The following is a 57,671-nucleotide window of genomic DNA, read 5'->3' on the forward strand; positions in this document are numbered from 1 at the left end:
TCACCACACCGCGCCGGTCAACACCCTGTATGGCCTGCACGAGGCGCTGGTGATCCTGCAGGATGAGGGGTTGGAACAGGCCTGGGCCCGCCATCAGGCGAATCACCTGGCCCTGCGTTCCGGTATCGAGGCCATGGGCCTGAGCTTTGTGGTGCCCGAGGCGGCGCGCCTGCCCCAGCTCAATGCCGTGACCATCCCGGCGGGTGTGGACGAGGCCGCCGTGCGCGGGCGTCTGCTCAACCAGTTCAATCTGGAGATCGGCGCCGGCCTGGGCGCCCTGGCCGGCAAGGTCTGGCGCATCGGCCTGATGGGCCACGCCTCCAGCGCCAAGAACGTGATGTTCTGTCTGGGCGCGCTGGATACCGTGTTGACCGACATGGGCGCCCCCATCGACAGCGGCGTGGCGGTGGCGGCGGCGCAGGGCGCGCTGAGCTAAGGCAGATTTAAGGTAGTTGAAAAGGGGCCTTCGGGCCCTTTTTTTGTGGGCCGTCTCCAGGCCCTCTTTAGGTGCCGGAGTAACGGAATAGCGGCGACGTCCCGGTCAACGGGGCGCCTCTCGGGGGGGGTGACGCGCTGGCCGGCGAGGATTTCTACTGGCTTGTCTTTATTCAAGTTTCCGCAGGATACGCCGAACAGATAACAAGATCAGTGCCGCCCCTGTGAGGGCGGTGTGATCGGGCGCGCCACTAGCAGTCGTCTGGTGGTGCGATGAATGAAAGCGGATAAAAAATAGCCACCGGTGGGGCAGACAGCCATGAATAGACATTTTGGAAGGGAAACGAGGCGGGCGGGGTGGGGCATCATCCTGCTGCTGAACCTGTGGATACCCTGGAGCGTGCAGGCGGCGGATGCCGAGCTGGACGCCGCCCTGCAGGACCTGCTGGGGGTGCTGGATCAGGAGACCAAGATCGCCACCCGCACCAAGATGAACATCGACTTCGTGCCGGGCATGGTCTCGGTGCTGTATGGAGAGGACCTGGTCGATCGCGGGGTGCGGGATGCGGGCGAGGCGCTGGCGCTGATCCCCGGTATCGAGCTGTCCATGTCCACCGATGGCACCATGCTGGTGTTTGTGCGCGGCGTGGGCTCGGTATTTGCCTCGGGCAAGATCAAGGTGATGCTCAACGGGGTGGCGTTTAACTCTACCCTGAGTGTGGCCAGCACTGCGCTGTCCATTCCCACCGATCAGATTCAACGCATCGAGGTGATCCGTGGGCCGGGTTCGACCATCTATGGCGAGTTCGCCTACAGCGGGGTGGTCAATATCATCACCCGCAAGCAACAGGACCAGGCCTTCGTGCGTTACAGCGATCTGGGGCAGGCGACCCTGGGCGCGGTGTTGACCCAGGGCCGGCCGGGTGAAGACTGGCATACCAGTCTCAGTGTCTCCGCCACCAATATGGACGGCGACAATGTGGAGTCCGGCCCGGATGTGCTGCGAAATTTCCCGGCCCTGACCCAGGCGCCCGGGGAGACCAATGAGCGAGAGGTCGATCGCGCCCTGTTATTGCACACCCGTTATCGGGCTTTCGACTTTTCGGCCCAGTGGTCAAGGGTGGAGAGCGGGGATCACTTCGGTATCGCGCACGCCCTGCCGGGGCAGGGCCAGGAGCTGATCCGTAAGGTCGATATGCTGGCAGTGGACGGCGGCTGGGATTTTTCGCGGGGTCAGCATATTGAGGGGCGGGTCACGGCGGGCTGGCTGGATTACAGCCTGGATTCGGGACTGCATCAGATTTATCCGCCCGGGTTTGGCGGGCCAGGGGTGTTTCCCAATGGCGTGATCGCCAGCCCCAATCACGAAGAGCGAAAATACCATGCGGGGCTGGAGCTGAACTACAGCGGCATCGAGGATCACGAGTTCCTGCTGGGGATGGACTGGTCGTATACCGAGCAGGGCGATGTGTATGCCGAGCGTAACTACAATCCGCTAACCTTTACGCCCATACCACTGGCGAAATACACCGGGGACGAAAACTGGTTGGGAGAAGACCTGGAGCGCCGCCTGTGGGCCGTGTTTGTCCAGGACCAGTTTGCCGCCAGCGAGCGGTTGACCATCACCGCCGGCCTGCGTTTCGACAGCTATGACGACGTGGGTCACGCCACCAGCCCGCGCCTGGCCGCGGTGTATCAGTTGTCGGAACAGCAAACGCTGAAGGTGCAATATGCCAGCGCCTTTCGACCGCCCACCTTTCTGGAGACAGCCACAAAAAACAATCCCATTGTGGCAGGCAATCCCGACATCGAGTCGGAGACCATCGACACCTTCGAGCTGGGTTATATTTTCAATAACGGCATCACCGTGGGCAGGGCGACCCTGTTCTATGGTGATCTCCACGACCTGATCGTGATCGACACTGCGGCGGTGCCGAACACCTACACCAATGCCGGCGAGGTCCACATTAGCGGTGCCGAGCTCGAGTACGCACGCAAACTGGGCACCCGTTTCAAGATCGACGCCAATCTGACCCTGCAACAAATGCACAACAACGCGAATGACAAGCCGCTGCCGGATGTGGCGGGGCGGTTGGCCAACCTGGGCCTGATCTATCAACCCAGCCGCAAATACAGCATCGCCGGCCAATACCGTTATGTGGGCGAACGGCAGCGCGCCCCCGGCGATCCGCGTGACAATCTCGATAGCTATCAGACCGTCGATGTGACCGCCACGGCCAGAAACGTCGTGGCGGAAATGACGATCCGTGGCGGGATAAAAAACCTGTTCGACGCCGATGTCGTGTATCCCTCGCCATTAACCAATTTTGGCGGTTCGGTGATTCCCACCTATCCCGAGGATTATCCGCGACCGGGCAGGGAGTACTGGCTACAGATGGATGTGCGTTTCTAATGGCGACAATGACGGCAAGAGGACGAGAAGAGACCCGTGCATAGGTATAGGTACATAAGTCGACTGCTGGCGTTCGCCCTGCTGGTGCTGCAGGGTCTCGTGCTGGGCGCGAACCTGTTTGCCGACGAGGCTGAGCAACGTCGCGTGGAGATATCGATGTCGATATTTCCACGCATTGTGGCGGTGGACAACGATTTTCGAAACAAGCTGATGGAAGGAAACCGGGCACAGCTGATGTTTGTGTACGACAAGGATGCCCGGTATGCACAGAAGCTGGCGGAGCAGATCAAAAATGACAGCGACAATATCGGTGGCATGGCTGTGGAAACAGCCGTCGTGAATGTCGCCGACGAGTTGTCGGCAACATCGCCGCCGACGGCCATCTTTATTACGGAAAAATTGACTGATGCCAAGCTGCAGACGGTGATGGAATTTGCCAATGCAACACAGCGGCTGGTGTTTTCGCCATTTTTGGGAGATGTGGAACGCGGCGTAACCGTTGGCATCTCGGTAACGAATCGCGTCAAACCCTTTTTTAATCTGCCTGCCTTGCGCACCTCGAAGGTGACGATCAATGCCCTGCTGATGAAAATGTCGAAACGACATGAGTAGTGTTTTCTCCCGACTGACGACCCGTGTCTCGCTTGCCATGGTGCTGGTCGTGGCCCTGAGCATGGCGATGCTGGTCCGGCACTGGATCTATGTCACGGCACCGACCCTGAAGGCAGCCGAGCAGACCAAGGCGGAATTGCTGGTGACGCCGTACACCCAGTTGCTGGAAACGGCGGTGGATACGAATAATCAAAAACACCTGGAAGCTATTCTGAATCAGCTGATTGTGCTGGAGGATCCCACCTACAAGCAGCCGATCGTGGTGGGCCTGAAAGTCACTCTGATGGATGGAACCGTGTTTGATCGACGCAATAAGGTGTCGGCGGACTCCGTGCCGTTTCATGCAGAGTCACCGATATTCTCGCCAACCACAATGCACTTACTGGGCAGTGTAGAGCTTGAATATAACGATGCCTTTTACAAGCGGGTCATCGATGAGGTCTGGTGGGAGGTGGTCTGGTCGATTGGTCTGGCGTTTCTGCTGCTGATTGCCATGGAGCTGTGGGTGCGCCGATTGCTGAATCCCATGACCGAACTCTCCAATCGACTGGCAACGCTGAATATCGATTCACAGGTGGCCCTGCCGCCTGCCGGGCGTTCCATGAGCAGTGAAATACGCCAGGTATGGAGTGCGCTGGATCTGCTGTTTGCACGACTGCGTCAGCGCGACCGGGCCCTGGAGAGGGAGCATGCCGCGGCTCAGCACGCCTTGCAGGCGAAGCTGGATGCGGAGGCGGTGAGCAAGGAGAAGAGCCAGTTTCTGGCCAATATGAGCCACGAATTGCGTACCCCATTGAATGCCATTATCGGCTATAGCGAGATGCTGTATGAAGAGGTGGGCGCCTCCGGTAATGCGGAAATGGCGGGAGATCTGGTGCGCATTGTCAGCTCGGGACGACATCTCCTTTCATTGATCAGTGATGTGCTGGATCTGTCGAAGATCGAGGCAGGCAAAATGCAGTTATATCTTGATGGCTATGGATTAAGACAGTTGGTGGATGATGTCGTTGTCAATGTTAAACCCATGATCGCCGCCAACGGCAATACGCTTTCGGTGGAGTGCGATAGCGACATCGGTAGCATCTATGCCGATATTCCGAAGTTGAAACAGGCGCTTATTAATCTCATGGGTAATGCTGCAAAGTTCACCCACGCGGGCAACATTAGCCTAAGTGTTGAGCGTGTAGCTGGCGCAGGTGTGGAGTGGATAGTGTTTCGGGTGGCGGATACCGGGATTGGTATCAGCGATGAGCAGAAGAATATCCTGTTTAAGGCGTTTACGCAGGCAGATGAATCGACCACCCGTGAATATGGTGGCACGGGTCTGGGGCTGACGATCAGTCGCAGTGTCTGTCGTCTGATGGGTGGGGATATCACGGTGGAGAGTCAGCAGGGCAAAGGCTCCACGTTTACGATAAAAGTCCCTGCCACCGTTGAGGAACCGCATGCGACAGAAAGCGGGGTTGGTCGGCCTGTCGCTGAAAAAAAGTCCGTGTCCAATGATGGCGAGTGCAGAAATGTCGATGCGCAGCGGGCGCGGCAACCAATGATTCTGGTGATCGATAATGATCCCTTTATGCCGGACCTGCTGGAGCGGTCGCTGGATGAAGACGGTTATTGTGTTGAGGTTGTCGACAACGGAAAGGCAGGCCTTGAGCGGGCCATGGAATTGATGCCCGACCTGATTTTGCTGGATGTGGTGCTGCCCGGTGTCGGCGGCTGGTCAATATTGTCACAGTTAAAGGATGAGCCATTGCTGGCGTCTATCCCGGTGATTATGCATAGCATGATCGATGAGCGCGCAACCGCGATGAGCCTGGGCGCGGCCGATTATATTATCAAGCCCGCGGACCACGCTACGTTGGTGGAATGCATCAATAGAAATCTACAGGCTCCGGGAGGCCCCCGTAATGCGTGATGGGTGGTGTCTCGAACGTGAGTATTCTGGTTTTGGGTTTTCAGGGGTGAGTTTGTAATGAGTATGGCTAGACAGGATATGATTCTGGGAAACGATGCGTCATTTTCAGTATTGATTGTTGACGATAATGAAATGAACCGGGACCTGCTGATGCGCCGCCTGGGGGATTGCGGCTTTCAGTTGGCCACGGCGGAAAATGGCAAGGATGCACTGGTGATGATGCGTCAACAGGCGTTTGATCTGGTGTTGCTGGATATCATGATGCCAGTGATGGATGGCTACGAGACCCTGGAACTGATACAGAAGGATGAGCTGCTGCGGCGCATCCCGGTAATTATGATCACTGCGCTGGATGATGTGGATTGTGCGGTGCGCTGTATCGAGATGGGCGCGGTGGATTATGTGACCAAACCCTTTAATGCGGTGTTGCTGAAGGCGCGCGTCGGCGCGAGTCTGGAGCGTAAGCGCCTGAGTGATCAGGAGCAGCGCCATAGACTGGAGATTGAGCACAGTAATCAGCATTTATCCGAGGAGGTGCGGGCCAAGATCCGCGAAATCTCCCGCTCGCAGTTGGCGGCGATTTTCGCCATGTCAAAACTGGCGGAGTCTCGCGACCCGGAAACCGGTGAACACCTTGAGCGTATGCGCGAGTATTGCCGCTTGCTGTCTGAACAATTGAGCCGGATGCCAAAGTATCGATCGATTATTGATCGTGAGTTTGTCGAAAATATTTATGCGGCCAGCCCCCTGCATGACATCGGCAAGGTTGGGATTGAGGACCGCGTGTTGCTGAAGCCGGGGTCCCTAACCGACGCCGAATGGATGCTGATGAAGCAGCATCCCATCATTGGCGCGGAGACCCTGCGTGAGGTGGATCGGCAGCACCCGGGTAATGCCTTCATTCATACCGGGATCGATATCGCGGAAAGCCATCATGAAAAATGGGACGGCTCTGGTTATCCCTACGGGCGGTCCGGTGAGGAGATTCCCCTGGTGGCGCGCATACTTGCCCTGGGTGACGTGTATGATGCGCTTACCTCAAAGCGTTGTTACAAGGATGCCTTCAGTCACCAAAAGAGCCGCGACATTATTGCACAGGGCAGTGGCAGCCATTTTGACCCGGATGTGGTGCTGGCCTTCTTCGAGACGGAGGATGAGTTTATGAAGGTGAGAATGAATTTCAAGGATGCCGATCAGGACTGATAGCGGGGATTGTTATTAACAGCAGTTATCTTGTGTAGGACAGCATGCAAATAAGAATGCAAATTAAAGGAGACATAATGATGTCGAAAGTGTTATTGGTGGAAGACAATGAGATGAATCGTGACATGTTGTCGCGACGCCTGGAGCGAAAGGGTTTTGAGGTGGTGTTTGCGCAAGACGGCAGCGTTGCCGTGGAGCTGGCCAGCTCGGAACAGCCGGCACTGATCTTGATGGATATGAGTCTGCCGGTCATGGATGGTTGGGAGGCGACGCGCCGCATCAAGGCGAATCCCGCGACCCAGGGCATCCCGGTTATTGCCCTCACGGCCCACGCGATGGCGGGGGATAAGGAAAAGGCGATGGAGGCGGGGTGTGAGGATTACGATACAAAGCCCGTAGATTTTCCACGGTTACTGGGCAAGATTGAATCCCTGATTGGCGGTTGAAAAGGCACGTCCCCCGGTGCGCTACAGAGGCCGTATATCGCATTTAATGTTATTGCTATACGTTATTGGGCAGGTAACGGTTTTCTGTTTACAAAGAAAAGCCAAGGTTGGTAAGATCCTGCTCAGGGTTTTAGGTCTGGATGTCACGACTTCGGGTATGTCGAATCAGTGAGCACCGACAGGCGAAGATGCGGGTAAGCCACCGTTTTACTGGTCTATCGTCGCCGTAACGTTGGCATGAACGCCGTCTTAGTGAAGAGCGTTTGTTAAGTGTAGTAAGGGGATAACATGCTGTCTGAAAATCGCACCATTCCGGAACGTCGCGCCCGTTCACATCAGGAAATCAATGATCTGGTTGAAACCCGCACCGGCGCACTGGCGCTATACAGTGAGCTGGCCTCCCGGCAGCCCTTCAAGCCCGAGCAGGATACACAACGCCTATTGCAGACTTTCTGCGAATCCCTGATTGATTACACGGCCAGCGCCCATTTCCAGCTGTATCGGCATATTGATGAAGATCGCGAACGCCGCCAGCCGATTCGCTCCATCGCCGATGAGGTCTATCCCAACATCTCCAATATTACCCAGCAGATCCTCGACTTCAACGACAAGTATGACTGCGAAGACCACTGTGGTGACTTCAGTCATCTGGCCCATGACCTGTCCGACCTCGGTGAAAAACTGGCGGACCGTATCGAGCTTGAAGACCGCCTGATCGCGCTATTGTCCTCGCCGCGTAGCAACGGCTGATTGCCTTTTTGACGCACCTTAGGGTGGCTTGAAACAGGGCCTCTGAAACGGGGTCTCTGAAACGATCGATTGAGTGCCGCGAAATAGCGGCATTTTTTTTGCCGATGTGATTTTGGACGAAAACGTTTTTGGGCGATGAAGGCCTGCCGATCTATCTTTTCCGGCCTATCTCTTCCGGCCTATCTCTTCCGGTCTATCTAAAGGTCTGTGCGAAGTTGAAGGCAAGGTTCTCGTAGGCCCCGTTTTGCACGGCGAGACTCACGCGTCCGCCCGCCCCTGTCAGCCACTCCAGCTCAACCTGCAGCTGCGGCGCGGAATCGAGCCGCAGGTTAAGGGCGTCATTGATATCCCCGCGGGCGCTTCGTCCTGCTTCGATCTCGCTGTAGGCCCAGCCCAGTACGATTCCCAGGCGTTGTCCCAGAACCAGTCTGCCACGGGCGGCCAGCGTCCATTCGTGCCAGCTGAGCGTGGCCGACTGGCTGTCGGTCTTATGGCGGGTCTCCTGGTAGCGATAGTCGGCGTGCAGGCCCAGTTGCGGATTGCGGCCATAGTGGCCGCGCAGCGCAAACCCCGCGTGATAGCCGTTCAGGCTCATGCCGGTCAGTACCGTGTCATTGTCCATGCTGAGATAACTGGAGCCGGTGTTAAAACCGAAATGGATATTTTTCTCCTGCAGGGAAAAGACCGAGAGGCTGATGCGCTCCAGGTTGACCGGGTAGTGCGTGGTGCTGTCGCGCAGGTCGATGTCGCTGCGGGAAAAGCTCAGGGTAAAATCGAAGGGGTCGCGATAGGGGTTACTATAGGCACTACTATAGGGGCCGTCGCCACGGGGATCGGACTGCGCAAAGCCGGTCGGCGTGAAACTCATGCCGACCAGGGCGATCGCCAGCCATCGCACGGCCCGGGCCTGGGCGACGAGGCGCAGGGCGCAGGTGGTCAGCGTTGTGTGCAAAGGAATCTGTGGCGGCGGCATGTGCTGGGCTTTGGTGGCTGATTGTTGGTTTCGACATCGGGCCAGTGCCCACTATAGGATAACGCGCAGGTTATGGCATCATCACAGACAGACAACAGGAACGGGCAACAGGGGCGTGTGTTTAATGATCGATGATACGGATGGCGTGAAACGGCCAGTCGACAAGCCGGGCAGGGGACGATTTCACACGCGGCATAACGGGCGAGGTCGCTGCTGCGGGTCCTTGTTCTGGCTGGTGAGTCTGCTGTGTTTTGCGCCGGCCCCGCTGTGGGCCGAGGCGTCACTGACGATCATCTACTCCGGCAACCTTGACGGTGAGCTGGAACCCTGTGGCTGTAGCGCAGAGGGAAACTTTGGCGGCATCAAGCGGCGTGCCACCCTGTTGCAGCGGCTGCGGGCGGAGAACCCTAATCTGGTGCTGCTGTCTGCCGGCGGCCTGTTGAGTGCCGATGGCCCCGGGGATCGGCTGAAAGGCGAGTACATCCTCAAGGGAATGGCGATGCTGGATTACGATGCCATTGCCGTGCAGTGGCGTGACCTGGCCTATGGGGAGGCGTTTGCGGCGTCCGTTGCCCTGCCCTGGGTGTTGAGTAATAGCCGCAGCGCCATCGCCGGTTTTCAGCCCCAGCGTCTGATCGAGCGTGACGCTCAGCGTATTGCCTACTTCAGCTGGCTGGATAGTAAGGGCTCACCTATGCGTCAGATGCAGGGTGAACACGGGCTGGTGGATGAGGCCCCCGCCGCCCTGCGCGAGGCCCTGCGGCAGGCCCACGCGCAGGGGCAATTGACGGTGCTGGCCACGGATCTCAGCGGCCAGGCGTTTGCCGAAGCGGTGGGCCTCGCCGATGTCGATATCCTGATCGAAAAGGCCGCCTACGAGGTGTACGGCGAGCCGCGCATGCAGGAGGGCACTCTGATCGTGCAGCCCGGCTCGCGGGGAATGCGGCTGGGTCGCCTGGACCTGAGTGTGGAGGGCGGACGTATCCGGACCTGGCGGCATGCGATCCTGCCCATGCCGAATACAATTCCCGATGCCCCCCAGTTGGCGGCCTGGTACGACGAATACAATGCCCGCGTGAAGGCTGACTATCTGCAGCGGGTCGAGCTCCGCAAGACCCAAACGGCAGGCGCCAGCCCTTTTGCGGGCGAGGCGGTGTGCCAGACCTGTCATGCCGCCCAGCATCAGGTCTGGTTTGATACTGCCCACGCCACCGCCTACGAGAAGCTGGAGGCGGTGAGCAAGGCCTTCGACCCGGCCTGTATCCGCTGTCACGTGGTCGGCTTTGATCAGCCCGGCGGTTTTTTTGACATCAATATCACCGCCCATCTGATGGGGGTGCAGTGTGAATCCTGTCACGGCGCCGGACAGGCGCATGCGGCGGCCGGTGGCAGTCAGCCGCTGGCCAACGCCGGCTGGACTCCGCAACAGATGTGCGGCCAGTGCCATGTGCAGAAACACAGTCCGGGATTTGTATTCGACCGCTACTGGCCGAAGATCGCCCATTAGGAGGCTGTCATCAGCGCACATAAATTGTGCGCGATAGAGGGTGACTGCCCCTTGATGGTGCACTGCGATGGGCGTGAAAAGCGAAATATTGCCCTATCTTATTGATTTTATTTCTTTAAATAACCTGTGTAGCCATTGGTGCAAAATTTGCATTATGTGCACACATTTTGGTTTTGTTATTGAATGGGAGCAGTTATGGAAGCCATGCAGTCGGGTAGCAACGTTCTTTTCATTCTTCTGGGCGCCATTATGGTGCTGGCCATGCACGCCGGATTCGCCTTCCTGGAGGTGGGCACGGTACGCAAAAAGAATCAGGTCAATGCGCTGGTCAAGATCATCGTCGATTTTGCCGTCTCCACCATCGCCTATTTCTTCATCGGTTACAGCATCGCCTATGGCATTGGCTTCATGGATGGGGCGCAGGTGCTCAGCGAGAAAAACGGCTACGAGCTGGTGAAGTTCTTCTTTCTGCTGACCTTTGCCGCGGCGATTCCCGCCATTGTCTCCGGCGGCATCGCCGAGCGGGCGCGGTTCTACCCGCAGATTGTCGCCACTTTTTTGATTGTGGCCCTGCTGTACCCCCTGTTTGAGGGCGTGGTCTGGAACGGAAACTTCGGTGTGCAGGACTGGATCGCGGCCACCTTCGGCGCACCGTTTCATGATTTTGCCGGTTCGGTGGTGGTGCATGCCATGGGCGGCTGGATTGCCCTGGGCGCGGTGCTGTTGCTGGGTGCGCGCCACGGACGCTATAACCGGGACGGCGCCATCTCGGCCCATCCGCCCTCCAGTATTCCCTTTCTGGCCCTCGGCGCCTGGATACTGACGGTGGGCTGGTTTGGCTTCAATGTGATGTCGGCCCAGACCATCGACGCGGTCAGCGGTCTGGTGGCCGTGAACTCGCTGATGGCCATGGTCGGGGGCATCCTCGCCGCCCTGCTGGTGGGCAGGAATGACCCGGGCTTCGTGCACAACGGCCCACTGGCCGGGCTGGTGGCGGTGTGCGCCGGTTCGGACATCATGCACCCCATGGGCGCCCTGGTGACAGGTGCCGTGGCGGGTGGCCTGTTTGTGTGGACCTTCACCCTGACGCAGAACAGATGGAAGATCGATGACGTGCTGGGGGTCTGGCCACTGCACGGTCTGTGCGGGGCCTGGGGCGGGATCGCCGCCGGCATCTTCGGCCTGGAGGCCCTCGGCGGCATGGGCGGGGTGAGCTTTGGCGCGCAGCTGGCGGGCACGCTGCTGGGGGTGGGGGTCGCCCTGGCCGGTGGCTTGGTGATCTACGGCCTGGTGAAAAAGACCGTCGGCATCCGCCTGACCCAGGAGGAGGAATACGAGGGCGCCGATCTCAGCATCCACAAGATCGCCTCCGAGTCGAGTTACGAAAAGTAGCGCGGTCGACGCCTGCCTCGTGCTGTCGGTGGTCAGGGAAAACTCGGGCCAGATGTGCTATTCTGCGCGGCCACTATTTTTGGACCGGACCCGTTTTTGACCGAGCCCGGTGCGAGCGGGTTTATGAGGACGCGACGTTTATCCGTCGGTCTTTGATTCGACGACAGGGCAGGCACTGAGACAATGACTTTGGAACACACGCCGGGCAAGCAGCCGGTACGCAAGCTGTACATCAAGACCTTCGGCTGTCAGATGAACGAGTACGACTCCGCCAAGACGGCGGAGCTGCTCGGCGCCAGCCATGGGCTCACCCTGGTGGCGACGCCGGAAGAGGCCGATGTGCTACTGCTCAACACCTGCTCGGTGCGTGAAAAGGCGCAGGAAAAGGTCTTCTCCCAGCTGGGCATGTGGCGCGAGATCAAGCAGCAGCGGCCGGATATCGTGATCGGCGTCGGTGGCTGCGTCGCCAGTCAGGAGGGTGAGGCGATCCGTCAGCGCGCCCCCTATGTCGATCTCATCTTCGGCCCGCAGACCCTGCACCGTCTGCCGATGATGTTGACCGAACTGCAGTTACAAAAACGCCCGCAGGTGGACGTGTCCTTTCCCGAGATCGAAAAATTCGACAACCTGCCGGCGCCCAAGGCCGACGGTCCCACCGCCTTTGTCTCCATCATGGAAGGTTGCAGCAAGTACTGTACTTTTTGCGTGGTGCCCTACACCCGCGGCGAGGAGATCAGCCGGCCCTTCGATGATGTGCTGGCCGAGGTGGCGCAGCTGGCGCAGCAGGGCGTGCGCGAGGTGACCCTGCTGGGGCAGAATGTCAACGCCTATCAGGGGCAGATGGATGATGGAGATAATGAAGGAGAGGTTGCCGACCTGGCCCTGCTGATCCACTACGTTGCCGCCATCGAGGGCATCGATCGCATCCGCTATACCACCTCGCACCCGGTGGAACTGTCCGACTCGCTGATTCAGGCCTATGCCGAGGTGCCCGAGCTGGTGGGCCATCTGCACCTGCCGGTACAGACCGGCGCCGATCGCATCCTGGTGCAGATGAAGCGCGGCCACACCGCGCTGGAATACAAGGCCAAGGTGCGCGCGCTGCGCGAGGTGCGTCCCAACCTGAGCCTGTCCTCGGACTTCATCATCGGCTTTCCCGGCGAGACCGAGGCGGATTTTCAGGCCACCATGGACCTTATCGAGAACATCGGCTTCGACCATTCCTTCAGCTTCGTGTACAGCGCCCGCCCCGGCACCCCGGCGGCCGACCTGCCCGACGATGTGCCGCTGGCGGTGAAAAAGCAGCGCCTCGCCATCCTGCAGGCACGCATCAGCGAAATGGCCGCGGCGATCAGTGCCGCCATGGTCGGCACGGTGCAGCGTGTGCTGGTGGAACGCCCCTCACGCAAGGACCCCAAGGAAATGAGCGGCCGCACGGAAAACAATCGCGTGGTGAACTTTGCCGGCCAGCCGCGCCTGATCGGCGAGTTTGTCGACGTGCTCATCACCGAGGCGTACCCCAACTCCCTGCGGGGCGAGGTGCTGCTGGTCGATGAGCCGCCCGTGGCGACCCGGGCGATAATGGCGTAGCCTGTGTCCATGCTCATCACCAACTCCCCCGGAAAGCCCTGAAAATTTGAACGCTCAACCTGACTCGCGTAGTTTCGCCCTCGATCCCGCCGATAATCAGCGACTGGCCAATGTCTGCGGCCAGTTCAACGAACACCTGCGTCTGATCGAGGAGCGACTGGACGTGGAGATCCAGCATCGGGGTAACCAGTTCACCGTGCTCGGCACCCCCGCGGCGACCCAGGTGGCCGAGCAGGTGCTGAAGCAGCTGTTTACCGAGGCGGCCAGCGGTGAGCTCAAGGGTGAGCGCGTGCATCTGTTATTGCAGGAGGGTTCGGCCGGCATGGTCGATCCCTCCAGGCAGGGTGTCGAGCAGCGTTTTAATGTCAGCATCACCACCCGTCATGGGGTGATCAAGGCCCGCGGCGCCAATCAGCAGAAATATCTGCAGAACGTGCTCAGCCATGACATCAATTTCGGGATTGGCCCGGCCGGCACCGGCAAAACCTATCTGGCCGTCGCCTGCGCCGTGGAGGCGCTGGAAAAGCAGACCGTGCAACGCATCCTGCTGGTGCGGCCGGCGGTGGAGGCGGGCGAGCGTCTGGGTTTCCTGCCCGGCGATCTGGCGCAAAAGGTCGATCCCTATCTGCGCCCGCTGTATGACGCCCTGTATGAGATGCTGGGATTTGAGCGTGTCGACAAGCTGATGGAGCGCAATGTTATTGAAGTGGCGCCGCTGGCCTATATGCGCGGCCGCACCCTCAACGAGTCCTACATTATTCTGGATGAGGCACAAAACACCACAGTCGAACAGATGAAGATGTTTCTGACCCGCATCGGTTTTGGCTCGACGGCGGTGATCACCGGTGACGTCACCCAGGTCGATCTGCCCAAGAGCACCCGTTCCGGTCTGGCGCATGTGGTTGGTGTGCTGGAAAAGGTGAAGGGCATCAGCTTTACCTTTTTTGAGGCCAAGGATGTGGTGCGCCACCCCTTGGTGCAAAAGGTGGTGACCGCCTATGATGAATATGAAAAGGCCGAAGCCAAGAAGGCATCACGGAAAGAATAGGCGGTGACGGCAGGCGTGCAGATTGAGTTGCAGATGGCCATCGACACGACTGCGGGCGTTGCCGGGCAGTGGAGCGTGCCGGATACTGAAACGATACAGGCGTGGGCCGATGCGGCACTCAGGCAGGCCGGCATGGATCAGGCCGAACGACAGATGACGGTGCGCATTGTCGATCTGGCGGAGATGACCCAGCTCAATCAGCAGTACCGGCACAAAACGGGCGCAACCAATGTATTATCCTTTCCCTTTGAGCTGCTCCCCGGGGTTCCGGCAGCGGCGGGCGAGGATTCCCTGGGCGACCTTGTCATCTGCGCCGCCGTGGTGGAACAGGAGGCTGAGCAGCAGCACAAGGCGGCCGTGGCGCATTGGGCACACATGATTGTGCATGGTACTTTGCACCTGCTGGGCTATGATCATTTGACCGATGACGAGGCGCAGCAGATGGAAATGAAAGAGATAGCCATACTCGAGAGTTTTGGTTATGCCAATCCCTACGACAACCCCAACGACAACCCCTACGAATAGATGTCTGAACATCAGCAAAAATTAAACAACACAGTAATCAACAGAGTAAACATAAAAAATTATGAGTGAAGATCGATCTAGTAGCGCTGCCGTTGGCAACGGACGGCAGCAACCTTCCTGGCTGGATAGACTCGGCCAGACCCTCCTGAATAAAACCTTTTCCTCGCGACCCAAAGACCGGGACCAGCTGGATATGGTTTTACGCGACGCCCAGAAACATAACCTGCTGGACCATGATGCGCTGACGATGATCGAAGGCGTGTTGACCGTGTCCGACATGCAGGTGCGTGATGTGATGGTGCCGCGTTCGCAGATGATCGTGGTGGAAGAGGCGGCATCGCCGGAGACCTTTCTGCCGGTGATTATCGAATCCGCCCATTCCCGTTTTCCGGTGGTGGGGGATACGCGCGATGAAATCGTCGGTATCCTGCTGGCAAAGGATCTGCTGGCCTATATCGCTGAGCGCGATGCCAAGCCGGCAGAAGGGAATAGCCATAAGTTTAATCTGCGGGACATATTGCGGCCCGCCGTGTTTGTGCCTGAAAGCAAGCGCCTGAATGTGTTGTTAAAGGATTTCCGCGCTAACCGTAATCACATGGCGATTGTTGTTGATGAATATGGCGGGGTGGCCGGACTGGTCACCATCGAGGATGTGCTGGAACAGATTGTGGGTGATATCGAAGACGAGCACGATTTTGAAGATGATGTATTTATCGTTAAACATTCGGATACTCATTACACCCTTAAGGCGCTGACGCCGGTCGAAGAATTTAATGAGTATTTCGAAGACACCCTGAGTGATGACGAATGCGATACCATCGGTGGCCTGATCATGCGCGAGTTCGGTCGCATGCCAGAGCGTGGTGAAAAGTGCCGGATCGGCCGCTACGGTTTCAAGGTGTTGCGGGCCGACAGTCGGCGCATCCATCTGCTGCAAATGAATATTCTGGAAACGGATGAAGCTGAAATCGCACCCGGTAAGTCCACCACTAGTACTCCTTCAACCTAATAATGATGGGCTCAGTTGGCCTGTCAGCGTTCAGGGCAAGGCGCGCCTCGCAACTAATGGCCGTAGCCCTTAGTAAGAGGCGCAACGCCGCCATGGACGCTGACAGGTCAACCCTTCGGGCGCTCCTGTGGTGTCCCGCTGCGCGTCGCCTAAAGCGCCTACTTTTGGTGCAGTGCTTGACAAGGACTATGGCCATTGCCTGCGCACTGCGCCTTGCCGCGAAACACCACAGGAACGCTGAGCCCATCATTATTAGGTTGAAGGAGTACTACAAAACCTGATGTCGAACGTCGCCGTGTCTAGGGCTAGCCGATGTCCGGGGATGTGTGTCGGCTGGCGGGCATCGATCGTGGCCTTACTGGCCGGCGCGCTGCTGCCTCTGGCCTTCGCCCCGCTCGGCTGGTTTTTGTTGGCAGTCCTCTCTCCCGCTATTTTATTCCTGTTGAGTTTTCGGGCCACACCGCGTCAGGCCTTGCTCCTTGGTTACAGTTTCGGGGTAGGCTTTTTTGGCGTAGGCGTCTCCTGGGTGGCGGTCAGCTTTTATCGCTTCGGCAGCATGGGTGGGGTGTTGTCCGTCGCCGCGACCTTGCTGTTCGTACTGTTTCTGGCGCTGTTCCCCGCGCTATTGACCTGGGTTGCCCGGCGTTTTTTTTCCGCACTGAGTCCCGCACGCTATTTTATGTTATTGATGCCGGCACTGTGGGTGCTGCTGGAATGGGTGCGCGGCTGGATTCTCACCGGCTTTCCCTGGCTGAACCTGGGTTACAGCCAAACCGATGCGCCGCTGGGCGGGCTGGCGCCGGTGCTCGGTGTGTATGGTATCTCCTGGGCGGTGGCCCTGACCGCGGGGCTGTTGCTGACCGCCTGGTGTGAAGATGGGCGCCGCCGCGTGGCGAGTCTTGGGGGTATGGTCTTGCTGTGGGCCGTTGCCGGACTGTTATGGCCAGTGGGCTGGTCCGAGCCGCATGGCCGGCCGATCACCGCCAGCCTGATCCAGGGCAATGTGCCGCAGAATCTGAAATGGCGGCCGGAACAGCGTGGCCAGACCATCGATCTGTACACCCGCCTGAGCCGCGAACACTGGGATAGCGATATGGTGATCTGGCCGGAGACCGCACTGCCGGCCTATTTCCATCAGGCGCAAAGTTTTTTACAGGGGCTGGCGCGCGAGGCGCGGGACAATGGTGGGGCGACCCTGCTGGTGGGGCTGCCGGTGATGGCCGAGACGGATAATACGCGGTATTACAATGGCGTCGTGCGGGTAGGCACCGGTGATGATGAGTTCCCCTCGCAGATCTATCGAAAATCGCACCTGGTGCCTTTCGGTGAATACATTCCGCTGCAATCGGTGCTGGGAAAATTATTGGATATCCTGCAGGTGCCGATGGCCAGCTTTAGCCGCGGTGCGGAGGTGCAGCCGCTGCTGACCCTGATCGATAAAAAAGATGCATCAGAGAATGAGCAACACCCGGTACAAAAGATTGCGGTGTCGATCTGTTACGAAGATGCCTTTGGTGAAGAGGTGATCCGCAATCTGCCGGCCGCGACCCTGCTGGTGAATGTCAGCAATGATGCCTGGTTCGGTGATTCCTTCGCCCCCCACCAGCATCTGCAAATGGCCCGTATGCGTAGCATGGAGACCTCGCGACCGATGCTGCGGTCAACGAACAACGGCGTTTCCGCGATCATCGATCACCGCGGTGAGGTGCGGGCGTCCTCACCCCAGTTTGAGGTGGCCGTGCTGAATGGTGAGGTCCAGCCCCGTTCCGGTGCCACACCCTATGTGACGCTGGGCAACTGGCCGGTATTGTCCTGCCTGTTGCTGGTGTTTCTGTTTTGTGGGACTTGCCTGCGTCGACGTCAGTAGTACCTCACTCTGCGTTAAATAAAGCCAAACCGTAGCCGCTATTTCAGGTCATGCACATGCCGTTGATGTGCGCGGACCTGTTCTGCTGAAGTTATTGTGGCCGGCAAGCGGCTTGTCACCCAGAGGCAATAAAAATGGAAGAACCCATTCAAGAGATTTCGTTTCGTGAAAGCGTCAACCGGATGGTGGACTGTGCGCTCGAGGTGATGGATCTGGCGCCGGACGTGGCCGCGGCCATCAAGGCCTGCAATGCCGTATTGCAGGTCAATTTTCCCGTCAAGATACGGGGCAAGGTGGAGATGATTACCGGCTGGCGTGCGGTACACAGTACCCATCGTCTGCCGGTCAAGGGCGGCATCCGTTACGCGCTGTGTGTGAACCAAAACGAGATCGAGGCGCTGGCGGCGCTGATGACCTACAAGTGCGCCATCGTGGACGTGCCCTTTGGTGGCTCTAAGGGGGGGCTGCTGATCGATCCACACAAATATGAGCGCGATGAGATGGAGCTGATCACGCGTCGCTTCACCCTGGAGCTGGTGCGCAAAGACTTTCTCAGCCCGGCGACCAATGTGCCGGCGCCGGACATGGGTACCGGCCAGCGGGAGATGGCCTGGATGGCCGATACCTACAAACACCTCAAGCCGGACGATATCAATTATCAGGCCTGTGTGACTGGCAAACCCGTGGAGCATGGTGGAATCCAGGGGCGGACCGAGGCCACCGGCCGCGGCTTGCAATACGCCCTGCAGGAGCTGTTTCGTCACCCTGAGGCCGTGAAAGAGACCGGCCTCAGCGGAAGTCTGGGTGGCAAGACGGTGGTGGTTCAGGGTTTCGGCAATGTGGGTTATCACGCCTCAAAATTTCTGTTTGAGGAGGATGGCTGCAGGGTAATCGCTGTGACCGACAGCAAGGGCGTGCTGGTCAATGACGATGGCCTGGATATCGAGGCGGCCTATCGCTACAAGGTGGAAAATCATACGCTGAAAGGTTTTCCCGGCGGTCGTTATGAAGAGGGCAGCACGCTCCGCGCCCTGGAGATGGACTGCGATATCCTGATCCCCGCAGCGATGGAGGCGCAGATCAGTCTGGAAAATGCCGATCGCATCAAGGCCCGGATCATCATCGAGGCGGCCAATGGCCCGATCACCTTTGCGGCGGATGAAATTCTGAGCAAGCGCGGTGTGGTGATTATCCCTGATGCCTACGCGAATGCCGGCGGTGTGGTGGTCTCGTATTTTGAATGGATACGCAATCTGTCCCATATCCGCTTTGGGCGGATGCAGCGGCTGTATGATGAGTCGCGCTCACAGCAGCAGATGCAGGCCCTGGAAGACCTTACTGGAAAATTGGTGCCCGACGCGTTCAAGCTGAAAATCAACGGTGGCGCAAGTGAGCTGGACCTGGTGCGTTCCGGTCTGGATGACAGCATGCGTCAGGCCTTTCAGCAGATGCGCGAGGTCCGCGAGGGAAATCCGAAGATCACCACATACCGTATGGCAGCTTATGTGATTGCGATACGCAAGATCTCCCGCTCCTATCTGGATATCGGGATTTATTGAGGTCGGGCTTGCATTGATGCGGTGGCCAGGGCGGCGGCGCGTAGCACGTTGCAGCCTCCTGGCCGCCGGCCGGGACTGCACCTTTCTGTGCGCAGGCTGTCTGAGGCTACGGCAGGCTTGCAGTGTGCGCCGACGGTTACCGATGGGGATGAAAATCGCAGCGGCAGGCTTGTCAGCGCATCCCCGCTTGCGTAAGCTTGCCGCCGGAAGTCGGCTGGACAGTCGCGGTATCTCCACTTTCGTTTTTACGGAAGGGGCGATACGGAGGAAAGTCCGGGCTCCATAGGGCAGAGTGCCAGGTAATACCTGGGGGGCGTGAGCCTACGGAAAGTGCAACAGAAAATACACCGCCGATGGCCTTCGGTTTTCGAACCGGGGCACAGGTAAGGTTGAAATGGTGCGGTAAGAGCGCACCGCGCTGTTGGTAACAACAGTGGCAGGGAAAACCCCACTCGGAGCAAGACCAAATAGGGGAACATTGGCGCGGCCCGCGTTGTTCCCGGGTAGGTTGCTTGAGCGACGCGGTGACGCGTTCGCCAGATGAATGACTGTTCACGACAGAACCCGGCTTACAGGCCGACTTCCAACTTTCTTCGACCCGCATGTTCTACCCGCGTGAGCCCTGGAGGCTCACGTCCCGGGTAATTCCCCCGATCCCTCCCGGCTTTATGCCGCGTTAACCCTCTTTCACCCTTCTCACCCTTCTCACCCTTTTTTCGCCCTTTTCCCCTGCTGTGTCTGCCTGTCTGCACCCCTCGCGTGGCTATTATTTAACCAGTTTCGGTGGGCTCGCTGTATTATTCCGACTATCTCCTAAGGATTCACATTAACTCTTTTCGCCAAGAAATTGATTATATAAAGGTAGTCTGGGCGACCTGGCTCGGGTCTTGGCAGATGCTGCTAAGTCGTTGTGTAAAAAGCAGGTTTTTGGTGTTTGTTGGGCGCTATTTTCTTGACAGTGGGTGTATTGGGTACCATAGTGTAATAATGTGGGAAAAGGTGGCGAATAGTGGATTTTTCAGATTCGCGGCCGTTAAGACTGGGAGCTGGCGCAATAGTTGCGCCCAATGATCGCGCCGATTGTCGCGCCAGGGGTTGGGTAAGTGTTTCGAGGGGTCAATTCACTCAATTTGGATGCCAAGGGGCGTATGGCGATGCCGACGCGCTATCGGCAGCACCTGTCTGATATGTGTGGCGGGCAGATGGTGATTACCGTGGACAATGGCGACCGCTGCCTGCTGCTCTACCCCTTGCAGGAGTGGGAGGTGGTTGAGCGCAAGTTGCAGCAGCTCCCCAGTTTTAACAAGCAGGCGCGGCGGTTGCAGCGCCTGTTGATCGGCCACGCCACGGAGGTGGAGATGGATGGTGTCGGGCGGCTGCTGGTACCGCCGCCGCTACGGGAATTCGCCGGGCTGGATAAGCGCACGGTGCTGATCGGCCAGAGCAACAAATTTGAGCTATGGGATGAGGCCCTCTGGAATGAGCGCTGCAGCGCCTGGCTGGCAGAGGGTGATGAGCTCGGTGAGCTGCCGGAAGAGATGGAGACGATGTCGTTATAGGGCCGATGAGCGAAGACTTCGTGCATCAGCCGGTGTTATTCAACGAGGTGTTGGAGGGCTTGGCCATAAAACCTGACGGCATCTACGTGGATGGCACCTATGGCCGCGGCGGACATGCCGGGGCCATTTTAGAACGGTTGGGTCCAGAGGGACGGCTGTTGGCCATTGATAAGGATCCGCAGGCCGTTGAGGCCGCCAGAAATCGGTTTGGTGCGGATCCGCGGTTTGCGATTGAGCAGGGTTCGTTTACGCAGTTGGAGTCGCTGGTGCAGAAACGGGGTTGGCAGCAACAGGGGGGTGTCGACGGGGTGCTACTGGACCTCGGGGTCTCCTCTCCCCAGTTGGATGATCCCGGCCGTGGATTTAGTTTTCGCCACAACGGCGCGCTCGACATGCGGATGGATCCAGGCGTGGGGCAGAGTGCGGCCGAATGGCTGGCCACGGCGGAGGCCTACGATATCCGTCGGGTGCTGCGTGACTACGGCGAAGAGAAGTTTGCCAAGCGCATTGCCTACGCCATCGTCAAGGCGCGAGAAGAACATCCCATTACGACTACCGGCCAGCTGGCGGCCCTGATCGCCGAGGCGAGCCCCGTGCGCGAACGGGGCAAGGATCCGGCCACCCGCAGCTTTCAGGCCATCCGCATTTTTATTAATGATGAGCTGGGCGATGTGAAGGCCTGCCTGCCGCAGGCGCTGAATGTGCTGCGCCCGGGCGGGCGTCTGGCGGTGATCAGCTTTCATTCACTGGAGGATCGCATCGTAAAACGCTTTATGCGCGATCAGGCGCGAGGTGATGAGTACCCGCCGGATCTGCCAATACCGCAGTCGGCGCTGTCGCCAAGGCTGCGTCTGCTGGGACGGGCGATTCGCGCCAGCCAACAGGAAATAGATCTTAATCCGCGCGCCCGTAGCGCGGTATTACGTTTAGCGGAGCGGCTGCATTGAATGAACAGATCGGGACTGCTGATAACGATGGTGCTGGCTGTGCTGGCCTCGGCGGTCGCCGTGATTGAGGTCAAGCATGAGAGCCGCAAGCGCTTCGTCGAATTGCAGGCGCTGGAAAAAATGCGCGACGCAATGAATGTGGAATGGGGACAGCTGCAGCTGGAGCAGGGCACCTGGTCCACGCACAGTCGCGTCGAGCGCCTTGCCCGTAAGAATCTACAAATGGTTATGCCTGAAATGCAGTCCGTGGTGATTGTTAAGAAGGCGCCGGAACAACACTAATGCACAGGGTTATCGATCAATAAATGCAAACACCGTCCCTACAACCTGCTTACCGTGGTCGTCGCCGGCTGATGCTGGCGGTGCTGGCTGCGGCCGGTATCACTCTGCTGTGGCGCGCGGTGGATTTGCAGGTGTTGGACAAGGACTTTTTGCAGGGTCAGGGAGACGCGCGATATCTGCGAGTGGTATCGGAGCCCGCACATCGCGGCATGATCACCGATCGCAACGGCGAGCCGCTGGCGATCAGTACACCGGTGGATTCGGTGTGGGCAAATCCGCAGCAGTTGATCGAGGCGCGTGATGCCTGGCCGCAACTGGCGAAGCTATTGGGCATCAAACGCGGTGAGCTGGAACGGCTGCTGGCGGCCAGGCGGGATAAAGAATTCGTCTATCTGAAGCGGCGTGTGTCGCCTGATCTGGCGGATAAGGTGATGGCGCTGGAAGTGCCGGGTGTGTTTCTGGAACCGGAATACAAGCGGTTTTATCCCGCCGGGGAGGTCGCGGCCCACGTCGTGGGCTTTACCAATATCGATGATCAGGGTCAGGAAGGCATGGAGCTGGTGTATGACCAGCGGCTCAGGAGTGTCGCGGGTACCAAGCGGGTGATCAAGGATCGTTACGGCCGGGTAGTGGAAAATGTAGAACGGATTTCGGAGCCGCAGCCCGGTGAAGACATCGCCCTGAGTATCGATCTGCGTTTGCAGTATCTGGCCTTCCGGGAATTGAAGGCGACGGTAAAGAGCAATCGCGCCGACTCGGGCTCGGCAGTGATACTGGATGTGAATACCGGCGAGGTGTTGGCGATGGTGAATCAGCCGGCCTACAACCCGAATAACCGGTACCAGATCGACAGCAATGATATGCGCAACCGTGCGGTCACCGATGTGTTTGAGCCCGGCTCCACCATCAAGCCGTTCACCGCTGCCGCGGCCCTGGAAAGCGGGCGCTACACTGCGCGCAGCATGATCGATGTACGCCCCGGCTATCTGAAGGTGGGCAGCAAGACCATTCGTGATTTTCGTGATTACGGGGTGATCGATGTCTCCACCATTATCCAGAAATCCAGCAACGTGGGGGCCAGCAAGCTGGCCCTGGGCATTAGTCCCGAACGCCTGTGGCAGGCCTTCGCCAGCGTGGGTCTGGGGACGGATTCGGGCAGCGGTTTTCCGGGTGAACCGGCCGGTCTGCTCACCGATTTCGGCGCCTGGCATGATATTCAGCGCGCCACGGTTTCCTACGGTTATGGGCTGTCGGTAACCGCAATGCAGCTGGCGCGTGCCTATGCGGCGTTGGCGACGGATGGCCGTCCCCTGCCGGCGAGCTTTGTGCCGCGCAGCCGCGCCCAGGCGACGGAGCTTGCCAGTTATTATCAGCCGGTGTTGGGTAAGGACAGTTTGCGCAGCGTAAGAAATATGTTGGAGCTGGTGGTTGAGGAGGATGGCACCGGCACGCGTGCCGCCGTGCCCGGTTATCGTATTGCGGGTAAAACCGGTACGGTGAAAAAGTCGGGCGCCGGCGGTTATGTAGAAGATAGCTATTTGGCGTTATTCGCCGGAATTGCGCCGGCCAGCAATCCACGACTGGCAATGGTGGTGATGATCAATGAGCCCCGCGGTGAGAAGTATTACGGGGGTGCGGTGGCCGCACCGGTATTTTCCAGGGTGATGTCGGGTGCGTTGCGTATGCTGGATGTGACACCGGATGGCCTGCCGGCCAATCCGGCGGCGGATTCTGGACGACGCATGGCACTGCTGGGAGGGACCCGGTGATGACGGCGGAAAAATCTCCTGCGCACATGAACTTTGCAGAGCTGGTCGAGGGCATCTGTTTTATACGCCAGGCCCCGCGGATGGAGATTACCGGCCTGTGTCTGGACAGCCGGCAGGTGCAGAAGGGTGATCTGTTTTTTGCCCTCAAAGGGCAGCAGGCGCACGCCAAAAAATTTATTGATGAAGCCATTAAGCGCGGTGCCAGTGTGGTGATGTGGGAGTCATCCATACCGCAGCTGGATGAGCGCAATGGTGTGCCGATCTACGGCGTGCCCGAGCTGAAAAATTTTGTGGGCAGGATCGCCGAGCGGTTTTACGGTGAACCTTCGGCATCAATGTTTGTGATTGGCGTTACCGGCACCAATGGCAAGACCTCGGTGACCCAGTTTATTGCGCAGGCCCTGCAGCAGGATGCGCCCTGTGGCGTGATTGGTACCCTCGGCAATGGGGTGTTTGGTCGGCTGCAGAGCACCACCTTTACAACGCCAGATGCGGTGACCTTGCATACCTTGCTGGATGATATGCGCCATGACGAGGTGACGCGTGTGGTGATGGAGGTATCCTCACATGGCCTGGAGCAGGGGCGAGTGGCCGGCGTGCATTTTGATGTGGCGGTATTCACCAATCTCAGTCATGAACATCTGGATTACCACGGCGATATGGAGAATTACGGCCGCGCCAAGCGCCGCCTGTTTGAGAGCAAGGGTTTGAAATACGCCGTCATCAATATCGATGATGATTATGGTCGGCAGTTGCTGACTTCACTGCCTGCCTCCGTCGGCACGGTGAGTTACGGCTTTAACAGCGACGATTTTTCACCCTCGCTTTTAGGTTCCAATTTGCAGTTAGGTAGAAACGGCCTGCGTATGCATGTGGAAAGTGACTGGGGAAGTGGCGATCTGCGTGTGCCGCTATTGGGTGGTTTTAATGCATCCAATGTGTTGGCCGCGCTGGGCGCACTGCTGGCTGCCGGTGTGGGTTTTGATGACGCCGTGCAGCGGTTATCGAAATTGAGTCCGGTGCCGGGTCGCATGCAGGGTTATGGCGGTAGCGGGGCCGGCGATAATGTGCTGGGCAGTGACGAACAGCCGCTGGTGGTGGTGGATTATGCACACACCCCGGACGCACTGGAACAGGTGTTGACGGCCTTGCGGGCCCATACCGAGGCCAGGCTGTGGTGTCTGTTTGGCTGCGGCGGTGACCGTGATGCCTCCAAGCGTCCGCTGATGGCGGCGGTCGCCGAGCGTCTGGCGGATCAGGTTATTGTGACCGACGACAATCCCCGCAGCGAAAATTCGCAGGTCATCATTGCCGATATCCTGCAGGGTTTTACTCATGAGGATAATGTGACGGTGATCCCGGACAGGGACAGGGCGATAGAATCGGTAGTGCAGGCGGCGGCCAACAATGACGTCGTGCTGGTGGCCGGCAAGGGACACGAAGAGGTGCAGATCATTGGTGATCAGCGGCTGCCGTTTAATGATGCCTACGAGGTGGAAAAGGCATTGGCGCAGCGCAAGGCGCGCGGGGCTGTGACGTGATGGCCGGCCATCTGCCCGTGACCACGCTCGGCGAGGCGGCTGCATTGCTGCAGGGGGCCTGTTTGCCCACGACGCTGTCGGTGCAAAGCGTGCGTATTGCCGGCATCTGCACCGATACCCGCGAGCTTGTGCCCGGCCAGCTGTTCGTGGCACTCGCCGGCCCAAGTTTCGATGGGCATGATTTTGTGCGCCAGGCGCGCCAGCAGGGTGCCGTCGGGGCCGTGGTGTCGCGCGCCCTGAGCGGCGATGGGCTGGGGGGGTTTCCACAGATCGTGGTGGCCGATACGCAACGCGCCTTTGCGCAGCTGGCTGGCAACTGGCGTGCGCAGTTTGCAATTCCGGTGGTGGCCATAACCGGCAGCAACGGCAAGACCACGGTGAAAGAGATTGTGGCGGCGATTCTCTCGCAGCGGGGCGAGGTACTGGCGACCCAGGCGAATTTCAATAATGAGATTGGCGTGCCGCGCACCCTGTTACGCATGACGGATAAACAGGTTGCCGCGGTGATTGAAGAGGGCGCGAGTCACCCTGGTGACATTGCCTATCTCACTGAATTTGTACAGCCGACGGTGGCGCTGGTCACCAATGCCGCCGGCGCGCATCTGGAAGGTTTTGGTTCGCTGCAGGTGGTGGCGAAAACCAAGGGCGAGATTTTTGCAGGGCTGCCGGTCACGGGGGTAGCGGTGATTAATGCCGATGACGCCTTCGCCGCGTTGTGGCGCTCCCAGGCCGCTGGACGCAGGATCGTGAGTTTTGGCATGACGGCGGATGCCGATGTGCGCGGTGCGCTGGGTGACGATGGTCGGTTGCGCATCATTGCCGCAGAGGGTGAGCTTGTCGCGCACTGGTCGCTGGAAGGACGGCACAATGTGATGAACGCGCTGGCGGCAACGGCCGCAGCGTTGGCGGCCGGCGCGAGTCTGGCGGAAGTGGTCGCAGGCCTGGAATCCGTGACGCCGGTCCCCGGTCGGCTGCAACGCAAACGGGCAATTGGCGGCGCGGAAATCCTCGATGATACCTATAACGCCAATCCCGCCTCGCTGGCGGTCGCCCTGGATGTGCTGGCGGAACGGCGCAATGAGCGCTATCTCGCGTTAGGTGATATGGCGGAACTGGGCGAACAGTCAATTGGCTTTCATGAGCAGGCCGGACGGCAGGCGCGGGAAAAGGGTGTGCAGCGGCTGTATGCAGTCGGCGATTATGCGCGTCATGCCGCCCTGGCCTTTGGTGAAGAGGGCCGGCATTTTCCGACCCAGCAGCAGCTGATTGACCAGTTGCGTGAAGATCTGCATGAGCACGTGAGCTTGCTGGTAAAGGGCTCGCGTTCATCGCATATGGAACGTGTGGTCGCATCGCTGGTCGTGGCTGAGGATGCGGTGGCGAAAAACAGGGCGGAGGGTTGCGGCTGATGTTACTGGATCTTACGGCCTATCTGACACAGTTTTACAGCGGCTTCGGCGTGTTTCAGTATTTGACCTTGCGCGCCATTCTTGGCGCCCTGACGGCATTGTTGATTTCACTGCTGGTGGGGCCGCTGATGATTCGCAAACTCAGCCATTACCAGATCGGCCAGTCCGTGCGCGACGATGGCCCGGAATCGCATCTGGGAAAGATCGGTACGCCGACCATGGGCGGCGCGTTGATTCTGGTGGCGATCACCATCAGTACCCTGTTGTGGTCGGACCTGGGCAATCACTACGTATGGCTGGTGTTGCTGGTGACGATCCTGTTTGGCGTGATCGGCTGGGTGGATGACTATAAAAAGCTGGTCAAGAAAGATTCTCGCGGGCTGTCGGCGCGCTACAAGTATTTCTGGCAATCGGTAGTGGGTTTGGGTGCAGCCTATTTTCTGTTTGACGCTGCCAGCCTGCCGGCGCAGACACAGTTATACGTGCCCTTTTTCAAGGATGTGGCGATTGCGCTGGGACCGATGTTTATACTGCTGGCGTATTTGACCATCGTCGGCAGCAGTAATGCGGTGAATCTTACCGATGGCCTGGATGGTCTGGCGATCTTGCCGACGGTGATGGTGGCGGGAGCACTGGGCATCTTCGCCTATGTCACCGGCCACATGAAGTTCGCCGAGTATCTGGCGATCCCCTATGTCCCCGGGGTCGGTGAGGTGGTGGTGTTTTGTGGCGCGCTGGTGGGCGCAGGCCTCGGCTTTCTCTGGTTTAACACCTATCCGGCAATGGTGTTCATGGGTGACATCGGTGCGCTGGCGCTGGGTGCCGCGCTGGGTATTGTGGCGGTGGTGGTGCGGCAGGAGCTGGTGCTGGTGATCATGGGCGGCGTGTTTGTGATCGAGACGCTGTCGGTGATTATCCAGGTGGCGTCTTTCAAAATGACGGGCAGGCGTATTTTCCGCATGGCGCCATTGCATCACCACTACGAGTTAATGGGCTGGCCGGAACCACGGGTGATTGTGCGCTTCTGGATCATCACCGTGATTCTGGTGTTGATCGGATTGGCCACCCTGAAAATACGTTAGACATGTCAGACATAAAGAAAACGTGAGATGAGTGCGGCGCTGGAAATGGGCATAACAACAGACAGGCAATGCGGATTGTCAGCCGTGCCGACCCTGGTGGTCGGTCTGGGGCAGACCGGTTTGTCGTGCGCGCGGTTCCTGACGCGCTGTGGTGTGCCGGTGGCGGTGACCGATAGTCGTGCCACGCCGCCGGGCCTGCAAACACTGCGCGCCGAACAGACGGACATTGCCATCAGTGTCGGTGGGTTTGATGCGGGTCTGTTTGCCTGGGCGCAACGTCTGGTGGTGAGCCCCGGCGTGCCCCTCAACGAACCGCTCATTGTCGAGGCCCGCGGCCGTGGTGTGGAGGTGATGGGCGATATCGAGCTGTTTGCGCGGGTCGCGCGGGCCCCCATCGCGGCGATTACCGGCGCCAATGGCAAAAGCACCGTCACCCTGCTGCTGGCCGAAATGTGCAGAGCCGCCGGCAGAGAGGTCAGGGTGGGCGGCAATATCGGCACGCCTGCACTGGAGCTGCTGGGCGATAGCGAGCCCGATTGTTATGTGTTGGAGTTGTCGAGTTTTCAGCTCGATAGCACCCGCTCGTTACATGCTGCCGCCGCGACGGTGTTGAACATCAGTGCCGACCACATGGATCGTTATCGTGACATCGCCGAGTACGCGGCGAGCAAGCAGACCATTTTCAATGTCCCTTTCAATGTCCCTGAGGCCGCCGCCGGACAGCCGGGGGTGGCGGTTATCAATCGCGATGACCCGCTGGTTCGTGTTATGCCGACATGCCATCGCCAGGTGGTGAGTTTTGGTCTGGACGCCCCGGCCGAGCAGCAGTTCGGACGATGCCTGCATGAGGGACGATACTGGCTGGCGCGCGGCGAGCAGCGCCTGCTGGCAGTCGACGATCTGCGCCTGGCGGGTGAGCATAATCAGGCCAATGCCCTGGCGGCACTGGCTCTGGGCGAGGCCCTGGGTCTGCCCTTGCCCGCCATGCTGGCTACCTTGCAGACCTTTACCGGCCTGCCGCACCGGGTCCAGTTTGTGACCAGCGCCGGGGGCGTCAACTGGCTGAATGATTCCAAGGGCACCAATGTGGGCGCCACCCTGGCGGCGATTCAGGGCCTGCAGGGGCCGTTGATCCTGATCGCCGGCGGACAGGGCAAGGGCGCCGATTTTTCGCCGCTGCGCGAGGCGGTGCAGGACAAGGTGCGGACGGTGATCCTGCTGGGTGAGGATGCCGCCCTGATCGAGGCCGCGCTCGCCGGTGTGGTGCCGGTGCAGTATGTAACGACGATGTCGGCGGCGGTTGCCGCCGCCCATGCCATCGCCAGGCCGGGTGACACGGTATTGCTGTCGCCGGCCTGTGCCAGCTTCGATATGTTTGCCGGGTTTGCGGCGCGGGGCGATGCCTTCATGGCGGCCGTGCATGCGCTGCTGGATGACGGGCCTGCTGGTCAGTGCGAGGGCGCGGGATCATGATGGCGCAGTCCATTCCTGGTTTGCGCTTTCTGGCGGCGTCGTCACCGATGTCGACGCAGCGGCATGGGCGTTTTCCGCTGGACATCCTGTTGCTGGGCTCGGCGCTGTTGTTGCTGGCCGTGGGGGTGGTGATGGTGGCCTCGGCCTCGGTGTCCATTGCCGAACGCCAGATGAATGACCCGCTCTATTATCTGTGGCGACAGGCCTCCTTTGTCAGTGTTGGCCTGATCGCGGCTTACAGCGTGTTGCGCGTGCGTCTGGTCTACTGGGAGCGTCTGGGACCCTATTTCCTGTTGCTCGGTTTGAGTCTGCTGGTAGTCGTGCTGCTGATCGGCCGCGAGATCAACGGCAGTACGCGTTGGCTGGCGCTGGGCCCGGTGAACTTCCAGCCTTCGGAACTGGTGAAATTATTTGTGGTGGTGTATCTGGCCGGTTATCTGGTGCGGCGTGGCGACGAGGTGCGGCAGAGCATCAAGGGGTTTCTCAAGCCGATGGCGCTGGTGGGGCTGATCGGTTTGCTGTTGTTGCTGGAACCCGATTTCGGCGCGGCGGCGGTGATCACCCTGACCGTGCTGGGAATGATGTTTCTCGGCGGCGTGCGCCTCTGGCAATTTGTCGTGCTATTTATGGTGATGCTGTCCGCCATGGGTGCACTGGCCTACTCCTCGCCCTATCGTGTCGCGCGGTTGACCTCGTTCGTGAATCCCTGGAGCGATCCTTTCGACAGCGGATTCCAGCTGACCCAGGCGCTGATCGCCTTTGGTCGCGGTGAGTGGCTGGGGGTGGGGCTGGGTGGCAGCATCCAGAAATTGTTTTATCTGCCCGAGGCGCACACCGATTTTCTGTTTGCCGTGCTGGCCGAAGAGCTGGGCCTGCTCGGTGTAGTCACGATTATCGCCCTGTTCGCGATACTGGTGTGGCGCGCGTTTGTGATCGGCACCGCCTCGGCAGCGGCCGGCAATCATTTTGGCGCCTATGCTGCTTACGGCATCGGCATGTGGCTGGGTCTGCAGGCCTTCATCAATCTCGGAGTGAACATGGGCGTGTTGCCGACCAAGGGGCTGACCCTGCCGCTGATGAGTTACGGCGGCTCCAGTATCGTGATGAGCTGCGTGGCGGTTGCGCTGTTGTTGCGTATCTCACACGAGCATCCGGTCGCGGCACAGCCGGCGGCATGTCGCACGGTAGTCGGACGTAGCGGATCCGGAGCGGCCGCCCGCCAGGGTTCCGCCACCCGCTCGGCCGGTCGGGGGCGTCGCGCATGAACGCCAGTCAACCTCTGCGTATTGTGGTGATGGCGGGCGGCACCGGTGGCCACGTGTTTCCGGCACTGGCAGTGGCCGACGAGCTGCGCGCGCGTGGTGTCGAGGTGAGCTGGCTGGGGACACGCCGGGGGCTGGAGGCCGAGCTGGTGCCGCAGGCCGGATTTCCCATCGACTACATCCAGGTAGCCGGGCTGCGCGGTAAAGGCATGATGCAGCTGCTGACGGCACCGGTAAAGCTGTTGTCGGCCCTGTATCAGGGGCTGCGGATTATGCGTCGGCGCAATCCGGCCGCGGTGCTGGGCATGGGCGGCTATGTCACCGGCCCGGCTGGACTGGCGGCATGGTTGAGTCGTCGGCCGTTGTTGATCCACGAACAGAATGCCCGCGCCGGCCTGACCAATCGTCTGTTGGCGCCGCTGGCCGGACGGGTGATGGAGGCCTTCCCCGGGACCTTTGCGCCGCATGCGCGGGTGGTGCATACCGGCAATCCGCTACGCCAGGAATTTATCAACAAGGCCCTGGCCACCGCGGATGCCGACGCCCGTGAGCCCCGGCAGCCCCTGCGACTGCTGGTGGTGGGCGGCAGTCTGGGTGCGGCGCACCTGAACAGGGTGGTGCCCGCGGCCCTGGCGAGTCTGAATGTCGACGACCGGCCCCAGGTCTGGCACCAGACCGGCCGGCAAAATTTTGCGGCCACCGAGGCGGCCTATGATGCAGCGGGGTTGATGGCGGACAGCGTTAAGCTGGTGCCGTTTATCGATGATATGGCAGGTGCCTATGCCTGGGCCGATGTGGTGTTGTGTCGCGCCGGTGCGATGACCATTGCCGAGCTGGCGGCGGCGGCGGCGCCCTCGATTCTGGTGCCGTTCCCCTATGCCGTGGACGATCACCAAACGGCCAATGCGCATTACCTGGCCGACCAACAGGCGGCGATCCTGATCCAGCAGGCGGAATTGAGTGCGGCCCGTTTACGCCAGGTGCTGATGTCGCTGACGCCGGCCACGCTGAAGGCGATGTCCGCGGCGGCGCGCCAGCTAGCCCTGCTGGATGCGACCACCCAGGTGGTGAACCAGTGCCTGGACGTGGCGCAGGCGCGGCAAGGGAGAAAGGCGCATGGTTGAGAATCTGCACAATCCGCTGAGCCGCAAGACACATCCCGCCTGGGAGCGTATGCGCCGCGTGCATTTTGTCGGCGTGGGCGGTGCCGGCATGGGCGGGATCGCCGAAGTGCTGTCTAATCTGGGTTATGTGGTGTCGGGTTCAGACCTGCGCGATAACGCGGTAACCCGTCACCTGGCTGAGATGGGCGTTACGGTGTTTATTGGTCACGATGCCGCGCATGTACAGGGCTGCAATGTGGTGGTGGTTTCCACCGCTGTATCTGCCGACAATCCCGAGGTACTGGCGGCGCGTGAGGCGCGCATCCCGGTTGTCCCGCGTGCCGAAATGCTCGCCGAGTTGATGCGCTTTCGATTTGGTATCGCCATTGCCGGCACTCACGGCAAAACCACGACCACCAGCCTGACCGCAAGCCTGCTGGCCGAAGGTGGGCTGGATCCGACCTTTGTGATCGGGGGTCTGCTCAACAGCGCAGGCTCGCATGCGCGGCTGGGTGAGGGCCGTTACCTGGTCGCCGAGGCGGATGAGAGCGATGCCTCATTCCTGTATCTGGCGCCGATGATGGCGATAGTGACCAACATCGATGCGGATCACATGAGCACCTATGGTGGTGACTTTGACAATCTGCGTAAGGCCTTCCTGGAGTTTCTGCACCATCTGCCTTTTTATGGTCTGGCGGTGATGTGTATTGATGACCCGGTGGTGCGTGAATTGCTGCCGGAAATCTCCAAGCCGGTGCTGACCTATGGCTTCGCCTCGGATGATGCGGATGTGCGGGGTCTTGATCTGAGCCAGCAAGGTGCCCACACCCATTTCCGGGTGAGGCGGAAAGATCACCCTGGCGAATTGGCGATCACGCTCAATATGCCGGGACAACACAATGCCCTGAATGCACTGGCCGCCATCGCCGTGGCGACCGAGCTAAAGGTGCCGGATGCGGCGATTCAACATGCCCTGCTCAGCTTTGAGGGTATCGGCCGGCGCTTTCAGGTATATGGCGAGATGAAAACGGCGGCGGGGAGTGTGCTGCTGGTGGATGACTATGGTCACCACCCGCGTGAAATCGCCGCAACCATGGAGGCCGCGCGCAAGGCGTGGCCGGATAGGCGGCTGGTGCTGGCCTTCCAGCCGCATCGTTTTTCACGTACCCGCGATCTGTTTGAAGACTTTGTCAAAGTGCTTTCCGAGGTCGATGTCCTGTTGCTGCTGGAAGTCTATGCAGCAGGAGAGCAGCCACAGGGCGAGGATGATGGACGGGCCCTGTGCCGGGCGATACGCGTGCGTGGACAGGTGGATCCCGTGTTCGTGGAAACAGTCGAGGAGCTTGCGCCAACCCTGCAGGGCGTATTGCGCGATGGCGATGTGCTGCTGACCCTGGGCGCCGGTTCCATCGGCGCGGCTGCCGCACTGCTGCCTGCCCAGCTGGAGGTGAAGGCATGAACGCGGCACCACAGGTGAATGCATTGCGTGGCAACTTATTGTTAGACGAGCCGATGTCGAAACACACCTCATGGCGGATAGGCGGTCCGGCGGATCGCTATTATCAGCCGGCGGATATCGAGGATCTCGCACAGTTTCTCGCCCAGCTGCCCGCCACCGAGCCGGTGTTCTGGCTGGGACTGGGTAGTAACCTGCTGGTGCGTGATGCCGGCATTCGCGGCACGGTGATCGCGACCAGTGGTGTGGTGAACGGTCTGTCACAGCTTGACGAAACAACGGTGCGCGCCGAAGCGGGTGTCGCCTGTGCCAAGGTGGCGCGGTTTTGTGCCCGCGCAGGACTGAGTGGTTCGGCCTTTCTGGCCGGCATTCCCGGCACCATGGGCGGCGCCCTGGCGATGAACGCCGGTGCCTTTGGTGGAGAGACCTGGGATGTGGTGGCAGCGGTGGAGACGGTGGACCGTCACGGCCGATTGCATCGCCGTACGCCGAATGAATTTGAGATCGCCTACCGCCATGTGCGAGGCCCGCAGGGAGAATGGTTTATCGCCGCTGAATTACAGTTAGAAGGCGGTGGCAATTCCGATCTGTTATTGGCCGAGATCAAGGCGCTGCTCAGCAAGCGCAGTGATACGCAGCCGACACAGCTGCCTAATGCCGGCTCGGTGTTTCGTAATCCGGAGGCCGACTATGCGGCGCGCCTGATCGAGGCCTGTGGTTTGAAGGGGATATGCGAGGGCGCCGCCTGCGTGTCGGATAAACATGCGAATTTCATCATTAATACCGGTGGGGCAACGGCGCACGATGTGGAGACCCTGATCGAGCGGATTACCCATACCGTCGCCGAGAAAATGTCGGTGCAGTTGCAGCGTGAAGTGCATATCGTGGGAGAGGGTGTATGACCGAGGTTTTTGCAATGGATCCCGCCGCCTTCGGCAAGGTTGCCGTGCTCATGGGTGGGCTGTCCGCGGAGCGTGAGATTTCCCTGCTGAGCGGCGCGGCGGTGCTGGCCGCCTTGCAGCGTCAGGGTGTGGATGCCCATGGCGTGGACGTGGGTCGCGATATTGCCGCCGTGCTGCTGGAGGCGAAGTTTGATTGTGCCTTTATCGCCCTGCATGGTCGGCGTGGAGAGGATGGCGTGATGCAGGGGCTGCTGGAAAGTCTGAATATCCCTTTCACCGGCTCGGGCGTGCTGGGCAGCGCGCTGTCCATGGATAAGGTGCGCAGCAAACAGGTCTGGCTGTCGGCCGGCCTGCCGACACCGAAATTTGCACTGTTGCACGAAGATACGGATTGGCACGCGATTGTGGATCTGCTGGGTCTGCCGCTGGCGGTGAAGCCGGTGCATGAAGGTTCCAGTCTGGGTGCGGCGCGGGTGGAAAGCGTCGACGATCTGCAGGCGGCCTGGAAGGCGGCGGTGGCATTTGACGCCGCGGTGATGGTCGAGCCCTGGGTGGTCGGCGAAGAGTATACCGTCGGCATTCTGGCCAACGAGGCATTGCCGGTGATTCGTCTGGAAACGCCACGCGAATTCTACGACTTCCAGGCCAAATACAAGGCGAATGATACGCGCTATCACTGCCCGGCCGGTCTGGATGTCGAGACAGAAAAACGCATGCAGTCGCTGGCGCTGGCGGCCTTCAATGCCCTGGGCGCAAGCGGCTGGGGGCGTATCGATTTAATGTTAGACGGCGAAGGTCAGCCATGGCTGCTGGAGAATAATACGGTGCCGGGTATGACCGATCACAGCCTGGTGCCAATGGCGGCAAAGGCTGCGGGAATCGGGTTTGATGAGTTGGTGCTGCGCATCCTGTCGGCCACCAGTGTGTCCGGTGTGTCGGATGTGATGGGAGAGATCAGTCATGGGTGCTAGGCGCATCTCCCCTAAGCCAGCGAAATCGGTGTCGTTGCCTGCGTGGCAGGGGCCGACATGGTTGACGCGACGTTTGCTCGGTGGCGCCATTCTGGTGTCGACACTGGGTGGGGTGTTGGGTTTTTCCGTCTGGCATCTGCTGCAGCAGGACACCCTGCCTATTGATCATGTGCAGGTGAAAGGCTCATTTCAGCATCTTGCCAAACAGGATTTACATGCCGCGATCGGCGGGTTGGCCCACAGTGGATTTTTCAGTGTGGATGTGCGCGCCGTGAAGCAGGCTGCCGAGAGTCTGGCGTGGGTGGACCGCGCTTCAGTGCGCCGGGTATGGCCAAATATCTTGCAGGTGGAGATTGTCGAGCAGGTTCCGCTGGCCCGGTGGAAGGATGGTCGAGTGGTCAATCAGCGCGGTGAGGTGATTGATGTGGACAGTGGAAGCCAGCTCAGTGCCCTGCCCCTGTTTAGTGGGCCAGAGGGTTCGTCGGAAATGCTGGCGAAACGCTTTCAGCTGATATCGACACAACTGGCGGGGCTGGAGTTGGGTGTCAAGACGCTGGAGATTAATGAGCGGCGCGCCTGGCAGGTGACGCTCAGTAATGGTCTGGGATTGTTGCTGGGTCGTGCGGCAAAGGAGGCGCAGATTGCACGATTTGCAGATGCCTATAAGACAGTGCTGGCAGATCGGGCTGAAAAAATCCAGTCGATTGATTTGCGATATACCAATGGTTTTGCAGTGAGCTGGCGTTCTGAGCGTGGTTAAGAAGTCTGGTTTTGTTAACGGGATGTGTTCCTGGGGATGTTGTGATGAGTAAAAAGTCTGATCCAAATCTGGTGGTGGGCCTGGATATTGGTACCTCTAAGGTGGTGGCGATAGTCGCCGATCTGACGCCGGAGGGGAATATCGAAATTATCGGTGTCGGTTCGCATCCTTCTCGTGGCCTGAAAAAGGGCGTGGTGGTGAATATCGAGTCCACCGTGTTGTCGATTCAGCGCGCGGTGGAAGAAGCGGAATTGATGGCAGGCTGCCAGATTAATTCGGTGTATGCGGGCATTGCGGGTAGCCATATTCGGAGCCTGAATTCGCACGGTATCGTGGCGATAAGGGACAAGGAGGTGACGCATGCCGATGTGGAGCGGGTTATCGATGCGGCGCGCGCGGTAGCGATTCCGGCCGATCAAAAAGTATTACACATCCTGCCGCAGGAATTTCTGATTGATGATCAGGAAGGTATTCGTGAGCCGGTGGGAATGTCCGGTGTGCGCCTGGAGGCCAAGGTGCATATGGTTACCGGTGCAGTGAGTGCGGCGCAAAACATTATCAAGTGCGTGCGGCGCTGCGGGCTTGAGGTGGATGATGTGATTCTTGAGCAGTTGGCTTCCAGTTATGCGGTGCTGACCGAGGATGAAAAAGAGCTGGGCGTATGTCTGGTGGACATGGGTGGCGGTACAACCGACATCGCAATATTTACCGATGGCTCCATTCGACACACGGCGGTGATCCCCATCGCCGGCGATCAGGTGACGAATGATATTGCGGTCGCCTTGCGCACGCCGACGCAGTATGCGGAAGAGATCAAGATCAAATATGCCTGCGCCTTAACGCAGCTGGCCAGTCCGGAAGAAAATATTGAGGTGCCCAGTGTGGGCGATCGCCCACCCCGGCGGCTGGCGCGACAGACCCTGGCCGAGGTGATTGAGCCGCGTTATGAAGAGTTGCTGACGCTGGTACAAAACGAATTGCGGCGCAGCGGCTTTGAAGAGGTCTGTGCCGCGGGCATTGTGCTCACCGGCGGCTGTTCCAAGATGGAGGGGGTGATCGAGCTGGCGGAAGAGATTTTCCATATGCCGGTGCGGCTGGGTGTGCCGCAGCATGTGACGGGGCTGGTGGATGTGGTGCGTAATCCGATTTACGCGACGGGTGTGGGACTGTTGTTGTATGGCCACCAGCATCATGGTGACCGGCGAAGGGAGCGAAAGGGTGACTGGAATGGCAAGGGGCTTTGGGCGCGAATGCAGAGCTGGTTTCAGGGAAATTTTTAAAGTTTGTTAGAGCGGCTTGGCGAAACACATAACTGTAAGATTATTTGAGTATTGACTAGGAGGACGAAACGATGTTCGAACTGATGGAAACCAATATTGCGGGTGCAATTATTAAAGTGATCGGTGTCGGTGGTGGCGGTGGTAATGCCGTCGAGCATATGGTGTCGCAAAATATCGAGGGTGTTGACTTTATATGCACCAACACCGATGCGCAGGCGCTGAAGAATTCTTCGGCACGCACCGTGTTGCAGATGGGTAATAATGTCACCAAGGGGCTGGGTGCGGGCGCGAATCCGGACATGGGCCGACAGGCGGCGCTGGAAGATCGGGAACGCATCGTAGAGCTGATATCGGGCGCCGACATGGTGTTCATCACTGCCGGTATGGGCGGCGGTACCGGTACCGGTGGTGCGCCAGTGGTGGCGCAGATTGCCAAAGAGCTGGGTGTGTTGACCGTGGCCGTGGTGACCAAGCCGTTTCCCTTCGAAGGTAAAAAGCGCATGGCGATCGCGGAGCAGGGCATCAAGGAGTTGTCCGAGTATGTGGATTCACTGATCACCATCCCCAACGAAAAGCTGATGGATGTGCTGGGCAAGGATGTCTCCCTGCTGGATGCCTTCAAGGCGGCCAATGATGTGTTGCTCGGTGCGGTGCAGGGGATCGCGGATCTGATCACCCGCCCCGGTCTGATCAATGTCGACTTTGCGGACGTGCGTACGGTGATGTCTGAAATGGGTATGGCAATGATGGGCACCGGTTTCGCGGTGGGTGAGAATCGGGCGCGTATCGCTGCTGAATCTGCAGTGGCGAGTCCGTTGCTGGAAAGTATCGACCTGGCCGGTGCGCGAGGCATCCTGGTGAACGTCACGGCAGGCATGGATATGACCATTGGTGAATTCGATGAGGTGGGTAACACCATCAAGGGTTTTGCCTCGGATAACGCCACGGTAGTGGTGGGTACGGTCATCGACCCGGAGATGACGGAAGGCCTGCGGGTGACGGTCGTGGCCACGGGTCTGGGCCAGAAGTTGCCAGTTTCGATGGAAAAGCCGATGACCCTGATCACCCCGGCGGGCCCGAATGGCGAAGTGGACTATGGTCAGCTGGATCGTCCCACGGTGATCCGCAATAAAGTGGCTGGCGAGCGTTATGCCACGGGCACGGATGGTAGCCTCGATTACCTGGATATCCCGGCATTCCTGCGTCGTCAGGCCGACTAGTGCGGAGGGGTGCCGATTGGCACACGCCTGGGTTACGGAGGGTGCCGGGAGGGCTGGGAGTGTGATGCAGGTCGCTAGGCAGGTTTTTCGGACTGTGCTAGACTTTGCGATCCTGCACGCCCCAGGGAATGGTGGCGAGATTGACTCTGGTTGACCAAATGATTAGACAACGAACCTTAAAGAATGTGATTCGCGCGACCGGCATCGGTCTGCACACGGGCGAAAAGGTGTATCTGACCTTGCGCCCGGCTGCCGTGGATAGCGGTATCATTTTTCGCCGGGTTGACCTGGATGTGCCGGTAGAAATCGCCGCAACGCCGGACAATGTCGGTGATACGCGGCTGTCTACCACCCTGATTCAGGATGGCGTCAGGGTTTCCACGGTGGAGCATTTGTTGTCCGCGATGGCCGGTCTGGGTATTGATAATGCCTATATTGATGTGAGCGCACCCGAAGTGCCGATTATGGACGGTAGCGCCGGCCCCTTTGTATTTCTGATCCAGTCCGCCGGTATTGAGGAGCAGAATGCGCCCAAGCGCTTCATCCGCATCAAAAAATCGATCGTGGTGGAAGATGGCGATAAGTGGGCCCGTTTTGACCCCTTTGAAGGATTCAAGGTCTCTTTCAAGATCGATTTTGAACATCCGGTGTTTCAGGCACAGGCTCAGACCACCACCGTGGATTTTTCCAGCACCTCTTTTGTGAAAGAGGTGAGCCGTGCCCGTACCTTTGGTTTTATGCGGGATATCGAACAGTTGCGTGCGAATAACCTGGCGCTGGGCGGCAGCCTGGAAAATGCCATCGTGATGGATGACTATCGCGTACTGAATGAAGATGGTCTGCGTTATCAGGATGAGTTCGTGAAGCATAAAGTGCTAGATGCTATCGGCGACCTGTACCTGCTGGGCTGCAGCCTGATTGGCGAATTCAGCGGCTACAAATCGGGCCATGCGTTAAATAACCGCCTGCTGCGGACCATGCTTGCCACAGAGGATGCCTGGGAGGCCGCGACTTTCGATGACCCTGAACGTGCGCCCATTTCCTATATCCATCCCTTGATGGCGAATTAATTACTCGACTGTCGCCTGTTCCTTTTCGTTTTTCCCTCTCCTGGTTTTCTGTCAATACCATCAATACCATCACAGGATGTTTGGCGTGGCCACGATTCGGATTTTCCTGTGGAAAATCGAATGCGAAAGCTGTCACGCGTGCCCCGTTTTGACGCTTGTCAGTGGAAGGTCTTGTTGTTACCGTAGGCGGCCGAATCTCGCCGTGTTTTGGATGCGGAGCTGGATCCTGCCGATGGAATACCGGCCTGGGTACCGAGGGTGTCAGTTAAATCATTGTTTTTAGTGCCATTTTTTCGCTTAAGGTTTTTCGCGGATTTCGCAGTTCAGGGTTGTGAGTTGGCGAAACGGTCCTAAACTATTCAGTGTCGTCGTATTTTTGTTGTGAGAGGCGCTGCAAGGCCTCGGACAGTGCGGTGTCTTCGGTGTCATTTGCTGCGCTCTTTAATACCTCGGCGCTGTAACGTGAGAGCAAGGCGCGGCGGGCGGGCTGGATAATGGGGGTCTGTGCAGGGGGTTCAATCTTGAACTGTATTTTGCGCAGTCCCTGCAAGCCGGGTTGTTGTTTGAGGTGCTGGAGTATGACCGGTGCCTGGTAACGTAATTGGGTCAACCACGCCGGCGTATCCGTGCTGATGACGGCCGTGTCATCGCGATGATTAGCGAAGCGGACATGTTCGGAAAGCTCGGGGCTGATCCCGTTACGCACGATGTTTCGCAGCATAGCGGTGAGCCGCTGCAGGTGTTGGGCACGTTCAAGCAGCGTGTGTAGGCCGCTGTTTTTGGTGGATAGAAATTTGGCAACAGACTTGGGTGGCATGGTATTTTTTACAGCTTGATTCGAGGCTGGACGTTTAACTACGGTGTGGCCAACTTGATGATAAGTGTATATTTCTAAATCATAAATTTGTTGAAGGCATCTGCCAAACTGCCGATATAAACACTGTGTCGGTCGGCAAGAGGGCCTTCAGTGGCTGAGTGTAGTGGAAATGACCGCCGATAAAAATGGCAGCCACAGGCCAGGCACCGAGAATAAATCGGATATTTACTTGTTAAGTGTCTGAAATAAAACAATTCTGGTTCGGAATGCGTCATGGGAAGGATTGGCTAAATAATGAACATCATCTTTATCGGAAAACGCGGGCGGCAGACCAAAACCCTCAAGCTGGGTTCACCGGCGGTCATTCTGGGTGCGTTGCTGGCGGTCACCCTCATTCCCTCCACGATGTTTTTCGGCGGCTATTTTACCGCACAGCAGGCCGGACCCGGCCAGGATCAGGCGCTGATCTCGGCCTGGCAGGGCGAGATGGAGGCGCAGCGTGATGAGATTGCTATGGCGCGCCGCAAGGTTGATGAAGATATCGATGCGCTGGCCCTGCGCCTGGGTGAGCTGCAGGCCAAGCTTATTCGCCTGGATGCCCTGGGTGAACGGCTGACCGAGGTCGCCAAGCTGGATCGCGGCGAATTCGATTTTTCGACCGCACCCGCCGTGGGTGGTCCAGAAGGTGGCGAGGCGGTTGAGACCATCGCGATACCGGATTTTGTCCAGTCCCTGGAAACACTGACCCGGCAGGTGGATGATCGAAGTGCACAATTGGGTCTGCTGGAGACCATGCTGATGAACCGTAATCTGGAAGATGAGGTGAGCCCCGCCGGCCGGCCGATCAAGCGCGGCTGGATCTCGTCGTATTACGGAATGCGTACGGATCCCTTTACCGGTCGCCGGGAACATCACAAAGGCATGGATCTGGCGGGCAAGGAGGGCAGTGACGTGATCTCGGTCGGCGCCGGTGTGGTGACCTGGGCGGGTGATCGTTACGGCTATGGTAAATTGGTCGAAATAAACCATGGCAACGGTTATTCCACACGTTACGGCCACAGTGCCGAAATACTGGTCCAGGTGGGCGATACCGTGAAAAAGGGACAGGTATTGGCCTTGATGGGCTCGACAGGGCGCTCTACCGGCCCCCATGTCCATTTTGAGGTCCTGTTCAAAGGCAAGGCGGTAGACCCCAAGAAATACATCCTGGCGACACGCTAAGAGTCTGTTAGGAGTCTGCCGGTAGTCTTTCCGACCGATTAATCCCCCCGAAATCCGGGCTGCATCAACCTGCTGATCCATCAGACGTGCCGGCGCCCACCGCTGGCCATTCTCTAAACCCTCAATCCCCGCTATAATTCACGCCTTTGTACCGGGGCGGTACAGGCAGGGGTTTGCTGTCCCGAATTCGTTCTGCGTTGTCACCACATTCGCGAGACAGGCCCTGGCATCAGTCGGCGTTCCTCGGTGTGTGTGAAACACGGCAGACCCTCGATCCAGTCTAGAAACGGTTCAATAAAACTATGGTAAGTAAATTCCTGAGTAAGATTTTCGGCAGCCGCAATGAGCGACTGCTCAAACGCCTGAATAAAGTGGTGACAGAGATCTCCGCACTGGAATCGACGGTGCAAGACCTTTCAGACGCAGAGCTGCGCGCCAGGACGGATGAGTTCCGTGAGCGTATTGCCAGTGGTGCGAGCATCGAAGATCTGTTGCCGGAGGCCTTTGCCGTGGTGCGTGAAGGCGGCAAACGCGCCCTCAATATGCGCCATTTTGATGTGCAGCTGATCGGCGGCATGGTGCTCAATGACGGCAAGATTGCGGAAATGCGTACCGGTGAGGGCAAAACGCTGGTGGCGACCCTGGCGGTGTATCTGAACGCCCTGTCCGGCAAGGGCGTGCATCTGGTCACGGTGAATGATTATCTGGCGCAGCGCGATGCCGAGTGGATGGGCAAACTGTATAACTTCCTGGGGCTGTCGGTCGGGGTGATTCTCTCTGGCCAGAATACCGAAGAAAAGCGCGCGGCCTATGCGGCGGATATTACCTATGGCACCAACAATGAATTTGGTTTCGATTATCTGCGCGACAACATGGCCTTCAGTACCGAGGACAAGGTGCAGCGCGACCTGCATTATGCCATCGTCGATGAGGTGGACTCGATACTCATTGATGAGGCGCGCACCCCGCTGATTATCTCCGGCCCTGCCGAAGACAGCTCCGAGCTGTATCAGAAGATCAATGCCATCGTACCCAGGCTGGTACAGCAGGCCGGTGAAGAGCTCGAAGAGGGCGAGCAAGAGGGCGATTATTACCTCGAAGAAAAGAGCAAGCAGGTGTTTCTCACCGAGCTGGGACATCAGCACGTGGAAGAATTCCTGACAGAAATAGGGCTGCTGGGCGAGGGTGAGAGTCTATATGACGCCGCCAATATTCGTCTTATGCACCATGCGAGCGCCGCCTTGCGGGCGCACAAGCTGTATCACCGCAATGTCGACTACATCGTTAAAAACAACGAAGTCATCATCGTGGACGAATTCACCGGTCGTACCATGCCGGGGCGTCGCTGGTCGGATGGTCTGCATCAGGCGGTGGAGGCCAAGGAAGGCGTGCAGGTGCAGAATGAAAATCAGACCCTGGCGTCGATTACCTTCCAGAATTTCTTCCGGCTGTACGACAAGCTGGCGGGTATGACCGGTACGGCAGATACCGAGGCCTTTGAATTTCAGCAGATTTATGGGCTGGAAGTGGTGGTGATTCCCACCTCCAAAGAGGTTAAACGCATCGACAATACCGACCTGGTGTTTCTCACCCATGAGGAAAAGTTTGCCGCCATCGTGGAAGACGTCAAGGCATGCCGTGAGCGTCAGCAGCCGGTGCTGGTGGGCACGGCATCCATCGAAACCTCGGAATATCTGTCGAGGTTACTGGACGAGCAGGATATCCAGCACAGCGTACTGAATGCCAAGTTTCATCAGCAGGAGGCACAGATCATTGCCCAGGCCGGGGCACCGGGTGCCATCACTATTGCCACGAATATGGCTGGGCGTGGTACCGATATTGTGCTGGGCGGCAACCTCGAGGTGGAACTGAGTCAGGCCGGTGAGGTCAGTGATGAGCAGCGCCAGCAGATCACCAGTGACTGGCAAAAACGTCACGACGCAGTGCTGACCGCAGGTGGTCTGCATGTGGTGGGCACCGAACGTCACGAGTCCAGACGTGTGGATAATCAGTTGCGGGGTCGTTCCGGGCGGCAGGGTGACCCGGGTTCCAGCCGGTTTTATCTGTCCCTACAGGATAACCTGATGCGGATATTCGCCTCGGAGCGTGTTGCAGGCCTGATGCAAAAGCTGGGTATGCAGAAAGGTGAGGCCATCGAGCATCCCTGGGTGAATAAGGCGATCGAAAATGCCCAACGTAAAGTAGAGGGTCATAACTTCGATATCCGCAAAAACCTGCTGGAATACGATGACGTCGCCAATGATCAGCGCAAGGTTATATACGGCCAACGCGCCGAGCTGATGGCCACAGATGATGTCTCCGAAGGCGTTGCCGCGATGCGCGCGGACGTTGTAAAAAATGTGGTCAGCGCTTATATAACGCCAGAAAGCCTTGAAGAGATGTGGGATGTGCCCGGTTTGGAAAAGGCGATGGAGGCCGAGTTTGGGCTGCAGATGCCGATCCAGCAGTGGTTGGACGAAGACGACAGTTTGCATGAAGAAACCCTGCGCAAACGCATTCTGGAAACCCTTGAGCAGACCTATTTTGAGAAAGAGGCGATGGTCGGCAAACAGGTGATGCGCCATTTCGAAAAGGCAGTGATGTTGAAAGTGCTGGACGAGCACTGGAAGGAACATCTGGGCATGATGGACCATCTGCGTCAGGGTATTCACCTGCGCGGTTATGCGCAAAAGAATCCCAAGCAGGAATATAAGCGCGAGGCCTTTGAGCTGTTTTCACAGATGCTGGAAACCGTGGAGCGGGAAGTGGTCGGTCTGCTGTCGAAAGTGCAGATTCAGGCCGAAGAAGATGTTGCGGCGATCGAGGAACAGCGTCGTTCCTCCGTGCCGGTTTCCTACCGGCACGATGCCGCACCGTCACCGGCCAGTAGCGCCGAGATGCCACCTGAAGCCGGACCGGGTGCCGAGCCCGAACAACCCTTCGTGCGCGAAGGGCGCAAGGTGGGGCGTAACGAACCCTGCCCCTGCGGTTCGGGAAAAAAATACAAACAGTGCCACGGCAAGCTCGCCTGATCCGAATGCCTGTTCGTTGAGCAGGAATCGCCGTCGCTATTGTGCGACGGCGGTCATCCCCCTTACCATCTCCGGTAGTCCTGCATGGTTGTGTATCATGCTGTGTATCACGGCTGTTGTCCTGCCAATGTGTGGCAACGTGTTGCACCATTGCAGGCATAGGTTTTTGATGCTGGCTTTGGTCAACAGCAATTTTGTTTGGCAATAACAACGACTATCTTTGGCACTAAAAGGGAATCCCCTGATGTCGAGCAATACCCTGTCTGAACTAATCCCTATTCCCGGCCTGCGGTTGGGCACGGCCTGTGCCGGCATCAAGCGACCCGGTCGTCGCGATCTGGTGCTAATGGAGTTGTGCGCAGGCAGCCAGGTCGCTGCGGTGTTTACGCGCAATGCCTTTTGCGCGGCGCCGGTGATTGTGGCCCGCGAGCACTGGGGGAAGACTTCGCCCCGCTATTTGTTGATCAATACCGGCAATGCCAATGCAGGCACTGGCGCGCAGGGCCTGCAGGATGCCCTCGCCTGTTGCGATGCGGTGGCACAGGCTAGCGGCTGCGCGCGCGAGGCCGTATTGCCCTTTTCCACCGGCGTGATTGGTGAACCATTGCCGGTCACGGTAATCAGCAGCGCCATTCCCGCGGCCCTGGCGGCGCTGGCCGAAAACGCCTGGGCAGATGCGGCTCACGGTATTTTGACTACCGATACCGTGCCCAAGGCGCTTTCCAGGAAACTTGAAATAGATGGTCATGTGGTGAGCATGACGGGGATCGCCAAGGGCTCGGGGATGATTCGCCCCGATATGGCCACCATGCTGGCCTATATCGCGTTAGATGCCTCTGTGCCGCAGAACGTCCTGCAGGCCTGTCTGGTGCGCGCGGTGAATCATTCCTTTAATCGCATCACCGTAGACGGTGATACCTCGACCAACGATGCCTGTGTGTTGATGGCGACGGGGCAATCGGCCGTACGCATTGAGCGCACCGAAAGTGAGTCATTCGAGACGCTGTGCGCGGCGGTAACGGACCTGTGTGAACAACTGGCGCTGGCCATCGTGCGTGACGGCGAGGGTGCGACAAAACTGATTAGCGTGGTGGTGGAGGCCGGCGCAGACGAGGGCGAGTGCCTGCAAGTGGCCTATGCCATTGCCCATTCGCCACTGGTGAAGACGGCCTTTTTTGCCAGCGATCCCAACTGGGGACGTATTCTGGCGGCGGTGGGCAGAGCCGGTCTGGAAGACCTGGACATCAATGCGATCACGCTGTTTTTGGGTACCGAACACACAGGTGATGTGTGTCTGGCGCGCGACGGTGGACGTGACCCCGCGTATCACGAGGCGCTGGGTCAGCAGGTGATGGATCAAACCGAAATCACGGTGCGTGTTGTCCTCAATCGCGGTAGCGCTACGGCCCGGGTGTGGACCTGTGACCTGTCTTACGATTACGTACGCATCAATGCCGAATACCGGACCTGATGCGCCAGGCCGCCTGCCTCGCCGGATGGCGGTACAGGTCGCTGTCGCGGCCATCTTTGATGAGGCGGGACGTGTACTGATCGCCCGTCGCCCCGAGCATTTGCATCAGGGCGGGCTGTGGGAATTTCCCGGCGGCAAGGTGGAGGCCAACGAGTCCGTGTTCGAGGCGCTGGTCCGCGAGCTCGATGAAGAGCTGGGCATTGCTGTGCAGGCCGCGCGCCCCCTGATTCGTGTCCGACACGACTACCCGGAGCTGTCGGTAGTGCTCGACGTGTGGCGGGTAGACGGGTTTTCCGACACGGCGGTCTTGCAGGCAGACACGGGACGCGAAGGCCAGGTCATCAAGTGGGTGCGGCCCGAGGCATTGCCTGAATACGATTTTCCAGCCGCCAATCGCCCCATCATCACGGCAGTCCGCCTGCCGGATCGTTATCTCATCACCCCTGATCCCGGCGAGAATATGCCGGCCTTTCTCGCGCAGCTGGAAAACCGTTTGCGGGAGGGTGTTCGCCTGGTGCAGTTGCGTGCCAAGTCCCTGTCCACGGAGGCCTACGCCGTATTGGCCCGGCAGTGCGTGACGCTGTGTGAGCAGTATGCCGCCCGCCTGTTGTTGAATGCCGATCCGCAACTGGTCATGCAGGTCGGCGCACACGGTGTGCATCTCGACAGCGAACGACTGGCCTCCTTGACGGAACCCCCCTTTCTATCGCAGGTGCCAGAACTGGGCGGCGCGGGGAATTCTAACGTGAAGTGGGTGTCTGCCTCCTGTCACTCTGAACAGCAGCTGGAGCAGGCGAGGCGGCTGGGGGCGGATTTTGTGGTGCTGTCACCGGTGGCGGCAACGGCCAGCCACCCCGGTGCACAGCCGCTGGGCTGGGCGCGGTTCCAGCAGCTTACCGCGTTGGCGGGCTGCCCGGTGTATGCGCTGGGTGGGATGACGCCGGCAGATCGGCAACAGGCCTTTGCCCAGGGTGCGCAGGGGGTGGCGGCGATTCGGGCGCTGTGGAAATTTAGTGCTGAGTGCTGAGTGCTGAGTGCTGAGTGCTGAGTGCTGAGTGCTGAGTGCTGAGTACATGAGGAAAGAATTTTTTCGCCAGAATGACGGTATATTTTTAGCGCTAATTGCAGTTTCTAATGCAGCGAGTCGTCCGGGTCCGCAGGATGTTCGGTGAAATCACCCGGCGCGGCATCGGGGATGCGGTGGCTCTCGTCGGCCCAGGCGCCAAGGTCAATCAGCTTGCAGCGTTCACTGCAAAAGGGGCGCCAGCGGCTTTCGTCATTCCATTCGACCGGCCTTCCACAGGTCGGGCATTTCACGGTGGTCGATTTCATACGTCTATTTCACTGCGGCTGAGGCTGGGGTGATGATTATAGCGCGCAACAACTGATGTGAAATGCCACGTCAGTGCTGGCCTGGACGGGGCGGGTTGCGGTGCTGGCATTCATGAAGCGGGCGGTGAATCGGTGCTTGCCGGCGCTGATTTCCACAAACTGGGGTGAGTCTGCCGGCAGCCAGATGCGAATCAGTTGGTAGGGCGTGCCGCTGTCCAGGCTCTGCTGATAATTGCCGCCTTCGGCGAGCTGCGCGGTGGGCTCGGCGCTCTCACGGATCAGCTTGAGCATTAATTCCACCGACAGCCGCAGGGTGTCCAGGGTGCCCAGCCAGCGGCGCAGGTCGTTGACGCGCGTCTCGGCGGGCGATTTCAGCCAGTGTCGGTAGGGGGGCAGATCGAAATCACACAGCCCGCCGGGGATGCCGCTGCGCTGGATGATCAGCTTGAACAGTTCGTTTTCGCGGAGTTCCTGTGCCAAGGGGCCGTTCAGGGTGTGCAGCTGGGTCTTGAATCCGCCGAGGGTAGTGAGCAGTTGTTCGAGGGTCTGGTAATTGACGCCGGCGGTTTGCGAGAGCGCGTTGAGTGTGCCGGTGATGCGGTCGAGCTCCTTGATCACCTCGGTTTTCATATCCACGCGACTAACGATATTGAGGATCTCCAGCAACGCGGAAAGGCAGTTGTGACTGTCCCATACGTCGCCACCGCGCAGGCTGTGCCGGGCCTGACGAAACAGGAATTCGAGGCGCAGGAAAAATCGCAGGCGCTCATTGAGCGGGTGTTCGTAGATAGTGACGGTAGTTAGATCAGGCACGTTGGTTTTGCGCAGGTTTGGGCTTCGGGTGGCGTGATGGGTGTGGAACAGATGATGGTCGTCATTCTCCCTGAGTTAGGCGGCATGGGCAAGCTGCAGATAACGCCGATGCAGGGTTTCCACCTGGGCCTGCAGGGCGGGGAGGTCGGCATCGTTGTGAATGATGTCGTCAGCGGCGGCGAGTCGGGTATCCCGGTCCGCCTGGTTGCGGATAATGGAGCTGACGTGCTCGGGGCTCAGACCATCGCGCTGGCTGGCGCGCTGTTGCTGCTGTGCCGGGCTGGCATCGACCACGAGTACGCGCTGCACCAGATCGATCCAGCCGCTTTCGATCAGCAGGGGGATGCTGAGGATGCAGTAGGCCGGCGGTGTGTTGCGCTCACGCAGGGCATTGACGCGCTGACGCAGGCACTCGCGGATTTTCGGGTGGAGAATGGCCTCCAGCCTCTTGCGCTCCTCGTTGTGCGCAAACACGCGTTGACGCAGCTGGGCGCGATCGAGGTTGCCATCGGCCAGCACTAGCTCCGGCCCCAGCTGGTGGGCGATTTCCCCCAGTGCGGGCTGGCCGGGGGCCACCAGTTCGCGGGCAATGATATCGGCGTCGATGACCGGCACGCCAAGCGCTTCAAAATAATGGGCAACGGTGGATTTGCCGCTGCCGATACCGCCAGTCAGTCCGATGATGAGCATGCGAGCAAGATACCCGAGCGGGCGGGGAACGCCAAGTCAGATTGGGTTGTGGCTGGGGTTGTGTAGTGCTCTATTGCATCCCTGAATAGCGCAGATAGGTGGCGGTGATATCGTGGCCCCATAGCAGGGCGATCCAGCCCGCCGTGGCCAGATAGGGGCCAAAGGGGATGGGGATGTTTCTGTCACGCCCGCGCACGAGGATGAGGCCAATGCCCACCACGGCACCCACGGCGGATGACAGCAGGATGATCACCGGCAGCATCTGCCAGCCCATCCAGGCGCCGAGCAGGGCCAGCAGTTTGAAATCGCCATAGCCCATGCCCTCCTTGCCGGTGATGAGCTTGAAGGCCCAGTAGACGGTCCACAGGCTGAGATAACCGGCGATGGCGCCGATGAGCGCAGTGGGGGTATCCACGAAGACCTGCCACAGGCTCAGCCCCAGGCCCAGCCACAGAAAGGGCAGGGTGATGCTATCGGGCAACAGCTGATGGTCAATGTCGATCATGGTCAGGGCAATCAGTGCCCAGGTAAAAAACAGCCCGGCCAGGGCGGGCCAGCCAAACCCGAAATGCCAGGCGACGGTGACGGAAAGTAGCGCGGTCACGAGTTCGATGATCGGGTAGCGGATAGAAATCCTTGCGCCACAGCCGGAACAGCGGCCGCGTAACCAGAGATAGCTGAGCAGGGGGATGTTTTCCAGCGCGGTGATGGCGTGGCCGCAATGCGGGCAGCGGGAGCGTGGGGTGGAAAGAGTAAGTTTTTCCTCGGCGACGGTGTCGAGCCCTGGATCTGAGGTTTGACGATACTGCGTCGCGGTGTCTGCGGCGGTGATCTCGGCGCAGTGTGCCCGCCACTCGCGCTCCATCATCAGCGGTAGCCGGTGGATGACGACGTTGAGAAAGCTGCCGACGATCAGGCCGAGCAGCCCAACCGAAATAAGGTAGAACACGGGACTGGTGTCCAGTAGTTCAATGAGGGCCATAGGCGCGACGATGAGATTGGTGACGGATGATGATCAGTCGCCGCGGCCTAAACCACCTGGCCCATCTTGAAGATTGGCAGATACATGGCGATAACCAGGCCACCGATCAGTACGCCAAGAACAGCCATGATTATGGGTTCCAGCAGACTGCTGAGACCATCGACCATATTGTCGACCTCTTCTTCATAGAAGTCGGCCACCTTGGCCAGCATGCTATCCACCGAACCGGTCTCCTCACCGATGGCCAGCATCTGCACCACCATGTTGGGAAATAGACCGGTCTCCTTCATGCACACATTGATCATCTGGCCGGTGGCGACCTCGTCCTTCATGCCCATGATGGCCTCGGTGTAGACGGCATTACCGGCGGCGCTGGCCACGGTATCCATGGCCTCCACCAGGGGCATGCCGGCGGCAAACATGGTGGACAGGGTGCGGGCAAAACGGGCGATGGTGGCCTTGGTGATGATGTCGCCGATGACGGGCAGTTTGAGGATCACCCGATCCAGCATGACATTAAAGGGCTTGGAGCGTTTTTTCACCTGCATGATGGCATAGATAGCGCCACCTAAAGCGCCGAAGATGGCCCACCACCATTCCTGAAAGATCTTGGAGAGCTCCACAACAAATTTGGTCATGGCAGGCAGGTCACCGCCGAAGCTGGTAAACATCGACTCAAACTGGGGAATAACAAAGATCAGCAGGATGGCGGTGATGATGAAGGACACCACGATGATCGCAGCGGGGTAAAACAGGGCCTTCTTGATCTTGCCCTTGATCGCCTCCACCTTTTCTTTATAGGTGGCGATCTTGTCAAGCAGGGTCTCCAGGATGCCGGCCTGTTCACCGGCGTGTACCAGGCTGCAATAGAGGTCATCAAAATAGAAGGGGTGTTTGGCCAGGGCCTCGGCCAGCGAGTTGCCGCCCTCCACAGTAGCCTTCACATCCATGATCAGGTCCTGCATGCTGGGGTTCTCATGGCCCTTGCCGACGATCTCGAAGGCCTGCACCAGGGGCACACCGGCCGACATCATGGTGGCCAGCTGGCGGCTGAATATCGCGATATCACTGGCGGTGATCTTCTGTTTCTTCTTGCCAAACAGGGGTTTTGGCTTTTTCTTGACTTTGAGCGGGGTGATCCCCTGACGACGCAACTCAGCCTTCACCAGGGCCATGCTGGAGCCAGGAGCCTCTCCCTTAGCGCGTTTACCCTGTTTGTTCATCCCCTCCCAAACGAAGATGTCAAAAGTTGCCTGTTTAGCCATAGTCTTTTCCTGGGTCCTGTGCTGGAGTTCTATTCTTTGGTCACGCGGTTGACGTCTTCAAGGCTGGTGACACCCTGTTTGACCTTGAGCAGGCCGGATTGCCGGAGGTCATTGATACCTTCCTTCTGGGCCTGATCGGCCAGCTGGATGGCATTGCCCTCGGCCATGATGATACGCGCCATTTCATCGGAGATGGGCATGACTTGGTAGATACCGACACGCCCCTTGTAACCGCCATCGCACTGATCACAACCTACCGGTTTGTAGATCTTCAGGCCCGGCAGATCCTCCTCTTTGAAGCCCTCTTCCAGCAGGGCCTCCCTGGGGATGTCGGCCGGTTTCTTGCAGCTATTACACAGCCGGCGCGCCAGACGCTGGGCGATAATCAGGGATACCGAGGAGGCGATGTTGAACGGCGCAATGCCCATATTGATCAGACGGCTCAGGGTTTGCGGGGCATCATTGGTATGCAGGGTGGAGAGCACCAGATGCCCGGTCTGGGCGGCCTTGATGGCAATCTCGCCGGTTTCAATGTCGCGAATCTCACCCACCATGATGATGTCTGGATCCTGTCGCAGGAAGGCCTTGAGGGCCGCAGAAAAGGTCAGCCCCACCTTGGGTTCAACATTCACCTGGTTGATACCCGCCAGGTTGATTTCCACGGGGTCCTCCGCGGTAGAAATATTTTTGTCTTCGGTATTGAGAATGTTCAGGCCGGTATACAGGGAAACCGTTTTACCACTACCGGTAGGACCGGTCACCAGGATCATCCCCTGTGGCTGCTGGAGGGCATCCATGAAGAGCTGTTTCTGGTCCTCCTCATAACCCAGGGCATCGATACCCAACTGGGCGCTGGAGGGGTCAAGGATACGCAGCACCACCTTTTCGCCGAACAGGGTCGGGCAGGTGTTGACGCGAAAATCGATCGCCCGGTTTTTGGAGAGCTTCATTTTCATGCGACCGTCCTGCGGTATCCGGCGTTCCGAGATATCCAGCCGCGACAGCACTTTCAGGCGGGCCGAGATGCGGCGGTTGAGGGCCACCGGCGGCGTGGCGATTTCCCGCAGCACGCCGTCGCGGCGATAACGCACGCGGTAGGTCTTTTCATAGGGCTCAAAATGGACGTCGGAGGCCCCGGTATTGATCGCATCCAGCAAAATCTTGTTGATAAAACGCACCACAGGGGCGTCGTCCACGTCGGAGTCGCTGGTCGCATCATTCTCAACCTCATCGCCGCTGCCGATATCCAGGTCATCCAGGTCACCATCGCCTGACATCTCGGCAAGGGTGGTATCCGCCCCCGCCATGGCCTTTTCGATGATCAGCTTAAGCTTGCCCTCTTCAACCAGCACGGCCTCAGTGTTGGCCCCGACGTGGAACTTGATCTCATCCAGCGCCTGGAGGTTGGTCGGGTCCGACACCGCGATAAACAGGCGATTGCCACGTTTGTAAAGCGGTAGTGCATGGTGCTTGCGCACCAGTTTCTCATCCACCATTTTGGTGATTTCGGTTTCCAGCTCAATCACCTCGATATCAAATACCGGGATGCCGAATTCTTCAGCGGCCGCGGTGGCGATGATCTTTCCATCCACCAGCGCCTTTTCCACCAGATAGCTGACCAGGGGGATCTTTTTCTTATCCGCCTGTTCCTGCGCCTTAAGGGCATCCCCCTCGGCGATATGTCCGTCATTGACCAGTCTTTTGGCCAGGCCGTTAAGAGTCATTTGTGCGTTTGTAGTTGCCATAATCAGAGGTTCTTTTTACATCAAATTAGCATCAATATCTGCGAAGTAGCACATAATTTTTTGTTGTTTGACGAGTTGGGCCAATGGATTAATTCAATGTGATAAGCTGTTATTTGAATTGTGTTTTCAAAAGAATAATCGAGAGTTATTATTTATTAATCAATATGTTACAACTTTTCTTCACTTTGAATCAAGTTTGGTCGATAGTGATTTTAATTATAAAGTAGTATGTCTGAATACTTAGCGGCCAATTGTTGTGTTTGTTTAAGCGAAGCCACCCATGCGTATCCTTTTGTTGACAACATCCTTCCCCCTTTGCCTAGGTGCTTCCAGCGGCGTATTTGTGGAACGCCTTGCCCAGAGGCTTGGACATCGAAGTAATCTTCATGTGCTCGCACCAGCGACGCAAGTCCCCCCGGTTCTGCCGACAGATAAAATGTATAGCTTGTCCACATTTACATATGCACCAGTGAAATGGCGGATATTGGCGCAGGGCAATGGTGGTATTCCCGCTGCTCTTTCCGTCAATCCTTGGTTATGGTTATTGGTGCCCAGTTTTATTGCATCGATGATGGTAACTTGTTTTTGGCAGGCGCGCCGCGCCGATATTATATTCGCCAATTGGTCAATATGCGGTGCGGTTGCGTGTGTTGTCGGCCGTCTCTGTGGGCTGCCGGTTGTGACGACCCTTCGAGGGGCGGATGCTAATCGTGTTGAAATCTCTCTCGTCCACCGTCTTTTGATTGGACTTTGCCTGCGTTTGGGAGGACGAGTAGTAGCGGTCAGTGATGATATCGCGCATCGAATGGAGGTCATGTTCCCAGCCATGGCGGGTAAAGTGGTGATGATTCCGAACGGAGTTGACCTCGTTTCGCCACATGATGAATCCGGCGTAGCGGAAGAAAACGAGCTGACTCGCTTGCTAATGGTGGGTAGCCTTATCCCGAGAAAATCTGTCCAGACTGCATTTCATGCATTGGCTCGTTTACCTGCGGAATTCTTACTTACAGTCGTTGGTGAAGGCCCTGAAAAGAGGACATTGAAAACACTTGCCGAAAATCTTGATATTGGCGGGCGTGTTCATTTTGTTGGTCATGTGCCACCTGAGCAGATAACTGATTGGCTCATAAAAGCGGATTTACTGGTAATGACAAGTCGTAGCGAGGGCCGTCCAAATGTCGTTCTGGAAGCAATGGCTGCGGGATTGCCTGTGGTGGGCAGCGACATTCCGGGAATACGCGAGCTGATTACCCCTGAAGTGAACGGCAAGCTTTTTCCTGTAGGCGACAGTGATGCGCTTATCGATTGTCTTTTGCCTTTTCGGAATCGGAATTTTCGTCTGCGTTTAGGTGAGGCCTCGCGCCGCTTGATCATCGAACGTGGTTTGACCTGGGAAAACACTGCCGAACTTTATATGAAGCAGTTCGAACATCTTATTGCTGAGAGTAAGTGCTGACATGTGTGGTTTTTCTTTTCTTTTAGATCGCCGAATTCCACCGCCGCAGGCTAAGCAGCGCATGGAGCGCAGCCTTCAAGCTATGCAGCATCGTGGTCCGGACGATGGCCACATCGAAGTTTCAGGCGATACCATGCTTGGCCATCGGCGGCTTTCCGTCATCGATCTTGCCGGCAGCAGACAGCCTATGTCTGATCCCACTGGCCGCTATTTACTCGCCTATAATGGTGAAATTTATAATTATGTTGACGTTCGCAATCAGCTCGACGGCCGTTGGGCCTTCACTACCAAAGGCGATACTGAAGTACTCCTTGCAGGACTGGTGCTTCAAGGAGCAAGTTTTCTTGAGCGGCTCGAAGGGATGTGGGCTTTTGCTTTTTGGGATTCTCAAGAGCGTTGTTTGTTGCTTGGGCGAGATCGTATGGGTAAAAAACCGCTATTTTTTCAGCCGCTTCCAGAAGGGGGGATGACATGTGCCTCGGAAATACCTTCCCTGCGTAAGCTGAGCGATGAGCCGTGGCATGAGAGTTTGGATAGTACGGCTGATTATTTGAGGTATGGTTATTATCTGCCTGGTACAACAGCCTATCAAGATGTATGCGAAGTGCTTCCTGGTCATACGCTGGGTTGGTCGCCAGGGAAAAGTATTGAAGCTAAAGCCTATTGGTCCTTACCTCTAAATCCTTTTCAAGGTACGCGAAAACAAGCGAAATTTGTACTACAGGAAAAAATGTTTGCCGCCGTTGAAAGGCGCTTAGTCTCAGATGTTGAAGTGGGTGCGTTTCTCTCTGGAGGAGTAGATTCATCACTTATTGTTAGTATATTGGTCGATCAGTTAAATGTTTCTCCTAAGACGTTTACTATCGGTTTCGAGGAAAAGTCATACGATGAAAGTATGTTCGCCGATCTGGTTGCTAAAAGGTTTAGTACGGAACACTACGTTGAGTATTTGAAGGAGTGGGATTCAGGTGTGTTAGAAAAGTTGATTTTCGAACATGTTGGGCAGCCATTTTCAGACCCTTCCATTTTGCCGACAGCTATGCTGTCAAAATTAGCAGCATCTCATGTGAAGGTTGCCTTGTCAGGTGATGGAGGAGACGAATTGTTTAGCGGTTATCAGCGTTATCAGGCGCGCGTGTTATTGCAATGGTATACGCGACTTCCGATTTTAGTTAGAAAGAATATTAGGTATGTTGTTGAATCCATTCCAGAGCCGATGGTTCATCATAGCCACAGTCTGATTAAAAAGGCTCATTTATTCTTGGATACGGTTGATCGGCAGGCGGGAGAAACATCTTATATAGCGCCATTAATGTTCTCAAATGAAGAATTTTCTGGGCTGGCGCCTGATTTAATAGGTCGCGGCCATCGACCACCTAAACTTCCGGATGAAACGGATCTGGATGATATCTATAAGATGATGGCTTCTGATGCTTTGATTTACTTGCCTCAAGACATTTTACAGAAAGTGGATCGCGCATCAATGGCTTATTCATTAGAAACTAGAGCGCCCTTTCTTGATAGTGAAGTTGTGAAAACAGCATTCTCAATACCTCGCCAGTGGCACCGGCGGGGGATGGTAGGGAAGCGGATGTTGAGAGAAACTTTTTCAGGTTTTCTGCCAGATAACATATGGAAGCGTAGGAAGCAAGGTCTTGGAGTTCCTGTAGGCCGTTGGTTTCGAGAGAATCTGGGTAGAGAGTTAGAGGGTCTGATAGAGGATGTGGATATGCCGCTGAACAAACTTTGGCTTAAAGAAATGCTCGTTTCCCATCGAGAGAATAAGCGAGACCAGGGTCTTCAATTATGGATGATTTATATATATTTATTATGGAAACGTAATGGTATGTGCATTGGGGCTGAAAGCCAACTGGCAAATATGATATCTGGAAAATAGGATGCATAAGATAGCAATATTTATATCAGATCTTGATTGCGGTGGAGCGCAGCGTGTGATGTTGACGTTGGCAGAAGGATTTGTGGCTCAGGGGTTCTCAGTAGATATGGTGTTAGCACGAGGCGGTGGGATATTAGAGAATGAGGTACCTGATGGTGTGCGCTTGGTTAGTCTTTCTGGCGAAAAAAAGAAAAAACTACTGTTTTCTTTAAAGGTGCTTGTTTGCTTGGTGGGCTATCTTCGGAGCGTTAAGCCGGAGGCCGTGTTGTCAAGTATAACAGGGGCAAATCTGGTTGCGGTGTTAGCTAGAGGTATAGCTAATCTAGATACAGTGCTTGTATTGCGGCATGAGAACACGGCGCCAAATATTAGTAGCCAATTGCGCACTTGGCTTGTGAAGAAATTATATCCTAGATCTGATGCCGTCATTACAGTTTCTGCAGGTGCGGGTTTAGATCTCAAAAAGATTATTGATCTAAAGGATGAAAAATTACATGTAATCGAAAATCCAGTTAATTCGACCAAGATTCGTAAATTAGCACAAGACCCGGTATCAGAGCCATGGTTTAATGATGTAGATATTCCAGTTTTGATTAGTGTTGGGCGACTATATCCCCAAAAAGATTTTGTGACATTAATACGTGCCTTTGCAAAGATGCGCGAGACGCATCCTGCTCGCCTAATTATTCTCGGTGAAGGACCAGAGCGTGATCGTCTTGAGTTATTGGTGCGTCAGCTTGGATTGGAAAATGATGTTTCAATGCCTGGAATTGTACAAAACCCATACCCGTGGATGCGTGCGGCTACTGTATTCACGTTATCTTCTTTATGGGAGGGTTTGCCTATTGCGCTGATGGAAGCAATGGCTCTGGGTTGCCGCATTGTAGCAACTGACTGTCATTCTGGTCCGCGCGAACTTTTAGATGATGGAAAATACGGCATGCTTGTTCCGGTTTCGAATGAAGATGCGTTATCGGAAGCTTGTATTGCCGCGCTTGATGCACCACATAATCCCCAGTTAATAATGACCAGGGCGGATAATTATAGCCCAGAGGGAATTGTGGCTAAACATCTTCAGCTTCTAAGGGCTGGCGATTAGTGAAAAATATTTAGATTTAATTGTGATAGAAATAAAATATATTTGTTGATAATGCGCTCTGAACTTTTAATACGCGTGATATTAATATAATTAATTTTTTATCTTTGTTATTTTTAATGAGCCTGCGGAGTCATCCAGCACAAACTTCCCGCTAATATCATTCAGGTATTCATCGGTTGCTTTTTTGCATCCTCCCCAGTCATAGTAGTCATCTAGAATTATACTTCCACCAATGACAAGGCTTGGAAAGATGCGTTTTAGGCAGGTGATTACTGGCTCATACCAGTCAACATCGATGTGTGCAAAAGCAACAGGCTGATTTATTTTTAGAGTGTCCTGAACCAACCCTTTAATTAGCGATACCGATTGCTCGTCACGATTTATACCAAACATTTTCAGGTTGTTATTGACAATCTCGTATAAGTTTTTTTCGTAGCCGTAGTATTTTTCACCGCCAAGCCCTTTTGATTTCCCCTCCTCTATTATTTTATAACGACTATGCACGTCACGCGTGTCTT

Annotated in this window: 48 protein-coding genes and 1 other RNA gene (2 of these 49 only partly in view); 40 read left to right on the top strand and 9 right to left on the bottom strand. The window is 57.7% G+C overall.

The window, feature by feature from the left end; translation table 11 throughout:
- The 7 genes from RRB22_00775 to RRB22_00805 all read left to right on the top strand — a co-directional run.
- A protein-coding gene (locus tag RRB22_00775; GenBank protein ID MDT8382928.1) for an alanine--glyoxylate aminotransferase family protein crosses the window boundary here: on the top strand, nt 1-436 show its end. Its footprint begins 758 nt before the window's first position; the window shows 436 of its 1,194 coding nt (coding positions 759-1,194); the start codon falls outside the window, past its left edge; it ends in the stop codon at nt 434-436.
- Nucleotides 437-754: 318 nt separating this feature from the next.
- Nucleotides 755-2,848 carry a TonB-dependent receptor gene (locus tag RRB22_00780; GenBank protein MDT8382929.1) on the top strand — a complete coding sequence of 698 codons (2,094 nt, stop codon included), beginning with the start codon at nt 755-757 and terminating at the stop codon, nt 2,846-2,848.
- A 36-nt stretch (nt 2,849-2,884) separates the two neighbouring features.
- On the top strand, nt 2,885-3,460 hold the full coding sequence (locus tag RRB22_00785) for a hypothetical protein (GenBank protein ID MDT8382930.1): 576 nt from the start codon (nt 2,885-2,887) through the stop codon (nt 3,458-3,460).
- Entirely contained in the window at nt 3,453-5,378 is a 1,926-nt protein-coding gene (locus RRB22_00790; GenBank protein MDT8382931.1) for an ATP-binding protein, read from the top strand. Before RRB22_00785 ends, RRB22_00790 begins: the two co-directional genes overlap by 8 nt.
- Nucleotides 5,379-5,435: 57 nt before the next feature.
- Complete coding sequence (locus RRB22_00795) at nt 5,436-6,581, top strand: response regulator (GenBank protein MDT8382932.1); 1,146 nt, start codon at nt 5,436-5,438, stop codon at nt 6,579-6,581.
- Nucleotides 6,582-6,661: 80 nt separating this feature from the next.
- Entirely contained in the window at nt 6,662-7,027 is a 366-nt protein-coding gene (locus RRB22_00800; GenBank protein MDT8382933.1) for a response regulator, read from the top strand.
- Nucleotides 7,028-7,315: 288 nt separating this feature from the next.
- On the top strand, nt 7,316-7,777 hold the full coding sequence (locus tag RRB22_00805; GenBank protein ID MDT8382934.1) for an Rsd/AlgQ family anti-sigma factor: 462 nt from the start codon (nt 7,316-7,318) through the stop codon (nt 7,775-7,777).
- Between the two features lie 193 nt (nt 7,778-7,970).
- Here the strand turns inward: RRB22_00805 and RRB22_00810 are convergent, their stop codons facing one another.
- Nucleotides 7,971-8,729 carry a hypothetical protein gene (locus RRB22_00810; protein ID MDT8382935.1) on the bottom strand — a complete coding sequence of 253 codons (759 nt, stop codon included), beginning with the start codon at nt 8,727-8,729 and terminating at the stop codon, nt 7,971-7,973.
- Nucleotides 8,730-8,874: 145 nt separating this feature from the next.
- On the opposite strand from RRB22_00810, the gene RRB22_00815 reads away from it, so the two are divergent.
- From RRB22_00815 to lpxC, 26 genes are all read left to right on the top strand, one after another.
- Nucleotides 8,875-10,257 (top strand): multiheme c-type cytochrome, encoded by a 1,383-nt coding sequence (locus RRB22_00815; protein ID MDT8382936.1) that lies wholly within the window; start codon nt 8,875-8,877, stop codon nt 10,255-10,257.
- Nucleotides 10,258-10,452: 195 nt separating this feature from the next.
- The gene (locus RRB22_00820; GenBank protein MDT8382937.1) at nt 10,453-11,649 is read left to right on the top strand and encodes an ammonium transporter; all 1,197 of its coding nucleotides are present in this window, start codon (nt 10,453-10,455) and stop codon (nt 11,647-11,649) included.
- 183 nt (nt 11,650-11,832) lie between these two features.
- Nucleotides 11,833-13,239, top strand: a complete 1,407-nt coding sequence (gene miaB / locus RRB22_00825; protein ID MDT8382938.1) for a tRNA (N6-isopentenyl adenosine(37)-C2)-methylthiotransferase MiaB — start codon at nt 11,833-11,835, stop codon at nt 13,237-13,239.
- A gap of 46 nt (nt 13,240-13,285) precedes the next feature.
- Nucleotides 13,286-14,287 carry a PhoH family protein gene (locus tag RRB22_00830; GenBank protein MDT8382939.1) on the top strand — a complete coding sequence of 334 codons (1,002 nt, stop codon included), beginning with the start codon at nt 13,286-13,288 and terminating at the stop codon, nt 14,285-14,287.
- 3 nt (nt 14,288-14,290) lie between these two features.
- Nucleotides 14,291-14,812 carry an rRNA maturation RNase YbeY gene (ybeY, locus tag RRB22_00835; protein ID MDT8382940.1) on the top strand — a complete coding sequence of 174 codons (522 nt, stop codon included), beginning with the start codon at nt 14,291-14,293 and terminating at the stop codon, nt 14,810-14,812.
- A gap of 61 nt (nt 14,813-14,873) precedes the next feature.
- Nucleotides 14,874-15,821: a transporter associated domain-containing protein gene (locus RRB22_00840; protein MDT8382941.1), complete on the top strand. Its 948-nt coding sequence runs from the start codon at nt 14,874-14,876 to the stop codon at nt 15,819-15,821.
- Between the two features lie 349 nt (nt 15,822-16,170).
- Nucleotides 16,171-17,688 (top strand): apolipoprotein N-acyltransferase, encoded by a 1,518-nt coding sequence (gene lnt / locus RRB22_00845; GenBank protein MDT8382942.1) that lies wholly within the window; start codon nt 16,171-16,173, stop codon nt 17,686-17,688.
- A 134-nt stretch (nt 17,689-17,822) separates the two neighbouring features.
- Nucleotides 17,823-19,247, top strand: coding sequence for a Glu/Leu/Phe/Val dehydrogenase (locus RRB22_00850; protein ID MDT8382943.1), 1,425 nt, complete (start codon nt 17,823-17,825; stop codon nt 19,245-19,247).
- A 206-nt stretch (nt 19,248-19,453) separates the two neighbouring features.
- Nucleotides 19,454-19,835: RNase P RNA component class A (rnpB, locus tag RRB22_00855), an RNA gene on the top strand.
- A 515-nt stretch (nt 19,836-20,350) separates the two neighbouring features.
- Nucleotides 20,351-20,806: a division/cell wall cluster transcriptional repressor MraZ gene (mraZ, locus tag RRB22_00860; GenBank protein ID MDT8382944.1), complete on the top strand. Its 456-nt coding sequence runs from the start codon at nt 20,351-20,353 to the stop codon at nt 20,804-20,806.
- Between the two features lie 5 nt (nt 20,807-20,811).
- Complete coding sequence (gene rsmH / locus RRB22_00865; protein ID MDT8382945.1) at nt 20,812-21,753, top strand: 16S rRNA (cytosine(1402)-N(4))-methyltransferase RsmH; 942 nt, start codon at nt 20,812-20,814, stop codon at nt 21,751-21,753.
- Nucleotides 21,754-22,035: a cell division protein FtsL gene (gene ftsL / locus RRB22_00870; GenBank protein ID MDT8382946.1), complete on the top strand. Its 282-nt coding sequence runs from the start codon at nt 21,754-21,756 to the stop codon at nt 22,033-22,035.
- A gap of 23 nt (nt 22,036-22,058) precedes the next feature.
- The gene (locus RRB22_00875; GenBank protein MDT8382947.1) at nt 22,059-23,804 is read left to right on the top strand and encodes a penicillin-binding transpeptidase domain-containing protein; all 1,746 of its coding nucleotides are present in this window, start codon (nt 22,059-22,061) and stop codon (nt 23,802-23,804) included.
- On the top strand, nt 23,804-25,345 hold the full coding sequence (locus RRB22_00880) for a UDP-N-acetylmuramoyl-L-alanyl-D-glutamate--2,6-diaminopimelate ligase (GenBank protein ID MDT8382948.1): 1,542 nt from the start codon (nt 23,804-23,806) through the stop codon (nt 25,343-25,345). The genes RRB22_00875 and RRB22_00880 overlap by 1 nt, the downstream gene beginning before the upstream one ends.
- A complete protein-coding gene (gene murF / locus RRB22_00885) occupies nt 25,345-26,754 on the top strand; it encodes a UDP-N-acetylmuramoyl-tripeptide--D-alanyl-D-alanine ligase (GenBank protein ID MDT8382949.1) in 1,410 nt (469 codons plus the stop codon). Before RRB22_00880 ends, murF begins: the two co-directional genes overlap by 1 nt.
- A complete protein-coding gene (gene mraY, locus RRB22_00890; protein ID MDT8382950.1) occupies nt 26,754-27,836 on the top strand; it encodes a phospho-N-acetylmuramoyl-pentapeptide-transferase in 1,083 nt (360 codons plus the stop codon). The genes murF and mraY overlap by 1 nt, the downstream gene beginning before the upstream one ends.
- 27 nt (nt 27,837-27,863) lie before the next feature.
- Nucleotides 27,864-29,309: a UDP-N-acetylmuramoyl-L-alanine--D-glutamate ligase gene (murD, locus tag RRB22_00895; GenBank protein MDT8382951.1), complete on the top strand. Its 1,446-nt coding sequence runs from the start codon at nt 27,864-27,866 to the stop codon at nt 29,307-29,309.
- Entirely contained in the window at nt 29,306-30,574 is a 1,269-nt protein-coding gene (gene ftsW, locus RRB22_00900; protein ID MDT8382952.1) for a putative lipid II flippase FtsW, read from the top strand. The genes murD and ftsW overlap by 4 nt, the downstream gene beginning before the upstream one ends.
- Nucleotides 30,571-31,695 (top strand): undecaprenyldiphospho-muramoylpentapeptide beta-N-acetylglucosaminyltransferase, encoded by a 1,125-nt coding sequence (gene murG / locus RRB22_00905; GenBank protein MDT8382953.1) that lies wholly within the window; start codon nt 30,571-30,573, stop codon nt 31,693-31,695. Before ftsW ends, murG begins: the two co-directional genes overlap by 4 nt.
- Nucleotides 31,688-33,133: a UDP-N-acetylmuramate--L-alanine ligase gene (gene murC, locus RRB22_00910; protein ID MDT8382954.1), complete on the top strand. Its 1,446-nt coding sequence runs from the start codon at nt 31,688-31,690 to the stop codon at nt 33,131-33,133. The genes murG and murC overlap by 8 nt, the downstream gene beginning before the upstream one ends.
- Nucleotides 33,130-34,032, top strand: a complete 903-nt coding sequence (gene murB, locus RRB22_00915; protein ID MDT8382955.1) for a UDP-N-acetylmuramate dehydrogenase — start codon at nt 33,130-33,132, stop codon at nt 34,030-34,032. Before murC ends, murB begins: the two co-directional genes overlap by 4 nt.
- On the top strand, nt 34,029-35,003 hold the full coding sequence (locus RRB22_00920) for a D-alanine--D-alanine ligase (GenBank protein MDT8382956.1): 975 nt from the start codon (nt 34,029-34,031) through the stop codon (nt 35,001-35,003). Before murB ends, RRB22_00920 begins: the two co-directional genes overlap by 4 nt.
- Before the next feature lie 61 nt (nt 35,004-35,064).
- Nucleotides 35,065-35,763 carry a cell division protein FtsQ/DivIB gene (locus RRB22_00925; protein MDT8382957.1) on the top strand — a complete coding sequence of 233 codons (699 nt, stop codon included), beginning with the start codon at nt 35,065-35,067 and terminating at the stop codon, nt 35,761-35,763.
- Between the two features lie 44 nt (nt 35,764-35,807).
- The gene (gene ftsA / locus RRB22_00930) at nt 35,808-37,043 is read left to right on the top strand and encodes a cell division protein FtsA (protein MDT8382958.1); all 1,236 of its coding nucleotides are present in this window, start codon (nt 35,808-35,810) and stop codon (nt 37,041-37,043) included.
- A gap of 71 nt (nt 37,044-37,114) precedes the next feature.
- Nucleotides 37,115-38,263 carry a cell division protein FtsZ gene (ftsZ, locus tag RRB22_00935; GenBank protein MDT8382959.1) on the top strand — a complete coding sequence of 383 codons (1,149 nt, stop codon included), beginning with the start codon at nt 37,115-37,117 and terminating at the stop codon, nt 38,261-38,263.
- 158 nt (nt 38,264-38,421) lie between these two features.
- Nucleotides 38,422-39,333 (top strand): UDP-3-O-acyl-N-acetylglucosamine deacetylase, encoded by a 912-nt coding sequence (gene lpxC, locus RRB22_00940; protein MDT8382960.1) that lies wholly within the window; start codon nt 38,422-38,424, stop codon nt 39,331-39,333.
- 355 nt (nt 39,334-39,688) lie between these two features.
- On the opposite strand, the gene RRB22_00945 is transcribed toward lpxC, so the two are convergent.
- Entirely contained in the window at nt 39,689-40,150 is a 462-nt protein-coding gene (locus RRB22_00945) for a DUF721 domain-containing protein (GenBank protein ID MDT8382961.1), read from the bottom strand.
- Nucleotides 40,151-40,444: 294 nt separating this feature from the next.
- Between RRB22_00945 and RRB22_00950 the strand changes: the two genes are divergently transcribed.
- From RRB22_00950 to RRB22_00965, 4 genes are all read left to right on the top strand, one after another.
- Nucleotides 40,445-41,371, top strand: a complete 927-nt coding sequence (locus RRB22_00950) for a M23 family metallopeptidase (protein ID MDT8382962.1) — start codon at nt 40,445-40,447, stop codon at nt 41,369-41,371.
- Nucleotides 41,372-41,673: 302 nt separating this feature from the next.
- The gene (gene secA, locus RRB22_00955; GenBank protein ID MDT8382963.1) at nt 41,674-44,403 is read left to right on the top strand and encodes a preprotein translocase subunit SecA; all 2,730 of its coding nucleotides are present in this window, start codon (nt 41,674-41,676) and stop codon (nt 44,401-44,403) included.
- Between the two features lie 244 nt (nt 44,404-44,647).
- Nucleotides 44,648-45,874 carry a bifunctional glutamate N-acetyltransferase/amino-acid acetyltransferase ArgJ gene (gene argJ, locus RRB22_00960; GenBank protein MDT8382964.1) on the top strand — a complete coding sequence of 409 codons (1,227 nt, stop codon included), beginning with the start codon at nt 44,648-44,650 and terminating at the stop codon, nt 45,872-45,874.
- On the top strand, nt 45,855-46,901 hold the full coding sequence (locus tag RRB22_00965; protein MDT8382965.1) for a Nudix family hydrolase: 1,047 nt from the start codon (nt 45,855-45,857) through the stop codon (nt 46,899-46,901). Before argJ ends, RRB22_00965 begins: the two co-directional genes overlap by 20 nt.
- A gap of 104 nt (nt 46,902-47,005) precedes the next feature.
- On the opposite strand, the gene yacG is transcribed toward RRB22_00965, so the two are convergent.
- The 6 genes from yacG to pilB all read right to left on the bottom strand — a co-directional run bounded on the left by yacG (nt 47,006) and on the right by pilB (nt 52,701).
- Nucleotides 47,006-47,206: a DNA gyrase inhibitor YacG gene (gene yacG, locus RRB22_00970; GenBank protein ID MDT8382966.1), complete on the bottom strand. Its 201-nt coding sequence runs from the start codon at nt 47,204-47,206 to the stop codon at nt 47,006-47,008.
- Between the two features lie 36 nt (nt 47,207-47,242).
- Nucleotides 47,243-48,019, bottom strand: coding sequence for a cell division protein ZapD (gene zapD / locus RRB22_00975; GenBank protein MDT8382967.1), 777 nt, complete (start codon nt 48,017-48,019; stop codon nt 47,243-47,245).
- A 75-nt stretch (nt 48,020-48,094) separates the two neighbouring features.
- Nucleotides 48,095-48,709 (bottom strand): dephospho-CoA kinase, encoded by a 615-nt coding sequence (gene coaE / locus RRB22_00980; protein MDT8382968.1) that lies wholly within the window; start codon nt 48,707-48,709, stop codon nt 48,095-48,097.
- A gap of 70 nt (nt 48,710-48,779) precedes the next feature.
- Entirely contained in the window at nt 48,780-49,691 is a 912-nt protein-coding gene (locus RRB22_00985) for an A24 family peptidase (GenBank protein ID MDT8382969.1), read from the bottom strand.
- Between the two features lie 47 nt (nt 49,692-49,738).
- Nucleotides 49,739-50,956, bottom strand: a complete 1,218-nt coding sequence (locus RRB22_00990) for a type II secretion system F family protein (GenBank protein MDT8382970.1) — start codon at nt 50,954-50,956, stop codon at nt 49,739-49,741.
- Between the two features lie 29 nt (nt 50,957-50,985).
- Nucleotides 50,986-52,701: a type IV-A pilus assembly ATPase PilB gene (pilB, locus tag RRB22_00995; GenBank protein MDT8382971.1), complete on the bottom strand. Its 1,716-nt coding sequence runs from the start codon at nt 52,699-52,701 to the stop codon at nt 50,986-50,988.
- A gap of 280 nt (nt 52,702-52,981) precedes the next feature.
- Here pilB and RRB22_01000 point away from each other — a divergent pair, with 280 nt between their 5' ends.
- From RRB22_01000 to RRB22_01010, 3 genes are read left to right on the top strand one after another with little or no spacing between them, the layout of a single operon-like run.
- The gene (locus RRB22_01000; GenBank protein MDT8382972.1) at nt 52,982-54,157 is read left to right on the top strand and encodes a glycosyltransferase; all 1,176 of its coding nucleotides are present in this window, start codon (nt 52,982-52,984) and stop codon (nt 54,155-54,157) included.
- Nucleotide 54,158: 1 nt separating this feature from the next.
- Nucleotides 54,159-56,054, top strand: coding sequence for an asparagine synthase (glutamine-hydrolyzing) (gene asnB / locus RRB22_01005; GenBank protein MDT8382973.1), 1,896 nt, complete (start codon nt 54,159-54,161; stop codon nt 56,052-56,054).
- Nucleotide 56,055: 1 nt separating this feature from the next.
- Nucleotides 56,056-57,153 (top strand): glycosyltransferase, encoded by a 1,098-nt coding sequence (locus tag RRB22_01010; protein MDT8382974.1) that lies wholly within the window; start codon nt 56,056-56,058, stop codon nt 57,151-57,153.
- A 90-nt stretch (nt 57,154-57,243) separates the two neighbouring features.
- Here RRB22_01010 and RRB22_01015 read toward each other — a convergent pair whose 3' ends face one another.
- On the bottom strand, nt 57,244-57,671 hold the 3' portion of the coding sequence (locus RRB22_01015) for a TylF/MycF/NovP-related O-methyltransferase (GenBank protein ID MDT8382975.1). The gene runs 313 nt beyond the window's last position; 428 of the gene's 741 nt are visible here — the last part of the coding sequence; its start codon lies beyond the right edge, outside the window — the gene reads right to left on this strand; its stop codon occupies nt 57,244-57,246.

The sequence above is a fragment of the Gammaproteobacteria bacterium genome (genome assembly GCA_032250735.1).
GTDB lineage: Bacteria > Pseudomonadota > Gammaproteobacteria > SZUA-152 > SZUA-152 > SZUA-152.

Excerpts from the sequence above, each read along its gene's own strand:
- RRB22_00780 (MDT8382929.1), top strand. The coding sequence starts at position 755 with ATGAATAGACATTTTGGAAGGGAAACGAGGCGGGCGGGGTGGGGCATC.
- RRB22_00790 (MDT8382931.1), top strand. The coding sequence starts at position 3,453 with ATGAGTAGTGTTTTCTCCCGACTGACGACCCGTGTCTCGCTTGCCATG.
- RRB22_00795 (MDT8382932.1), top strand. The coding sequence starts at position 5,436 with ATGAGTATGGCTAGACAGGATATGATTCTGGGAAACGATGCGTCATTT.
- RRB22_00800 (MDT8382933.1), top strand. The coding sequence starts at position 6,662 with ATGTCGAAAGTGTTATTGGTGGAAGACAATGAGATGAATCGTGACATG.
- RRB22_00805 (MDT8382934.1), top strand. The coding sequence starts at position 7,316 with ATGCTGTCTGAAAATCGCACCATTCCGGAACGTCGCGCCCGTTCACAT.
- RRB22_00815 (MDT8382936.1), top strand. The coding sequence starts at position 8,875 with ATGATCGATGATACGGATGGCGTGAAACGGCCAGTCGACAAGCCGGGC.
- RRB22_00820 (MDT8382937.1), top strand. The coding sequence starts at position 10,453 with ATGGAAGCCATGCAGTCGGGTAGCAACGTTCTTTTCATTCTTCTGGGC.
- miaB (MDT8382938.1), top strand. The coding sequence starts at position 11,833 with ATGACTTTGGAACACACGCCGGGCAAGCAGCCGGTACGCAAGCTGTAC.
- RRB22_00840 (MDT8382941.1), top strand. The coding sequence starts at position 14,874 with ATGAGTGAAGATCGATCTAGTAGCGCTGCCGTTGGCAACGGACGGCAG.
- RRB22_00850 (MDT8382943.1), top strand. The coding sequence starts at position 17,823 with ATGGAAGAACCCATTCAAGAGATTTCGTTTCGTGAAAGCGTCAACCGG.
- rsmH (MDT8382945.1), top strand. The coding sequence starts at position 20,812 with ATGAGCGAAGACTTCGTGCATCAGCCGGTGTTATTCAACGAGGTGTTG.
- ftsL (MDT8382946.1), top strand. The coding sequence starts at position 21,754 with ATGAACAGATCGGGACTGCTGATAACGATGGTGCTGGCTGTGCTGGCC.
- RRB22_00875 (MDT8382947.1), top strand. The coding sequence starts at position 22,059 with ATGCAAACACCGTCCCTACAACCTGCTTACCGTGGTCGTCGCCGGCTG.
- RRB22_00880 (MDT8382948.1), top strand. The coding sequence starts at position 23,804 with ATGACGGCGGAAAAATCTCCTGCGCACATGAACTTTGCAGAGCTGGTC.
- murF (MDT8382949.1), top strand. The coding sequence starts at position 25,345 with ATGGCCGGCCATCTGCCCGTGACCACGCTCGGCGAGGCGGCTGCATTG.
- mraY (MDT8382950.1), top strand. The coding sequence starts at position 26,754 with ATGTTACTGGATCTTACGGCCTATCTGACACAGTTTTACAGCGGCTTC.
- murD (MDT8382951.1), top strand. The coding sequence starts at position 27,864 with ATGAGTGCGGCGCTGGAAATGGGCATAACAACAGACAGGCAATGCGGA.
- ftsW (MDT8382952.1), top strand. The coding sequence starts at position 29,306 with ATGATGGCGCAGTCCATTCCTGGTTTGCGCTTTCTGGCGGCGTCGTCA.
- murG (MDT8382953.1), top strand. The coding sequence starts at position 30,571 with ATGAACGCCAGTCAACCTCTGCGTATTGTGGTGATGGCGGGCGGCACC.
- murC (MDT8382954.1), top strand. The coding sequence starts at position 31,688 with ATGGTTGAGAATCTGCACAATCCGCTGAGCCGCAAGACACATCCCGCC.
- murB (MDT8382955.1), top strand. The coding sequence starts at position 33,130 with ATGAACGCGGCACCACAGGTGAATGCATTGCGTGGCAACTTATTGTTA.
- RRB22_00920 (MDT8382956.1), top strand. The coding sequence starts at position 34,029 with ATGACCGAGGTTTTTGCAATGGATCCCGCCGCCTTCGGCAAGGTTGCC.
- ftsA (MDT8382958.1), top strand. The coding sequence starts at position 35,808 with ATGAGTAAAAAGTCTGATCCAAATCTGGTGGTGGGCCTGGATATTGGT.
- ftsZ (MDT8382959.1), top strand. The coding sequence starts at position 37,115 with ATGTTCGAACTGATGGAAACCAATATTGCGGGTGCAATTATTAAAGTG.
- lpxC (MDT8382960.1), top strand. The coding sequence starts at position 38,422 with ATGATTAGACAACGAACCTTAAAGAATGTGATTCGCGCGACCGGCATC.
- RRB22_00945 (MDT8382961.1), bottom strand. The coding sequence starts at position 40,150 with ATGCCACCCAAGTCTGTTGCCAAATTTCTATCCACCAAAAACAGCGGC.
- RRB22_00950 (MDT8382962.1), top strand. The coding sequence starts at position 40,445 with ATGAACATCATCTTTATCGGAAAACGCGGGCGGCAGACCAAAACCCTC.
- secA (MDT8382963.1), top strand. The coding sequence starts at position 41,674 with ATGGTAAGTAAATTCCTGAGTAAGATTTTCGGCAGCCGCAATGAGCGA.
- argJ (MDT8382964.1), top strand. The coding sequence starts at position 44,648 with ATGTCGAGCAATACCCTGTCTGAACTAATCCCTATTCCCGGCCTGCGG.
- RRB22_00965 (MDT8382965.1), top strand. The coding sequence starts at position 45,855 with ATGCCGAATACCGGACCTGATGCGCCAGGCCGCCTGCCTCGCCGGATG.
- yacG (MDT8382966.1), bottom strand. The coding sequence starts at position 47,206 with ATGAAATCGACCACCGTGAAATGCCCGACCTGTGGAAGGCCGGTCGAA.
- coaE (MDT8382968.1), bottom strand. The coding sequence starts at position 48,709 with ATGCTCATCATCGGACTGACTGGCGGTATCGGCAGCGGCAAATCCACC.
- RRB22_00985 (MDT8382969.1), bottom strand. The coding sequence starts at position 49,691 with ATGGCCCTCATTGAACTACTGGACACCAGTCCCGTGTTCTACCTTATT.
- RRB22_00990 (MDT8382970.1), bottom strand. The coding sequence starts at position 50,956 with ATGGCTAAACAGGCAACTTTTGACATCTTCGTTTGGGAGGGGATGAAC.
- pilB (MDT8382971.1), bottom strand. The coding sequence starts at position 52,701 with ATGGCAACTACAAACGCACAAATGACTCTTAACGGCCTGGCCAAAAGA.
- RRB22_01000 (MDT8382972.1), top strand. The coding sequence starts at position 52,982 with ATGCGTATCCTTTTGTTGACAACATCCTTCCCCCTTTGCCTAGGTGCT.
- asnB (MDT8382973.1), top strand. The coding sequence starts at position 54,159 with ATGTGTGGTTTTTCTTTTCTTTTAGATCGCCGAATTCCACCGCCGCAG.
- RRB22_01010 (MDT8382974.1), top strand. The coding sequence starts at position 56,056 with ATGCATAAGATAGCAATATTTATATCAGATCTTGATTGCGGTGGAGCG.